We start from the raw sequence: 56654 nt of genomic DNA, 5'->3' as shown, positions 1-56654 counted from the left end.
GACGGCTGTGCTGGTGAGTGCCTGCACCACGACCGATCCGTACACCGGCGAGCAGAAGGTTTCGAACACCGCAGCCGGCGCCGGCCTTGGCGCCCTGGCGGGTGCGGGCCTCGGCCTGCTTGCCGGCGGCAATGACCGCCGCAACGCGCTGATCGGCGCCGGTATCGGCGCGCTGGCCGGCGGCGCCATCGGCGCGACCATGGACCAGAACGAGGCTGAACTGCGCCGCCAACTCGAAGGCACCGGCGTCAGCGTCACCCGCACCGGCGACCAGATCATCCTCAACATGCCGTCCGACATTACTTTCAACGTCGACCAGGATGCGGTGAAGCCCGGCTTCTACCAGGTGCTGAACTCGGTTGCGCTGGTGCTGAAGAAGTTCAAGCAGACCACGGTCGACGTGTTCGGCCATACCGATTCGACCGGTGGCGACGAACACAATTTCGATCTGTCGCAGCGCCGCGCATTGGCGGTCGCCAACTATCTCTCAGGCCAAGGTGTCGATTCGCGCCGCTTCGCCGTCACCGGATTCGGCAAGACCCGTCCGATCGCGTCCAATGGAACGGCGGCCGGCCGTGCGCAGAACCGGCGCGTCGAGATCCAGCTTTCGCCGCTGACCTGAATTGTTCGGCATCGAAATGCGAAGGCGGCCCCCGCAAGGGGCCGCTTTCTTTTTGGGCTCCTGTGGTCCGCCAAAAGGTCTAATGCATTAGAGATTTCTAATAATCCCTTTCCGGAGACCTTTGAAGGGATTAGCATTGGCGCGGTTCCAGAGGGGATGGGGCGGTACAAACGGCCGCGCAGTCACTTAGTCGGCCCCGGTCCTGCACGGCCTGATAAGGAAATCTGGGAGGAATGCATGACAAGAACAGCTCGTTTTGGGCGTTGCGGCGTCCTCATTTTGACAGGTCTGGTCTCTGCTTGGTGCGCGGCGGCCACGGCTCGAGCCGAGGACGCCAACAAAGCCGACATCGAAGCGTTGAAGAAATCGCTCGCCAAATATGAAGACTACACGGTCGCCGTCCGCGACCTTTATCTGTCGACTGTCGGGTGCGTCTATTACAGCGGGGACAGGATCGAGGGCGCAATGGACTATCCGAAGGGCGCTATGGGCATCCATTTCGTCAACGTTCCGAGTGTCGGTCAGAAACTCGATCCGATGCGCCCCAATGTGCTGATCTACGAGCCGACCAAGAAAGGCTTGAAATTGGTTGGCGTGGAATGGCTGATGCCCCTGACGCCAGACACCAAGGAACCTCCAAAACTATTTGGCCAGACCTTCATGGGACCGATGGAAGGGCACTATCCGCTCATTCCGAGGGAGTTCGTCCACTACGACCTTCATGCCTGGCTGTTCAGAGACAATCCGAACGGCATGTTCAGTCCGACCAACCCGAACGTGAAATGCAGCAAGGCAGAGTTTCCGATGCTGGAAAAACCGACCAAGATGATGCCCGGCCCGATGTGACGGACGGGCCAGGATAGAAGCTTGCCAAGGGTGCAAGCTGGCCGGCTGCATTTGAGAGCGCTCGGGATCAGGCTCGGACGACGATCGGCATGAGGGCCGGCGCGCATGAAGGCTGCCCGCATGATGTCGTCGCGGAAGCCGACAATGGCGGCAAAATTGCGCACGCGCCAGCATCGCGCTGGGCGCTAAGGGGCCGTTTTGCGTTAAGAGTCGACCAGACATTCGGCTCAGCCCGCAGCAGCCACTTCGCTGAGGATCGAGCAGATGCGGGAGATTGTTTCATCCGCAAGATCGGTCCAACAGGGTAGCCCCAGTTGAGTCGCTACCAGTATGTCAGTGGTCTGTAGCGGCAGCCTGGGAAAATGTTCGAAGGCTGCGTGCCGATGCAGACCGCCACCCCACCACCGGCGCACACCAACCCCTCCTTTCGCCAGCGCCGTGAGCGCCCGGTCCATCGAACCAGGCGGCAGGCCAATGGTGACGGTGGAGGATATCCATTTTTCACCGAACCCCTCCGGCAAGCTCAGCCCGGAAATCGACCCCAGCGAGCGGCTATAGCTTGTGGCAACGCGCTTGTAGGCGGCACGCGTATGTGGCCACAGCTCAAGTGCGGCCAGGCCGACGGCCGCACCATACTCGCTGAGCTTGCCGTTCAGGGCCGGTCTGACCGCCTCGCGCGAATTTGAAAAACCAAAGTTGGCACCCTCCGCGATTTCCTCGATCAGAGAGCCGTCGTCTGACGCGATAAAACAACCTTCGCCGATGCCGAGTGCCTTGGTGGCATGCAGGCTGACGACTGCCGGAACCCGCGATGGCGTCAAGGTGTCGAAGGCTGCGGCTGCGTCAATTACCACGGCAAGACCGGTATCGCTCTTGAACCGATCCCAGTTCGCGACACCAATCGGGCGGCCGAACGGCATGACCGGCATGACCGCTCCGACGCCGCCGGGAGCCTGGCGGAGGAGTTCTGCCGCGCTCTCGGGCAACAGTTGCTGGCTGTCCAGGTCTACGTCGACCAGCCATGGAACGAGCCCTGCGAGGACCGCCGCGTGCGCGCTGGCCGCGAAGGTCCAGGACGGCATCATGCAGAGACTTCCCTTCGCCGGTTTCTGCGCCATCAATGCGAGCGCCAACCCCAGCGTGGCGTTTGCGCCACATACGACATGGCCTGCAGCGGTCCGAGTCTTGAGAGCTTCCTGGAAACGCCGGTTCAACGGACCGTTGTTGCTGTACCAGCGAGTTGCATCGATCTCGTGCAGATAGGGAAGGATGCTGTCGCCTGTCGGCAGTCGCGGGCGCGACACGGGAACATCGGGCGCTGGGCCGGGATCGGCATCCCACAATCCGTCGGCGTTCAAGCTCTACCGCCTGCGGTCTTGTCCAGATAGAGGCCTTCATTTGCGGGTATGGGCCGCAAGGTTTCGGGCCGGCTGGTCCCGATCTCGATCTTACTGCTGGTCCGCGAGATGGTGTAAAAATGCCAGTGATCGGCGCAAAGCAGCACGAAACTGGCGAATGGTATCGCCTCGCGGCCGCAGAGACGCCGGTTGCGGCGCCAATGCCTGACATAGGCGCCGCCCAGCGACATCGCGCTGCGCTTGGCAAGCAAAGCTCTGAAGAGTCGGGCAGCCATCAGGATGGCACCGGCCAATTCCGCAATCCGGGTCACGCCGGAACGCTTCCGGCCGATCAGGGTTGCAAGCGTCGCCCGGCTCTTGCGAAAGCCTGGCGATCCGAAATAGCCATCCACAAGGCGGCTGAAGTAGGCGTCCGGCTCGTAAAGGCGCTGCACCAACCTGTCATAGCCGGCCCTCAGCGCTTCGCGCGTCATCTTCTTCGGGCGGAAGCTGACATAGGGGTCGCTGAGGTCCAGCCGACCCTCCATCTTCAGCCGCCCATAGAGCGGCGTCGTGGGGATCGGGCACAAGATTGCCACAGATGCTTGCGCGATACCGATTTGCTGAATGAACTCGAACTGCTCATCGAAGATCGCCTCATCGTCGCTATCGAAACCGACGATGAAACCCGCCTGAATCACCAACCCGCTGTCGCGGATGCGCTGCAATTTGTCGATCATGCTGTCGCCACGAACGTTCTGGATCTTCCTCGTTTCCATCAGCGACTTGGCGCGGGGCGACTCGATGCCGACAAAGACTTGGCGGAAATTGGCCAGACGCATCAGATCGAGCATTTCCGCGTCGTCACCCAGATTGATGCTGGCTTCTGTCGAAAAGGCCAATGGATAGCCGTTTACCTTTTGCCAATCGATCAGGCCTCTCAGGAGTTCCTTGGCCTTGACCTTGTTACCGATGAAATTGTCGTCGACCAGAAAACAGGTACGGAAGCCCGCCTTCACGATCGCATCGAACTCGCGAATCATTTGCGCCGGCGACTTCAGGCGTGGCCGGCGACCGAAGATGGTAATGATGTCGCAGAATTCACAAAGGAAGGGGCATCCTCGCGAGAACTGTAGAGACGCTACCACGTAGCTTCCAGATTTCAGCAGGTCATATCGAGGCGTGGGGACGGTCTCCATATCGGTTTTCGCGTCCTGCTCGTAGCGCTTCTGGACAGGCTCTCCGCGAGCGAAAGCCGTCAGGAAGCGAGGCCACGTTTCCTCGGCTTCGCCGATGAAGCGCACGTCGCAGCGGTCGACAAACTCCGCCTCCGACACCGAGACATAGGGACCGCCCGCGGCGACGGTAATCGGTAGATCGCGCAGTCTCTCGAGGATTTCAAACATGCGGTCGCGCTGCACGATCATGCCGGTCACGCCGACGATGTCGAAGGCACCGAGCCGCTCGAAATCCAGGTCCTCGACATTCTCATCGAGCAGGACGACATCACAATGATCCGGAGCAAGCGCCGCAAGGGCGGGCAGGGAACCTGTCACGATCCAGCTGCCTTTTTTGCCAGGCAGAACGGGAAGCACCTCGTCCCGGCTCCAGACGGAAGGGCGGAACCGCGGATTGATGAGGCAAACCCGAAGCTTGCGCGGCAAAGGCATATTCGAAGTGTGCATCGAGTATAAGCCTGTGAGTGAGCGATTCAGTGACATGATGTTTCGCGCAGATTATAGAGTGATATACAAGCCAGCCGACGCCTTCTATTGCCAATTAGACGAGGTATTCCAATTGCCCGACAGTGGTCCATACGACGCGCTGGTCGCCCACTACGAGGCGTGTCTTGCACGTCATGGCGATACGCCCCAGGGAGTCGACTGGCCGGATGCCGGGGGGGCAGCGACACGTTACCGCATAATGGCCGAGGCGATGCGTGAGCGCGACCGGGTCGATGTGCTGGACTTCGGCTGCGGCGCCGGCCATTTCCTCGACTATTTGCGCCAATCCGACGATCGCAAACTGCGATATAGGGGGCTCGATCTGTCCGCACGGTTCATTGACCTGTGCCGGCGCAAATATCCCGGCGTGACCTTTGACTGTATGGACGTGATGCAGAATGAGGTGGTTGTGCCCGAGGCCGACTACATCATCATGAACGGGGTCTTCACGGAGCGTTGTGGCGTCGCCTACGAGACGATGTTCGACACCATGACCCGGTTGATCGCAAGGGTGTTCCCTCATGCCCGCAAGGGAATGGCCTTCAACCTGATGTCGAAGCACGTCGACTGGGAACGCGAGGACCTTTTTCACGTGCCTTATGATCGGATAAGCCACTTCGTCGTCGGTCAATTGTCGCGTCATCACCTCATTCGCGCCGACTACGGGCTCTACGAGTACACGGTTTACGTCTACAAGGCTGCCACGTAGCCGACGATCCGCGGATTTCCGGCTTGCGGGTCAATAATATAATGGGCATAGGCGCGGGGGCGGCATGGCGGACGTGGTTATTTTTGGGATGGGCCAGATCGCCGAGGTCGCGTGGGCCTACCTCGACAGGTTCGGAGAGGATCGCGTCGTCGGTTTTACTGTCGACGAAGACTTCCTCACACAAACCGAGTTCAAAGGTCTTCCCGTGGTCGCCTGGGAAAAGCTTGAGGACCGATTCCCGCCTGAAACCGTCAAGCTGCTTGGTCCGCTCAGCTACCAGAACCTCAACGAGTTCCGCCGTGATCGGCATAAGCAGGGCCGGGCGCGCGGGTACAGCTTCACGCGCTTCATCCACCCCTCTACGCACAATATGGCGGACACGGTTGGTGAAAACTGCTTCATTCTCGAGAATTGCACGCTGCAGCCGTTTGTCCGCCTCGGCGAAGGCATCATGATGTGGAGCGGTAGCCATGTCGGTCATCACTCCATCGTCGAGGATTTCTGCTTCGTCTCGTCGCAGGTGGGGCTGGCGAGCGGTGTCCATATCGGCACGTGCAGCCTGATCGGCGGCCAGGTCGGCATCGACAACGGCATCACGATCGGTGCCGGAAGCTATATCGAGTCCCGTTGCATGATCCGGCGCGATGTGCCCGCCAACAGTGTAGTGCGTCATCCCTCGGACTTGCCGAAGCCCTATTCCAGCGCCCGTATCAAGTCGATGAAGTTCCGCTGATGCCTGGCCGTCAGAGGAAATGGACCCGGCAGGGGTTGCTGGTGCCCATAAAGGCGGGGCACGGGTGGTGGGGCAGCTACGCGCAGGTTCCGACGGTCCTCGCCCTTTCGCCTCGGCTTTGGCGCATCTATTTCGCCGGGCGCAATAGCGCCAACCGGTCATCCATCCTGGCCGTTGATGTCGACCCGCAAGACGGCATGCGTGTGTTGGGTGAGTATTTCGACCCGATCATGGAGCCGGGCCTGCCAGGCACTTTCGATTGCTCGGGGCTGGGGCCCTCCTGCGCGGTGATGATCGGTGGGCGCGTGCATCTGTATTATTCGGGCATCTACTCACGTAGCGATGTCAGCTTTCAGATCGCCATCGGGCTCGCCACCAGCGATGATGGGCTGAATTTCGAGAGAGCATTTGCGGGGCCGGTCCGCAGTATCGGTCCGGCAGATCCCTATTTCGTGTCAACGCCCTTCGTTGGTGCGATCAAGGGCGGCTATCGCATGTGGTATGCGAGCGGCACCGGTTGGGTGGAGACCAGAGGTGTCCGGGAGCCTGACTATGTGCTCCGCAGCTGTGTTTCGCCAGACGGAATTCTGTGGGAAACAGGCTCGGTCCCGGTCCTAGGTGACGACCTCGGGGACGGGAACAGCCAGACGCGTCCCTGGGTCACGCATGAGGCTGGCGGTATACGGCTGTGGTACAGCCGCCGCGGGCGGGACTTTCGCGATGGTGGCAATGAAGCCTACCGCCTTTTTTCCCGCCTGATAGATGTCCGGGAAGGCATGGCTGGCGAGGCGGAACCTGTGATCTTCAGCAATCCGCCGGCGGCCGGCGACTTCGACAGTTGGATGCAGGCCTATTGTTGCGTCATGCGACGCGCTTCCGGTGAAGTGATGTTCTACAACGGTAACGGGTTCGGCGAGGCCGGCATCGGCTGGGCGACTCGCGATTTGACATGACGGGGACCGGCATGACTTTCGAATTTCGCATCCCGATCCTGCCGGAGCCGGAATTTTTCTCAAACGTCAAGCTGGCAGCTTTGTCGTTGGCCAAGCTCGGCGGCGTCTATGCGGCCGCCCCCATTGTGGTCTCTGTTGGCGGGCATGCCGACATCGACGAACTCCATGCCGCCAACACCTGGTCCTCGGCCTTCCCGGTAACGTGGCGCCCCGTGCCGCGTGCTATCAGCGACCGGGGTTTCTCCTCGGGCTTTGACCGCTATGCCGAGGCGCCGCGCGGCGATGTCGTCATCCTCGCCGATGCCGACGCCTGCCTGATGCGGCCGATCGACGAGCTTTTGCAACGCATGCGCGACGCTGATCGGCCGAGTGTTGCCGGCCTACCGGCGCATTTCTCGCCATTTTCGAGAGATGGCTCGGAAAACAACGCTGCATGGCGTCGGCTTCTTGAGACGCTCGGCTTTGCAGATACGCCTCTCAACTGGCGATATTCCGAGTCGTCGGATGGCGCCTTCGGCGGGTGCCCCGCCTATATCAACTATGGCTTCGTCGTCTTCAACAAAAGCGCTTTCAGCGCCATTCAGCCACTGATCCGCCCGCTTACCGCACGCGTACTGGATTATTTGAAGGATCAGCCCTCGATCTTCTTTTCCGGCCAGATCGCGCTGTCGCTGGCCATCCTGACGGTCGGGGCCGATGCGTTGCCTCTCGGGCCGGAATACAATTGTCCAAACTCCGACGAGATGCTGGCGCACGGGCTGCGCGACCCGGCGGATATCCGGGTGCTGCATTATCTTCGCCGCGAGCAGTTCGATCGCCACAGCTTCCTGTGCAACCGCGACGAATTCGACGCCTTCTGTGGCAAGTCGTTCGCATCGCCGGTCCTTCAAGCGTTCCAGCAGCACGTTCGAAGCTTGCCTCATTGCTTCTATGGCGAAGGCAAGACGCAGTGACGGGCAAGCTCACCATTGCTGTCATGCAGCCATATTTCTTCCCGCATGCGGGCTATTTTCGCCTGATGGCTGCGAGCGACGTCTTCGTTGTTTTCGACGATGTCCAGTTCCCGCGCCGGGGACGGGTGCATCGTTGCGAAATGACACCGGGCCGCTGGCTGACATTGCCGCTCGCGCCTATGCCGTTCAATACACAGATAAAGGATCTGCGCTGGGCGGACGGCGCCCGAACCGCTCTGGACAAGCGCCTGGCCGCTTTCGGCCTGCCGGGCCAGGCGACAACGCCGGCCGCGGAGCGGATCAGCCGCCATCTGACCGGGTCGCTTGGCGACGTGACAAGCTTTCTCGAGAACGGTCTTCGGCTCGTCGCCGACGCGCTCGAACTCAAAGCAAACATCTTGCGCAGTTCCAGCCTCGGCGTTGATCCCGCCTTGCGAGGGCAAGCGCGCATTATCGGCATCGTTCGAGCGCTCGGCGGACAGCGCTACATCAACGCTGCCGGTGGGCGCCACCTTTATGCCACCGAGAACTTCCAGCAGGCGGGCATCGATCTGCAGTTTCTCGTGCCCTACGCAGGGAGGTTCCCCCACATCCTGCCTGCCTTTTTTGGCAATAACCTCGCCGACCTTCGCGACGATGTTCGAAACACGTGCCAATGGGGGCCGTGAGCAATTGCCGATCACTTGGCAGCTATTTTAGGACTGCGACGATCAGACCTTGGCGACGATCTTCATGAAGGCCGGCATGTCGTCGCCGAAGCCGACGGTGCCGTCATTGTCTTCACCGCGGTTGTTGCCGCGGGCAGGGCGGCTGTTGCCGCTGGCGCGCTGCGGCCTTGTGTCGCCGCGTTCCGGGGCGCGGTTCTCGTTGTTGCGATCGGAGACCTTGCGGTCGCTGTTTTCGGAGCGGATCGCTTCCTTGCGCTGATGCCGTTCGCCGATGTCGGCGACCGCGGCCTCGGCTACCGCCGGCTGTTCCTCGCGTGCGGCATCTGCCGCCGGCGCGTCGTCGCTGCGCTTGGCATGGCGTTCGCGCGGCTTGCGCTCGCCACCGTCCTTGCGATCATGGACCTTGCGGTCCTCGTCCTTGCGGCCGGCGCGGCGCGGAGCGCCACGGCCACGGCGGGGCGCTTCGTCCTCGCCGCCTTCGCTGGCGACCACGGTCGACAGGTCGCCGTCATGCCACTCGATCTTGTTGCCGATCAGCCGCTCGATGGCGTCGATGTATTTGGTGTCGGACTTGGTGGCGATGGTGAAGGATTTGCCCGAGCGTCCGGCGCGGCCGGTGCGGCCGATGCGGTGGACATAGTCTTCGGCGTGGATCGGCACGTCGTAGTTGAAGACGTGGCTGACGTCGGGAATGTCGAGGCCGCGCGCGGCGACGTCGGACGCCACGAGATAGCGCAATTTGCCATCGCGGAAATTGGCCAGCATCTGCATGCGGGCGCGCTGGTCCATGTCGCCATGCAGGGCGCCGGCGTCGAAATCATACTTCAGCAGCGAGCGGAACAGCTCCGCGACCTCGACCTTGCGGTTGCAGAAAATGATAGCGTTCTTCAGCTCGGCGTCTTCGGCCTTTATCAGATTGCGAAGCGTCTCGCGCTTGTCCCACGGCTTGGAGCCGGACTTGACCAGGCGCTGGATGATGTTGGTGGCAGCGGATGCCGCCTTGGAAACCTCGACGCGCACCGGCGCATGCAGGAACTTCTCGGTGAGCTTGGTGATCTCCGGCGGCATGGTCGCTGAGAAGAACAGCGTCTGCCTGGTGAACGGGATCATCTCGCAGATGCGCTCGATGTCGGGGATGAAGCCCATGTCCAGCATGCGGTCGGCCTCGTCGATGACGAGGATCTCGACGCCGTTGAGCAACAGCTTGCCGCGCTCGCGGTGATCGAGCAGACGGCCGGGCGTGGCGATCAGCACGTCGGCGCCGCGCTCCAGCTTCTTGTCCTGCTCGTCGAAGGAGACGCCGCCGATCAGCAGCGCGATGTTGAGCTTGTGGTTCTTGCCGTATCTGATGAAATTCTCTTCGACCTGCGCGGCGAGCTCGCGCGTCGGCTCGAGGATCAGCGTGCGCGGCATGCGGGCACGGGCCCTGCCTTTTTCGAGGCGGGTCAGCATCGGCAGCACGAAGGAAGCCGTCTTGCCGGTGCCGGTCTGTGCTATGCCCAGAATATCCTTGCCGAGCAAGGCATGCGGGATGGCGCCAGCCTGGATCGGCGTCGGCACGGTGTAGCCCGCATCGGTGACTGCGGAAAGGACCTTGGGCGACAGGCCGAGGTCTGAAAAGGTCAACGCTTCTAGAGCGGTCGTGGTGTCTGAGGACAAGAGTTGCTGTCTTTGGCTGGTTCGGGGAAGCGCAACGGCATCCGTCGCGGCAAGCACAGCGTGCCTGCAAGATTGGTATTGCGATTAGGCGCAAGCCCGCGATTTGTCAACAGAAACGGGCGGGATTGGCACGATTGTGAAAACGTAAGCTTAATCGCGATGCTTAATTAGGTAGTCACTCTTTGCGCCGGCTCAATAGCGAAACTGCTCGGCGAGAATGCGTTCGTTCCACGAATGGTTGGGATCAAACAGCAGCGTTGCCGTCGCAGTCGGCGATTCGCGGACCGTTACGGAAGCCACCGCCTTGACCTCGGTGTGGTCGGCGGCGGTGTTCACCGGGCGCTTTTCCGACTCCAGAATATCGAAGCGTACGGTCGCCTTGTTTGACAACAAGGCACCCCGCCAACGGCGCGGCCGGAACGGGCTGACCGGGGTCAGCGCGAGCAACGGCGCATCCAGCGGCAGGATCGGCCCGTGCGCCGAAAGATTGTACGCGGTGGAGCCGGCCGGCGTCGCGATCATCACGCCGTCGCAGTTCAGTTCCTCGATGCGGACCTGCTCGTCGACGGTGATGCGGATCTTTGCCGTCTGGTAGGACTGACGCCACAGCGCCACCTCGTTGATGGCGAGTGCCGAAACCGTCTCGCCCTCATGCGTCAACGCCAGCATTTCCAGCGGGCGGATCGTTTCGGCGACGGCGGCCGCGATGCGCTCGGTGAGGCCCCCGACGCGGTACTCGTTCATCAGGAAGCCGATGGTGCCACGGTTCATGCCGTAGACCTTCTTTCCCGTGCTCATCGTGTCGCGCAAGGTCTGCAGCAGGAAGCCGTCGCCACCCAGTGCCACCACCACCTGGGCGTCGTCGAAGGATGCCTGGCCATAGCGGGCCGACAGGCTCTCCATCGCCGCCTTGGCATCGGCAGTGTCGGAGGAGACGAAGGCGAGATTGGCTTTGCTCATGACATTCCGATGGCGGTCGGCCGATGGCGGTCGGCGGCGGTTGCGTGGGGTAGCATGGGCAAGCGCATCTGCAAAGGGAGGCATCGTCCGGGCCAGTTGCGGCCGCGGCGAAACGAAATCGGCGGCTCGCGCTTCATGTCGCCGGAACGGCGAATGTGATGGTTAAGTGCGAGCTTAAGCACTCGTAAAGCCTGATCGATCATGTTAGCCGACAGAGGATGGGTGGCTGGGGGGCTAGCCAGTCGAGACCTGTCTATTGCCGGTGACACGCCTGATTATCGTCTTCCTTGTGATGGGAAGTTTCGCCCTTCTCTTTGCGGAGCTTGTGCGGCAGTCCGAAGACATGAGCTCCAGGCCGATGGCCTCACGCTGCGGCGGCGCCGGCGTGCCATGCCCGCAAAACGCATTGTAGGCGAAGCCAATCCGCCAACGACGATCCGTCGCCTACTGCCCGACAATCCTCAGATTGGCGTTGCCGTAGAATGTGTAGGCGAGATAGGTCGGATCGCCGGTCCGGTAGAATTCTCTGCGGACATCCTGCAGGATCTCGGCCAGATAGACCGGCCCGTCCTTGATCCGCGTGCTGATGCCGCCATAGAAATCGGTCGAGAAGGCCGCTGCCGCGCGGTCGGTCAGTGGCCACATGCCGCCGATGAAGCCGGAAGCGCCGCCCGCCAGCACCGCCGGACCCCAGCCCTGCACGAAGCCGCCGAGCATCTGCGAACGGCCGGTGTCGCAGGCGTTGAAAAAGTAGAACGGATTGCCCTTGCCATGCGCGGCCGCGACCAGCGCGGCCCATGTATCGGGGTCGAGCGACTGGTCGACGAGATCGATGGCAAAGACCGGCCGGCCACTGCTCGGCTGGTTGACCTCGCCATGACCGGAGAAATGAATGAAACCGGTCGAGACTTCACCGACCAGTTTCTCGAAAGAGGTGAAATCGCCATCGAAGCGGCGGTAGCCGTAAAGCTTGCTCAGCGCCGCGATCTCGTCCTGCTGAAAGCGCAGCGAGCGCTTGTCGAGATAGGAGGGCGCGACGGCCGCGACGCCGGTGAAGGTCATGCGGTCGAGCGGGTTGTCGACCTGTGAGGCACTGCTGCGCGGAGCCCAGCGCGCCAGCCGGTAGCCCATGCCGAGAAAACCGTCGGCGACGGCGCCGTCGGCGCTGCGCGGGCGGATCAATTCCCAGGGCAGCGTCGGGCTGTTCGAGGTGATCTGGATCGAATGGAGTTCGCCTTTGCCGCGCAGCGACCAGAACACGTCCTTGAACGGTTTCGGCACATAGTCGCGGTAGAGCGCATCGCCAAAACCTTCGGCGGCGAGCGTGACAAAGCGCTTTTGCGCCCCCGTATCGCTGCTTGCGGCAGGCTGCTGCAGCGAAACGGCGCCGCGCAGGCTCAATCCGAGCTGCAGCAGGCGGCGGTATTCGGAGTCCAGCCATGCCGCCATCTCAGGTGGCGTCGAGAACGTATCGGTCACCGGACCGGCCAGATGCGGCGAATGGATGATGATCTGCCCCGAACCCAGCCCGCTCGGATCGTCATAGAGGATGGTCACGTCGAGATCGGGGACGTCATCGCCGGCTGCGCCGCCGAGCGTCACATTGCCAGTTACCGCCGGCTGCGGCGCCGCTGCGGCCAGCATCAGCATGGCAGGTGCTGCGGAGCGTTCGGCTGTGGCGCTCAGAGCGGCTGCCTCGACAGGCGCGGTGCGGCGAATGATAACCGACCGCGATGCCGATCCCAGGAACCTCCCGGCGCTGTAGATGCGCGCGATGAACTGGGCCGGCTTGCTGTCCTTGGCGATCGGCCGCGCCTTGACGTCGAAGCGGACGAAGTCGCTGTCGCCCTGGCGGTAGAGCGTCGTCCGTCGGCTCCATTTGCCGCCGTCAGCGAGATCGAAGCCGGAGGCGAACAGATCGATATCGATCGGCCATTGCTCGGTTCCCGCCGGCATCGCCATGGCCAGGGCGCCATCTTCCGTCACCGACGAGCCCGGCGCTGCCTTCACCTTCACTTCGGGCGTGAATTGCTCTTCGGTAAGGGCGATCGAAACGGTCACCGTCTCGCCGGCGACAATCTCATCCGGCGCATCGATGGTTGGATGGCGCACCACCTCGACAGCGCCCGTCTCGGGTTGTGGAAGGGCGCCGCCGGAAGGAGGGCTTTGCGCCTGGTCGATGGGCGGCGGCGCTGGTTTCGGTGGCGCCTGCGCCTCCGGCGGACTTTCGGCGCCGGTCGCGGGTGGCGGGGCCGATGTCATGCCGTCCTCAGGGGGGATCCCTGCCTTATCGGGGGGCGGTTCGGCGCCGGTGGCTCCGCCATCCTGCGGATAGGTCCCGCCGAGATTGTTCTGGGCAGCGGCCACAGCTGCGTCTTCAAGACGTTGCTTTTCCTCTTCGTATCGTTGCCGAGCCTGCTCTTCCTGCAATTGGCGCTGCTGTTCCTGGCGTTTGTATTCCTCGTAGAGCGCCGCCTCCTTGGCGCTGTCGCCCATCGCGGCATCGGGACTGCCGGAGCCCGGTGCAACGTCCATGGGGTAGGGCTCCTGACCGCTGCCATCGGCGTAGTCGCTGCCATCAGGCTCCCAACCGCCACTCCCGGAGATGTAGCCGCCGCTCGCCATCGCCGGCGGTGCCGGTTCCGGCACAAGCGGCAGCGCCGGTGCCGCGCCGGCCACCTGGTCCGGCGTCAGCACAAAGGCAGCGTCTGCCGAGCGGCCATATGCCATCCATGGCCACTGGGCGCCTGACGTTTTGTCGATAGTGGTTTGCCTGACCGAGGCGAGGATGATGGCTATGTCCGCGCCGCGCTTGACCAGCGCAGCGGTGAGCGCATCGGCAAATACGGTGACGGGGCGGGCTTCGTCCAGTGCAACGGTTCCGGGTTTGGCCGACAGAGCGACGATGGCGTGGGTGAGGGGATCGACCGCCGCCAGACCCTGCATCACGCCGGAAGTAGGGTTGTGGCCATCGCCGGGATTGTCGAGCAGAACCACCTTCAATGTCGGGGTTGCCTCGAGCGCCTGCATGAACAGATCGAGGGGCAATGCCGTCTGGTCGACCGTTTCCTTTGAATCGATCCGGGTGCCGCGCGTCAGTAAATAGTTCCTGCCGTTGGCCTGCGCGGTGTGGCCGACATAGTAGAAGATGCCGACGGAGTCCGGTTTGGCCAGGGATTGGGCGAAATCATGCATGGCGCGCGCGACATCGGCGCGGTCGCCATCCGACACCTGCCGGACGGTGAAGCTAAGCGATCGTAGTGTCGCTGCAACGAGTTCGGCACTGAGGTCGGCGTTGGCGATTGCCGGTGAGCCCTCAGAGGCCGGATTGGCGACAACCAGCGCTATCCGCGCTTCGCCGCGCGCAGCGGAGAAGAGCGCCATGGTCATCAGCAGCACGACCGCCAGAAAAAGGCGCATGACCGTGATCCAAGCCCTGCAGGCTGCGGCGCTCACGCCACGGCTTGCCCCAATTCATCAATGGCCCAACCTTGACCATATCATGTCGGCTTCGCCGGCGCACTGCCGGTGCCGATCATGCAGTTGTGTCGCAAAAGATATTGACTGTATGTTTAGTAATTAATACCGTTGCCGAGATACCGAGTTGGTCAGCCGGCATTCGCCGGTGAATGATCACCAGGACGAAGGGAACTTAGGGACTCGAGGCGCAATCCCGCCGGTCCCAACAATGGGAGACACAAGCATGCAGTTGAAATCGACCGCCACGGCGCTCGGCCTGTCGCTGCTGGCGATGACCGGCATTGCCCGCGCCGAGGGCGAACTCCAAATCTACAATTGGGGCAACTACACCAGCCCGGACCTGATCAAGAAGTTCGAGGAAACCTACAAGGTCAAGGTTACCGTCACCGACTACGACTCCAACGATACGGCTCTGGCCAAGGTCCGCCAGGGCGCTTCCGGCTATGACATCGTCGTTCCATCGGCCAGCGTGATGCCGATCTGGATCAGCGAAGGCCTGCTCTTGGAAACCGATCCCAACACGATGGAGAACTTTAGAAACGTCGATCCGAGATGGGTCGACGTGCCGTTCGACCCCGGCCGCAAATATTCGGTGCCGTGGCAATGGGGCACGACCGGCATCTCGGTCAACAAATCGGTCTATGCGGGCGATCCGAACACCTCGGCGATTTTCCTCGATCCGCCGCCCGAACTCGTGGGCAAGATCAATGTCGTGCCCGAAATGGGAGACATCATGTTCCTCGCCATTGCCTATGAGGGCGGTAAGTACTGCACCGACGACAAGGTGCTTTTGAAAAAGGTGCATGACAAGCTCATCGAGGCGAAAGCGAAATGGCTGTCGCTCGACTATGCGGCCGTCGACGGTCTCGGCAGGGGTGACATTGCCGCCGGCGTCAACTGGAACGGCATATCGCTGCGCGAGCGGCTGGAGAACGACAAGATCGTCTACGGCTATCCCAAGGAGGGCTTTCCAATCTGGATGGACAATGTCGCGGTGCTCAAGGATGCCAAGAACGTCGAGAACGCCAAGCTCTTCCAGAATTTCATCATGGACCCCAGGAATGCAGCGATGATCTCGGCCTTCGCGCACTACGCCAATGGCATCAAGGGCTCCGAGCCCTTCCTGCCGGCCGATATGAAGGGCGCGCCCGAAGTGGATGTTCCGGCCGAATTTGCCGACAAGGGCCAATTCATGTCGGCCTGTCCCGCAGACGTCCAGGCGCTCTACACCAGGATCTGGACCGATCTGCAGAAATAGCAGCGCCGCCGGCCGAAGCTGACCAACATCGGGCCGCGCATCGCGGCTCGGCCATCCCCAATGCCAGATGCCGTAAAGCCGCCGCGGGAGATTTTTTATGTCCGATCTCGACCTTTGCTACATGCCGGCCAGCGAGGCGTTGCGGCTGTTCAAGGCGAAGAAACTGTCGCCTCTGGAACTGATGCAGGCCACCATCCGCCGCGCCGAGGCAACCAAGGCGACGATCAACTGCCTCACCTTCACGCATTTCGACGAGGCGATGGATCTCGCCGGAAAAGCCGAGGCGAAATACGCCAGAGGCGCCAGGACCGGCGCGCTCGAGGGCCTGCCGATCGGCATCAAGGATGAGAGCTACATCAAGGGCAAGCCGACCTCGCATGGCTCGCTGCTGTCCGGGGACGCCATTGGCGGCCATACCTCGACCATGAACGAGCGTGTCATGAAGGCCGGCGGCATCGTCCACGCCCGCACCGCGACGCCCGAATTCAGCTGCGCCGGTTATACCTGGTCGAAGCGCTGGGGCGTCACGCGCAACCCCTGGAACCCGGATTTCACGCCGGGCGGTTCGTCGGGCGGTTCGGCGGCAACGCTGGCCTCCGGCACGTCGTCGATCGCAACCGGCTCGGACATAGCGGGCTCAATCCGCATCCCTGCCTCGGCCTGCGGCCTGGTCGGCTTCAAGCCGCCTTACGGCCGCAATCCCGATGAGCCGCCGTTCAATCTCGATTTTTTCTGCCACACCGGGCCCTTGGCCCGAAACGTCGGGGATGCGATCCTGCTGCAGAACGTCATGGCCGGGCCGAGCCCGCTCGACATCGCCACGCTGCGCCCGAAACTGCGCCTGCCGCTCGACTACAAGCCGATCAAGGGTTGGAAGATCGCATTCTCCATGGATCTCGGGTCCTTCGAGGTGGATGCGGACGTGCGCAAGAACACGCTCGCTGCCTGCGATGTGTTCCGCTCGCTCGGCGCCACCGTCGAGGAGGTGGACCTCGGCTGGGGCGACGAGGTGCTCAAGGCCGGCATGGCCTATCTCGAACATCTCTTCGGCGCCTCGCTGTCGCCGCTGCTCGCCAAGAACGGCAAGGACATGACCAGCTATGCCAGGCAGTTCGCGCAGGACGGGCAGAAGTCGAAGGCGACGGATTTTGTCGCGACGCTCGATGTGGCGGCCAGGATGTACCTGACGCTGGGGCCTTTGCTGGAAAAATACGACGTGCTGATCTGCCCGACCAATGCGCTTCCCGCAGTGCCGGCGGAATTCGATCAGACCAAAGGCAAGGTCGAGATCAATGGACGAGAGGTGAACCCGTCGCTGGGCTGGGTGATGACGACGCCGTTCAACATGCTGAGCCGCTGCCCGGTTCTGTCGATCCCGTCGGGCCGCGCCGCCAACGGCGTGCCGACAGGCATCCAGATTGTCGGCCGCACCTATAGCGACGCTGACGTGTTCCGGGCGGGTATGGCCTATGAGACGGCTCGTGGTCAGTGGTACACGAATGCAGGGACACGCCCGGCGCTGTGAGTCCGCAGGGCGCCGGCATGCCAAGGCAGCGGCGGGATGTTTCGGCCGCCGGGGAAAGGCCTGACGACAATGGCGCAACGCATAGCCACTCCGGATGCGGGAAAAAGCAAGGCGGCCAAGGGTGCGGCGAACGACGCCGCGCCCAAGGACCGCCGGCGCGAGCGCGGCGAAGCGAGCGTCCAGCGCATCATCGACGCCACCATCGAGCTCATCGCGGAGGAGGGGCTGGCCAGCGTCACCATGCAGCGCATTGCCGAGCATGTCGGCTCGTCCAACGCACTGGTGGTCTTTCATTTTCGCAGCAAGGAGAACCTGTTCCGGGCCGTCCTGCAATATCTCAGCGACCAATATGACGCGCTGTGGCTGACGCTGGTGCGGGCGCCCGGCCTGTCGCCGGTCGAGCGGGTGTTGGGCGCGGTCGATTGCGCGCAGCGCTTTGCCCGGCAGCATCCGAAATGGGTCTCGGTCTTCGTCGTGTTTTCCAGCGACCGCAAGAGCATGCAGATCTACAATGAAATCGGCCTGCCGAGCGATCTCGCCTACACGGCCGAAGCGCGCGAGCTGCTGATCGAGATTTCACGCAGCGGCGGTTACACCGGCGTCGACATAGACACGCTGTCGGAGAGCCTGAACTATCTGGTGCATGGCGCCTGGTATTGGGACCATCTCAACCCGTCCAGCCGCGACACCGACGTGCTGCGCAAGACCATGCTGCTCCTGCTGCACCAGGCCTTTCCGCGGCATTTTGACTTGGGGTGAGATGCGGCCATTGCGAGCGACGAAAGCGTCCTCTGCAAACCTAAACCCGAAAATCTCTACGATGCCTTGATCTCTGTAAAAACGCTTGCACAATCCAGAGGTGCGAGCTAAACAACCCAGGGATGTATTCGAGGGTGGGTAAATGTGGCATTGGGCGATACTTCTGTTGCTGATTGGCGTGCCGGTTTTCTTCGCCGTCCGGTCGTCGCGCAAATCGTCACAGAGCCCAGATGACCTCGTGGGGTTCGGCGGCTGGCTGATCCTGCTGGCGATCAGCCTGTCCCTTTCGCCGTTGCGCACACTTGTCGATATGGCCAGTCTGGTCAAAACCTACCAACAGCTTGTTACAGTGCCCAACGGGGCCTTGGCCATCTATGGCGAGGCAGCCCTCAATCTGGCATTTCTGGTGCTTCAGCTGGTCGTGCTTGTTTCGATGCTGCGGCGAAGCCACCGCTTTCCGCAGCTGTTCATATGTCTGTGGTTCGCGATCCCTCTCTTATTCGTACTGGACACAGTTTGGATATCGACTGTTCTGGGTGTCCCGGTAAACCGTTTGCTTGCCGGAGGAGCTCTGGTTACACCTTTGGCATCCTTCATAGTCACAGGGATCTGGGCCGCCTACGTCTACAGGTCGGTTAGGGTGAGGAACACGTTCGGCGATACGGCAGCCATACAGGCTGCCACATTTTCCTAGAAGGTCCGACGGCTGCGAGTTGGCCTGATGTCGTGCTGCCAGCTCCGCCGAATAGAACCGTCGGCAGTCCTCCTTCGACTAACGAGCTTCGAGTGGCCTGCCACCCGAAGCTCGAAGAGCGAAGGGTGGTGCCCCCGGACGGAATCGAACCGCCGACCTTCGGTTTACAAAACCGCTGCTCTACCAGCTGAGCTACAAGGGCACGGCGCTCCGGTTAGCATATTTCGTGCGCCAGTAAAGACAAAACTCCGTTTTCGATCGCTAATGGACCCCGCCGAGGTGGGCGGGCCGCCATGCTGAAAACCGGCCAATGCGATCCCTACATATCTCTCAGGTGCAAACGCATCGAACGGGGTGTCGCATGATCAGACTTGTCATCATCCTGCCGCTTGTCGTCATTGCCTGGCTGCTTGCGGTAAAGCTCATCAGGGACGTGAAGAGCGCCAATGTCGACTGGACCGGCATCGCCGCCATCGTCGGTTTTATCGCGATGGCGTTTGGCTGCGGCATGTGACTGGGATGGGGATGAATGGTGAATGGTGAATGGGCGAACGCCTTTCGGACCATTGACTACTCACTACTCGCTCAAAACCTCGAACCTTTCACCACGTCACCCCGACTGATCTCCAGAGGCGAATGGTCGCCTCGATCAAGGAGATCATCATGTTGAAGCGCAGTCTTACTTCGGGCCTGGTCGCCATCTTCGTCGCCACCGGCGCGCTCGCCGGTACCGTGCAGTCGTCCTCCGCTCACAGCCATCATCACCACCATCACAAGCACCACGACAAGCCCTCTTGGTGGTGGAACCATCAACACAAGCACCATCACCACAAGCATCATCATCACCACGGCAAGGTGATCATCTTCCTTTGAGCGAGACGACCTGCCTCGCGGAAGGGCGGCTTCGGCCGCCCTTTTTTGCGTTGAGCGCTCGATCGATCAGATCTTGGTTTCCATCGGCTGATTTCCGGCCTTCAAGAAAATCCCAAATTCTTTCGAACCTTTTTCCGCGCCGAAACGACAGATGATCAAGAGGCGGATGGATCGCCTCTCGCAACGAAACAAGGAGATCGTCATGTTCACGCGCAAAATCGCTTCTGCCCTCATCGCCAGCACCGTCGCCGCCACCTCGCTGGTCGGCACCGTCCAGCCCTCGGCCGCCCACAGCCATCACCACAACCGCGAAATCGGCATCGGCATCGCCGCCGGCGTCGGCGGCTTCGTGCTCGGCAGCCTGCTCAACCAGCAGCCCCGCACCGTCTATGTCGACGACGAGGGTGGTTCCTGGCACGTCCGCCGCTGCGCCAATCGCTACGCCAGCTACGATCCGTACTCCGACACCTATGTCGGCTATGACGGCTACCGCCACTATTGCCGCCTCTAAGAGGAGGCTCCCCACAAGAAGGAGGGGCTGTACGCAGCCCCTCTTTCCTACATTTGAGCGCGTGGCAGTGTCAGCTACGGTTTGGAGATCGGTAATCCGGCTGCATGGCAGGTGCCGACAACACCACCGCTCGCATTCAGCGATTGATCGCCCATGGCGATGAGTTCGAAGCTGCTTCCTTCATCCGGATAGATCTTGGCGGCGAACGGTTGGTCTGTTGTATGACCACCGGACGATGACTTCGCGGCGACATGGCCGCAGACCACGATTTCCCGGCGGCCGTTGAGCGTCCGCTCGCCGGCGCGCATCGTCCCGAATTTGGCGGATACAGGATCCTGCAAATGCTGGCGAATGCCGATCGTGATTGTCTCCTCCAAAGCGAGCGAGATCGGAATCTCGCTGACTTGCTGGGAGACAGGGGCGGGTTCGGGCGCCGTCGCCACGCATCCGCACAGTGAAGCGGCGAGCAAAAGCTGAAGCGTTCTCCGCATTATAATCGGAACCCGCCGATCATCCTCGTCACCTCAGCGGCGGCGTCGCGCACCAGCGGCCCGATCTCGTCCAGCCGCTCCATCGTCACCCGCACCGTCGGTCCGGAAACCGAGACACCGCCGATCGGCTCGCCGAACTCGTTGAAAATGGCGGCGGCCACGCAGCGCATGCCGGGATGCCGCTCCTCGTCGTCGACCGACCAGCCACGGTGCTTGATGACAGCCAGGTCATGGGCCAGCGCCGAAATGTCGGACAGCGTCTTGTCGGTGAAGCGCTGCAGGCCCGACTTGCGCAGGATGGCGGCGACGCGTTCCGGCTCGAGCTGCGCCAGCACCGCCTTGCCGATGCCCGAGGCATGGAAAGAGCTGCGCGTGCCCGGGCGGAAGAAGGCGCGGATCGCCTGATGGGTCTCGACCTGGCTGACGAAAACGACGCAATCGTCCTCGGCGACGCCGAGATTGGCGGTTTCACCGGTCTTCTCCATCAATTCCTGCATGACCACGCGGGCCCGGTCGACAAGCTTGCGGCGGCGCAGGAAGGCGGCACCCATGCGGTAGGTCTCGACGCCGATCGACCACAGCTGGTCCGATGTATCGAACTCGACCATGCCGTGGTTCTGCAGCGTCGTCAGCATGCGGTAGGCGGTGGACGCCGCGAGCTCGCTACGCGCCGAAATCTCGCTCAGCGACAGGCCACTGCCTTCAGCGACGATGGCCAGGATGCGCAAGGCCCGGTCCAGCGACTGTACAGAACCAGCCTCGGACGGACCGTTGAAAGCGCGCGGCCGGCCGCGCTGGCGTTTTTCGCTGGTTTCCATGGCGGCATTGTCGCCGGTTTCGCCGAAATCGCAATGAAAAACTTTTTCACAGATTCTGGTGCCCGGATTCATGAAAAACGGAAAAGCCAGCGAAATCAGTGGACAGGAGCCGTTTTCTAGAAATGAAAAATTATTCTGAAAAAATTGAAAAATGAAAACCATACTGGCATTGTCGGTCGACCAACAATTTGCGGAGGCTGGACATGGCCAGGATGCGCGCTGTAGATGCAGCGGTTCTCGTTCTCGAAAAGGAAGGCGTTTCCTGCGGCTTCGGCGTGCCGGGCGCGGCGATCAATCCGTTCTATTCGGCGCTGAAGGCGAGGGGCTCGATCCGCCACATCCTGGCGCGCCATGTCGAGGCGGCCTCGCATATGGCCGAGGGCTACACGAGAGCTAAATCAGGCAATATCGGGCTGTGCATCGGCACGTCGGGCCCGGCCGGCACCGACATGGTCACCGGGCTCTATTCGGCGGCGGCGGACTCCATCCCGATCCTGTGCATCACTGGTCAGGCGCCGCGGGCACGGCTCAACAAGGAGGATTTCCAGGCTGTCGATATCGCCGCCATAGCCGCACCCGTCGCCAAATGGGCGGTCACGGTCATGGAGCCCTATCTCGTGCCGATGGCGCTGCAGAAGGCATTTCACCTGATGCGCTCGTCGCGACCGGGCCCGGTGCTCATCGACCTGCCGGTCGACGTGCAATTGGCCGAGATCGAATTCGATATCGATGCCTATGAACCGCTGGTCCCGTTCAAGCCGGCAATGTCGCGCGCCCAGGCCGAAAAGGCCTTGGCGATGCTCAATGCCGCGGAAAAGCCGCTGATCGTCGCCGGCGGCGGCATCATCAACGCCGATGCGTCGGATCTGTTGATCGAATTTGCCGAGATAACGGGCGTGCCGGTCATCCCGACGCTAATGGGCTGGGGCGCGATCCCCGACGACCACCGGCTGATGGCCGGCATGTGCGGGCTGCAGACCTCGCATCGCTACGGCAATGCGACGATGTTGGAAGCCGATTTCGTCTTTGGCATCGGCAATCGCTGGGCCAACCGCCACACCGGTTCGGTCGATGTCTACACCAAGGGCAAGAAATTCATCCATGTCGACATCGAACCGACCCAGATCGGCCGGGTGTTCGCGCCGGATCTCGGCGTCGTCTCGGACGCCGGTGCGGCACTAAAGATGCTGCTCGACGTCGCCACCGAATGGAAGACGGCAGGAAAGCTGCGCGACTGGTCGGGCTGGGCGAAGGAATGCCAGACCCGCAAGAAGACGATGAAGCGCAAGACGCATTTCGAGCAGGTGCCGCTGAAGCCGCAGCGCGTCTATGAGGAGATGAACAAGTCGTTCGGCCGTGAAACCACCTACGTCACCACGATCGGCCTCTCGCAGATCGCCGGGGCGCAGTTCCTGCATGTCTACAAGCCGCGCAACTGGATCAATTGCGGCCAGGCCGGCCCGCTCGGCTGGACGCTGCCGGCAGCGCTTGGCGTGCGCGCCGCCGATCCGGATCGCACCATCGTGGCGCTGTCGGGCGACTACGACTTCCAGTTCATGATCGAGGAACTGGCGGCCGGCGCACAGCACAAACTGCCGTATATCCATGTCGTCGTGAACAATGCCTATCTCGGCCTGATCCGCCAGGCGCAGCGCGGTTTTGCGATGGATTTCGAGGTGAGCCTGGCCTTCGAGAACGTCAACCGCGCCAACGATCCGGAGGCCAGCTACGGCGTCGATCATGTCGCGGTCGCAGAAGCGATGGGCTGCAAGGCGGTCCGGGTGCGCAAACCGGAAGAGTTCGCCGGCGCGTTCAAGGAAGCGCAGCGGCTGATGAAGGAATACCAGGTGCCGGTGGTGCTCGAATTCATCCTCGAGCGCGTCACCAACATTTCCATGGGCACGGAAATCGACAAGATCACCGAATTCGAGGACCTTGCCGAAAGCCATGAGGATGCGCCAACGGCGATTGTGTTGCTCGATTAGGCGCGCCGATATTCAGGTGAGACAGGCCTGCAAACGGCGCCTTCCTGCGCTTCCGGTGCTCACGTACAGAAAGTACGTTCCGCTCCGGTTTTCGAAAGTCACCGTTTTCGACTCTGCCCGACCTGAATCTCAACACGCCTAGGGCCAAGCAGAAGAAGGAGAAAAAGAATGCCGCGTTTTTCAGCCAATCTGTCGATGCTCTTTGGCGAGCATGAGTTCCTCGATCGCTTCGATGCCGCAGCCCGCGCCGGCTTCAAGGGCGTCGAATATATCGGCCCCTATGATCATACGCCTGACGTGGTCGCGGCCCGGCTGAAGAAGAACGGCCTGACACAGGTGCTGTTCAACCTCCCGGCCGGCGACTGGGGCAACGGCGAGCGCGGCATCGCGGTTTTGCCCGACCGCGCGCCGGAATTCCGGCAAGGCATCGCCAAGGCGATCAGCTATGCCCATGCGCTCGGCTGCGAGCAGGTCAATTGCCTCGCCGGCATCGCGCCGCAGGGCGTGGATCGTTCGGTGCTGGAAAATACTTTAGCCGAGAACCTCGCGTTTGCAGCCGAGAAACTGGAGCAGGCCGGCATCCGGCTTTTGATCGAGCCGATCAACACGCGCGACATACCGGGTTTTTTCCTGAACTATTCGGAGCAGGCGCTGGCGCTGATCGAGCGCGTCGGTTCGAAGAACCTGTTCCTGCAATACGACATCTATCACATGCAGATCATGGAGGGGATCTCGCCCGTACCATCGAGGCCAACCTCGGCCGCATCGCGCATATCCAGCTTGCGGACAATCCCGGCCGTCACGAGCCGGGACGGGCGAGATCAATTATCCCTTCCTCTACGAGCATATCGACAGGATCGGCTATTCCGGCTGGGTCGGAGCGGAATACAAACCGAAGGCGGGGACGGAGGCTGGGCTGGGGTGGTTTCGGGAGCTTAACGGGCAGGGGAGTGCCGCGGCTTAGCTGTTACGATTGAAGTCGCGTTCCTTCGCGCCCCCTCTGGCCTGCCGGCCATCTCCCCCACAGGTGGGGAGATCGGACGTCATCCCGGCTTTCGCTCCCCAACATTGCAGGGTGAGCGAGGCGCCGAAACTGCCAATCTCCCCACAAGTGGGGGAGATGGCCGGCAGGCCAGAGGGGGCGCGAAGGAACTCAGCCTCAACAAAGGAGAAAACAATGGAAACCATCGGCTTCATCGGCCTTGGCATCATGGGCGCGCCGATGGCGGGGCATCTCCTGGATGCCGGCTACGCCGTCATTGCCAGCGACCACCGCTCGAAGCCGCCGGCCGATCTCGTCGCCAAGGGCTTGAGAAGCATCACCGGCCACGCGGCAGTGGCGAAGGCCGCGGATATCATCATCACCATGGTTCCCGACACCCCGCAGGTAGCCGAGGTGCTGTTCGGCGAGAACGGTGTCGCTTCCGGCCTGAGCAAGGGCAAGCTGGTCATCGACATGAGCTCGATCTCGCCGATCGAGACCAAGGTTTTCGCCAAGAAAATCAACGATCTCGGCTGCGACTATCTTGACGCGCCGGTGTCGGGCGGCGAGGTCGGCGCAAAGGCGGCGTCGCTGACCATGATGGTCGGCGGCGAGGACAAGGCGTTCGAGCGCGCCAAGCCCGTGTTCGAAAAGATGGGCAAGAACATCACGCTTGTCGGCCCGAACGGCGTCGGCCAGACCACCAAGGTTGCCAACCAGATCGTCGTGGCCCTGACCATCGAGGCGGTCGCCGAGGCGCTGGTCTTTGCCGCAAAAGCCGGCGCCGACCCCGCCAAGGTCCGGCAGGCGCTGATGGGCGGGCTGGCGGCATCGCGCATCCTCGAGGTGCATGGCGAGCGCATGATAAAGCGCACCTTCGCGCCGGGCTTCCGCATCGAACTGCACCAGAAGGATCTCAGCCTGGCGCTGGAAGGCGCCAAGGCGCTCGGAGTTTCGCTACCGAATACTTCGACCACGCAGCAGCTGTTCAACTCGTGCGCGGCGAATGGCGGGGCGAAAGAGGATCATTCGGCGCTGGTGCGGGCGCTGGAGCGGATGGCGGGGCATGAAGTGGGTGAATAGTGAATGGTGAATAGTGAATGGTGAATGGTGACGGTAAGAACGCTTTCCCATTCACTATTTCACCATTCACCCTCCAAGGAATTTCCGTGCCGCATAAAGGCTCACCGCCGCCGCATTCGACACGTTGAGCGAGCGGATGGCGCCGGGCATGTCAAGGCGGGCGAGCGTGGTCACCGTCTCGCGCGTCTTCTGGCGCAGGCCCTTGCCTTCGGCGCCAAGCACCAGCGCGATCTTCTCGCCTGAAAAACCCGTTTCGAGTTCGGCCGGCCCGTCCGAATCGAGGCCGATGGTCTGGAAGCCGGCTTCGTGCAGCTGTTCCAGCGCGTCGGCGAGGTTCTTCACCTCGATCTGGTCGATATGTTCCAGCGCGCCGGAGGCGGATTTGGCCAGCACGCCGGATTCCTGCGGGCTGTGGCGGGCCGTGGTGATCAGCGCACCGGCGCCGAAGGCGACCGCCGAGCGCAGGATGGCGCCGACATTGTGCGGGTCGGTGACCTGGTCGAGCACCAGCACCAGTTTGGTATCGCCGAGCGCGTCAAGGCGCTTGGGCTTCAGCGGCTCGGCCTCGATCAGCACGCCCTGGTGGACGGCGTCCGAACCGGTGATCTTGTCGATGTCCTTCGGCTCGACCAGTTCGGCCTTGAACGGCAAAGCGGCGAGGTCGGCGATCGCCAGCCGCTCGGCGGCATTGCGCGTCACCAACATCTTTCTGATCCGCCGGCGCGGATTGTCGAGCGCGGCGCGCACCGTGTGCAGGCCATAAAGCCGCACCAGCCCGTCGGCGGCGTTCTCGCCCGGCGGCACCGGCTGGCGCGGCCGGAAGGCAGGCGCGCCGCCGGCCTTCTCGTCGCGATGGGCGCGACGCAGCTTGGCGTAGTGGGTGTCTTTGGCGGTCTTGGGCGTGTTGTCATTGCTCATGGCCGGCTTCTATAGCCGCGTCGCCGGGCTGTGGATACAGGCAGAAAGCCGGCTTGCCGGGCAGGCTGTCAAATTCAGCGCATTTTGCCTTGCGGTGCGGTTGACACCCACTGGCCTTGCCGCCATAAGGCGCTTCGCTGATTTCGGACAAAACCCTGGTTTCGACCTGATCGGCGAGAATGCCTCGTTGCAAGGCTTCGACGGCAGGCTGGAGAGGTGCCCGAGTGGTTAAAGGGGACGGACTGTAAATCCGTTAGCTTAGCTTACGTTGGTTCGAATCCAACCCTCTCCACCACTGCCAGCCCGCGAACCTTGAGGACGATGCGGGTATAGCTCAGTGGTAGAGCAGCAGCCTTCCAAGCTGAATATGCGGGTTCGATTCCCGCTACCCGCTCCAAACTCCCCACTCCGCATCAGATCTCAGCGAATATCTCGACAACGTTGCCGTCCGGATCGCGGAAGAACACTGTTCTGTGGCCCCATTCCTGGTCGGTGAGCGGCAGGACCGGCTGCACGCCCTTGGCCTGAAGCGCCTCGGCGCAGGCAGCGAGCATCTCCGGCGCCACCCGGAATGCCAGTTGCAGCGACAGCGCATCCCGCTGCTGCGGCGTGTCGTTGAACATCATGCCGAGGCTGGTCAAGGCCAGCGTGTTCGGGCCGACCCGGTATTCGATCCACCTGTCGCCGAGTTCGCGCTGCAGATCAAATTCCATCACATCCCCGTAGAAGTGCCGCATGGCGGCCATGTCGCGGGCGAAGATGACGGTGTAGTCGATCTGACGGATCTGGTTGAGAGCATTCATTGTCGATGTCCTTGGGTCGATGCCCTTTGGGGCGATGTTGCGTTGTGGCCTCGATGGCCCGCGCCTGCCCGGACACGACACAGGGAAGGTGAGGGGAAATAGCTGGCGTCGGGCGAGGTGCATGGACGAGTTCTTTCAGGCGATCGCTCGCAACCTAGCTTTCCTTTAAAGGGGTACAAGACTACCGCTTATACTGGTATCAGAGGTGACAGCATGACCTATGACGGCCCACGGCACGACGAGCTTGCCCGCTTCCTGCGCGAGCGGCGGGACCGCTTGCCGCGGATCGATGGCGCCAATGGCCGCCGCCGGGCGCCGGGCCTCAGGCGCGAAGAGGTCGCCGCCCAGGCGGGGATCAGCACCACCTGGTACACCTGGCTCGAGCAGGGACGGGAGGTGAACGCGTCGCCGCAGGTGCTTCGCTCGCTGGCGCGGGTGCTGAGACTGAGCCGGTCGGAGCAGGCCTATCTCTTCCAATTGGCGCGGCCCGATCTCGATTGGCGAAACCGGCTCGGCGCGCAAGGCCTGCCCAGCGCGCCGTTGCTCAGCCTGCTCGACGGGCTGGCGCCGCACCCGGCATATGTCGTCAATCGCTACTGGCAGGTCGTCGCCTGTAACCATCCGGCGGCGGTGCTGCTCGGGGATTTCGAGACGGATGATGAGTGGTCCGGCAGCCTGCTCGCCCGGCTGTTTCTCGACCTGGAATGGCGGCAGCGCTTTGTCGACTGGCCGGAGGTTTTGCGCTCGGCGGCGGCGCAGTTCCGGCTTGCCACTGTCGCCATGACTCGCGATCCGGTGCTGGCTGCGCTGGTTTCGTCACTGGAAGCGGCAAGCGAAGCGTTCGCCACGTGCTGGAACAGCCGCGACATCGCCGAGCCACCGATCTGGCGGAAATCCATCCGGCACCCTGTCGCCGGCGCGATGTCGTTCGATTTCGCCACGCTGCAGCCGGGCGGCCGCGACAGTGATTTCTCGGTTTCCGTCTACACGCCGGTCGATGCGTCGACTGCCAGGCGGTTCGCGGCGCTGGTCGCAGCAACGCCCGACAGCCGCAAGGCGGTGCCGGGCGTGTTTGCGCGTGATGCAGGCGCAGAAGTCTAGCTGTTGAAGGCGGACGCGACCTGGTGTTGCTGCGGCACCTGTCCGTTCGGCGTCAGTCTGTCGACAATGCCGGGCAGGGCTGTGGACAATTGCTTGAGCAACTCCTGCTCGTCCAGTCCGGTCCTTTGCGCGATCTCTCGAATGACCTGCGGGCCGATCGCCTTGCCGAGATCATTGGCGTTGATCGGCTGGTTCTGTCCGGTGCCGACCCAGGAGTCAGCAACATTGCCTTGGCCGGCATTCTTGAGCTTGTCGAGCAGTCCGCCCAGTCCGCCAAGCAGGCCGCCGTCGCCTGAGGCCGTGGTTCCGGTGGGGGCTGGCGTTTGAGGCTGGGCGGGCTCGCCCGTCTCTTCGGCACTCGTCTGTTCGGCGCTTCTGCCGCTCAGCATCTTTCCCACCAGCAGCGCGCCGAGCGCGATCATCAGCGGTTTGGTGATGTTGCCGCCGGGCACGGCGTTGTCAAAAAGTCCCATAGGTCAATCCTCCATAACGACCAAGCCCGTCCCGCCGGCTACAATGGACCATGCGGGCGGAATTTCAAGTTGGCTTGAGCTTTTGACAATCATGTGACCATGATCGGCGGGCGGGGAATGGAGAGGAAAAATGGGCATTATCAGCTGGATCATCCTCGGCGTCATCGCCGGCTTTATCGGCAGCAAGATCGTCAACAAGACCGGCCAGGGCCTGATCATGGATATCGTGCTCGGCATTGTCGGCGCCATCGTCGGAGGGCTGATCTTCAGCGCCTTTGGCGCCACGGGTGTGACCGGCCTCAACATCTGGAGCCTGATCGTCGCCATCATCGGCGCGGTGGTCGTGCTGTGGGCCTATCACCAGTTCTCCGGCAAGCGAACGCTTTAGGCGCCAGTCTGCCGACTGGCCGACCGCAGGTCGGCCAAACCTGCTTCGACGCGTTGACTTGAAGGTCAGGCGACGACGGTCAGCCTGCGCTTGCGTTCATCAAGCGAGACGATGGTCAGCCCGCTCGCGACCACCAGCAGGATGCCGCAGACCGCCAGGGCATTCGGGAACTGGCCGAACACCAGAACGCCTGAGATGACCGCCCAGACGGTGAAGCAGTAGTAGAACGGCGCCACCACGCCGGTCGGACCGACGCGATAGGCCATGAAGATGAAGAAATGGCCGAAGATCAGGAAGAATCCGGCGCCGGCCATGAGCAGCAGGTGCCGGGCTTCCGGCATGACCCAGCGCTCGGAAACGAGATGCGCGGCGCCCGCGCCGATCAGCACCACCACAACGGCGGAAATGGCGACGATCATGCCCGGCACCTCGGCCGCGACCCGCCTGCCGGCAAGATCGCGCGCCGCCGCCAATGCCGCGTTGCCGAGCGCCAGCAACGCATAGACCGAGATGCCCTGCATGGTCGGCTGGGCCACCATAAGCGCACCGATGAAGCCGAGCCCGATCAGCGCCATGCGCACGCCGCCGATCCGTTCGCCGAACAGGATGGAGGAGCCGACCAGCATCAAAAGCGGGGTGATCTGCCCGAGCGCGGTCGAATCGGCGATCTGCATGTTGGCCAGCGCCACGACGTAGCAAAGGATGGCCGCCAGCTCGAGCAGGTTGCGGCGCAGCACGCGTTTGTCGAAGATCAAAGGGATCTGCCTGCGATAGCCCAGCAGGAACAGCAGCGGCATGCCCCATAGCGTGGCCGCGACCCCGCGCAGGAACAGCACTTCATAGGACGGCAATCCCGCTGTGGCGAGCTTCATCATCGTGTCGTTGACGAGGTACGACCCCGTCGAAACGATCATGAACAGCGGGCCGCGTATGGAGGTCGGTATGAATTGCATGGGGCAACCAAATCAGACCGCCGCCGCAGCGGCAATGGGCCAGGCGCCGGCTGCAAATCCGGCAGGCAAAGGCCAGGACATGGGCGGGACAGGACATGGGCGGGAATAGCAAACAGGTGCTGGAGCCCGCAGCCCCCATTTCATTTCCGCTCGCGCGTTCCTATATCAGCGCCACATCCCCGCAATCGGATCATCGGTTGAGACCGAGTGGACAGCGCACCCGGCCACAAGGCACTTGTGTTTTTCGGCCGTAGTCGCTAATCGCCCCGCATTCGACTGAACTGAAGGTCAAGGCCGTCCAAGGAAAGAGACTATGGCAAAAGGTAAATTCGAGCGTAACAAGCCTCATGTGAACATTGGCACGATTGGCCACGTCGATCATGGCAAGACGTCGCTGACGGCGGCGATCACGAAGTATTTTGGCGAATACAAGCGCTACGACCAGATCGATGCGGCGCCCGAAGAGAAGGCCCGCGGCATCACGATTTCGACGGCGCACGTCGAATACGAGACGGCAGCGCGCCACTACGCCCATGTCGACTGCCCCGGCCACGCCGACTATGTGAAGAACATGATCACGGGTGCTGCGCAGATGGACGGCGCGATCCTGGTGGTGTCGGCCGCCGACGGCCCGATGCCGCAGACCCGCGAGCACATCCTGCTTGCCCGTCAGGTCGGCGTGCCGTCGATCGTGGTGTTCCTGAACAAGGTCGACCAGGTCGACGACGCCGAGCTGCTCGAACTGGTCGAGCTCGAGGTTCGCGAGCTTCTGTCGAAGAACGAGTTCCCCGGCGACGACATTCCGATCGTCAAGGGTTCGGCGCTGGCTGCTCTGGAAGATTCCAACAAGACCATCGGCGAAGATGCGATCCGCGAGTTGATGGCTGCGGTCGATGCCTATATCCCGACGCCGGTTCGTCCGCTGGACAAGCCGTTCCTGATGCCGATCGAAGACGTGTTCTCGATCTCGGGCCGTGGCACGGTCGTGACCGGCCGCGTCGAGCGCGGCATCGTCAAGGTCGGCGAGGAACTGGAAATCATCGGCATCCGTCCGACGACCAAGACGACCTGCACGGGCGTCGAGATGTTCCGCAAGCTGCTCGATCAGGGCCAGGCCGGCGACAACATCGGCGCGCTGCTGCGCGGCGTTGATCGTGAAGGCGTCGAGCGCGGCCAGGTTCTGGCCAAGCCCGGTACGGTGAAGCCGCACAAGAAGTTCGTGGCCGAAGCCTACATCCTGACCAAGGACGAAGGTGGCCGTCACACGCCGTTCTTCACCAACTACCGTCCGCAGTTCTACTTCCGCACGACCGACGTGACCGGCATCGTGTCGCTGCCGGAAGGCACGGAAATGGTTATGCCCGGCGACAACATCACGGTCGATGTCGAGCTGATCGTGCCGATCGCCATGGAAGAGAAGCTGCGCTTCGCCATCCGTGAAGGCGGCCGCACCGTCGGTGCCGGCATCGTCGTCACCATCAAAGAGTAATCGAGCCCGGCATCGCCGGATCGAAACGGATAGGGGCGGCCCTCGGGCCGCCCTTTTTCGTTGGCTAGATGTGCCTATTTGGGGTCCCAATCTCTGTTGCAAGTCTGTGAGCCTCTACAGTATAGATTGCGTTGAGGGCTTGGTCGGATGGTTCCACAGCACCGTTTGCATAGTCGGCCATGGTTGGCACTGGGGCTGATCTGCCTGGTGTCGATGCTTGCCGTGGGCAGCGCCGCCTTCGCGGCCGAGACAAAAAATTCAGAGCCGGATCCGGATCCGCCGATGCGGTTCGTCGTCGTGCGCAGCGGCGCGGCGGGCTGTGAGCCGACCTGTCCGGAATGGATATCGGCCGAGGGTGCCATATCGGCCAAGTCGCCGGCGCTGCTCAAGGCTGCCCTGAAAACGCTCGGCGGCCGCAAATTGCCGATCGTCATCAACTCTCCGGGCGGCGATGTCGATGCGGCCATCGCCATGGGCCGGATGATACGCAAGAACAAGCTCGACATCGCGGTCGGCAGGACCTGGTTCGTCGGCTGCGAGCCGGGGATGAAAAACTGCAAGGAGAACGACGCCAGAGGCGCGCACTATATCGGCAGCCCCTATGTGCTCGGCAGCTATTGCGCGTCCGCTTGTCCAATGATGCTGGCCGGCGGCACCAGGCGCCTGGTCGGGCCGCTGGCCTATCTCGGCGTCCACCAGATCACGACCACGATCGTGCAGATGAACGTGCAATATCAGGTCCGCTACCGGATCGTGAAAGGCAAGAAGCGGGTCATCAGCAAGAAGGTCGTCAGCCGCAAGAACACCGGCAGCTACAAGACCTACGAGATGAGCAAGGGGGTGGAGCGCAAGCTGTCCGCCTATTTCAAGGAGATGGGTGTCGACCTCAGCATCATCGAGACGATGAAGAGCACGCCGGCCAGCGACATCCAGCAGATCGACCTCAGCGACATGCTGACAATGAAGCTGGTCACCAGCGACGACGCTGCAGATTTGCTGACCAGCGCAAGCCTGTGCAGGCTGAACCTTCCGGCTCCGAATTGCCGGGAAATACCGGCGAACAAGCCAGCCGGCGGCCTGCCGGACGTGGCAAAGGCTGCGCCGCTGCCGGTGAAGCCGGAGAGCGCGCCGCACGATGACGGCATGCGCTTTGTCGTGGTTCGCGGCAGCAACCCGCTCTGCAATCCCGACTGCCCGGAATGGATTGCAGCGCAAGGCGCGATTACGCCCCAGACGCCGCAGAAACTCAGCCAATTGCTCGCCACGCTTGGCAACCGGCGGCTGCCGGTGGTGATCAGCTCGCGAGGCGGCGACCTCTCCGGCGCCCTGGCGGCGGGCCGGATCATCCATGAAAAGAAGCTCGACGTTGCCGTTGCCCGCACCGATTTCGTCGGCTGCGACCCGGCAGAGTGGAATTGCCTGGCCAGGGAAGGCGCCTATGCCGGGCTGAGCGTCGATGGCGACGGCGACTGCGATTCGGCCTGCGCGCTCATGCTGGCCGGTGGCGCCAGGCGGCTTGTCGGTACCCAGGCGCGGCTCAGCCTCTATCTGATGGGGCAGAAGCAGGCGGTCAAGTCCTACCTCGACGAGATGGCGATCAGCCCCGCTTTGTTCAGGGCGCTCCAGGGCAGTTCGGTCGAGCGCCAGCTCGAACCCGACATGATGCTGAAGGTTGGCCTGACGACCGGGCGCCAGTCGGTGGATGCGCTGACGGGTTCCAGCATCTGCAGATCGGCGCCGAAACCTGAGAATTGCCGCGTGGTGCCGTCGTCCAATGGCTGATCGCGCCTATCGTCATGGAAGAGAAGCCTTGCTTCGCCTTCCGTGAAGGCGGCCGCACCGTCGTGCCGGCGTCGTCATCACCATCGAGAAATAGTCGAGCCGGCGTCAGCCGGATCGACCAGGAGAGGGCGGTCTTTGGGGCTGCCTTTTGTTTCCGGCGTTGCGCGGCACAAGTATTGCACGGTTGGTTCAAAGCTATTGCAAGCACCGTCGCCGCAACTATTATGGATTGCATTGAGGGGTTTGCCGGGCGTGGTTTGGGGACACCGTTCAGGCAATGCTGCAAGGTGGCGGCGCGGGCTGGTTCGGCTGGCGACGGTGGCCGCGATGGCGATGGCTGCCTTCGCCGCGAAGGCCGAGGATGCCGCCCCGGGACATGGCAGACATTGCTCCCTCTGCAGGGAGTGCCCTATCCGACGAATGATCCGACGATATGGTCCGAGGATCGCTCGGAGATGAAGTTTGTCGTCGCGCGCAGCAACGCACCGGGCTGCGAGCCCAATTGTCCGGAGTGGATCTCCGCCGAAGGCGACATCGCAGCCGGGACGCCAGCCCTGCTCAAGCGCACCTTGAAGAAGCTTGGCAGCCACAAACTGCCCATCATCGTCAATTCCTTCGGTGGCAATGTCGAAGCCGCGCTCCAGCTTGGCCGGATAATCCGCAAAAACAAGCTCGATATCGCCATCGGCAAGACCGAGTTTCCCGATTGTTGGCCCGGGACAGAGGGTTGTGGCGCCGACTACGGCAAGGGCACGGCTTTTTTCGGCAGAGCGTCTGACGGTGCCAGCTGCAATTCCGCCTGTCCGCTAATGTTTGCCGGAGGCGTCCGCCGCGTCGCCGGCGGCTGGAACTATCTGGGTGTTCATCAGATCACCACCACCTGGTTCCCCTCCACAACGCACTACCGGACCACCTATCGCGTCAAACGGGGCAAAAAATATCGGGTCACCACGCAAACCGTCACTCCCGGTGAAAGCTACAAGACCTATGAGATGAGCAAGGGGTACGCGAGAAAGATCTCGGCCTATCTCCGAGAGATGGGTATCGGGCAGGGCGTGCTGGACTTGATGAAGGCGACGCCGGCCAGCGACATCAGGCAGATCGGCCTCCACGATATGCTGACGATGAAACTGGCCACCAGCACGGACACTCTGGACCTGTTTACCAGAGCAAGTTTGTGCATGTTCGACCCGCCGGCTCCGAACTGCCGGGAAATACCGGGAAACAAGCCAGCCGGCGGACAAACGCCCGTGGCCAAGCCGGCCGTGGTGGCTGCGATCAAGGCAAAGACCGGCCCCCACTTTCTCAGGCGGCCAAGGCTCCAGCTCCCAAGCCGTTGCAGGCAGCGCCAGGGAATTCGACGCCAGATATGCGCTTCGTTGTCGTTCGCGGCAGAGACTCGCTCTGCAATCCCGATTGCCCGGAATGGATCTCGGCGGAAGGCGCGATGACGCCTCAGACCCCGCAAAAGTTGCGCCAGTTGCTCGACACCCTTGGCAACCGGCGGCTGCCGGTGGTGATCAGCTCACAGGGGGGCAGCCTGTTCAGCGCTCTGGCCGCGGGAAGGCTTATCCATGAACGGAAGCTCGACGTCGCCGTCGCTCGCACCACTATCGTCGGCTGCGACCCGCCCGAGGCAGGCTGCTTGGCCGATAACGGTGCCTATGTCGGGCTGATTAGCGATTTTGGAGTGGAGTGCGATTCGGCCTGCGCGCTCATGCTTGCCGCCGGCGCCAAAAGGCTGGTCGATCCCAAGGCGAGGCTCAGCATGTCCTCGAGGGGACAGACGCAGTTGGTTAAAGCCTACCTGGAGGAGATGGAGATGGACCCAGCTCTGTTCGCCGCGATAGGCTCGGTCGAGCGTCAGCTCGAGCCCGACATGATGCTCAAAGTCGGGCTGACAACCGGGCCGGAGTCGGTGGAGGCGCTAACTGGCCCCGCTATTTGCAAAACCTCACCCAAGCCCGACAACTGTTTGTTTCCGCCGACAGCCAAGGCCGAGTCGCCCGCCAAACTGTAGGCATCGCAGAAACTGGCCATCGAGCCAGGTTGAGCCATGCCCGATTTCTCCGCTATCGTCGTGGCAGGCGTCGCCCGGGGGAGGATCGAGAATGAGCCAGGATATCCCGACACTCTACGAATGGGCCGGCGGCATCGAAGCCCTCAACCGGCTGACGGAAACCTTTTACGACAAGGTGTCGCGCGACCCGGTGGTCGGCCCGGTGTTCAAACACATGTCGCCGGATCATCCCGCGCATGTCGCGGCCTTCATCGGCGAGGTTTTTGGCGGACCCAAGACCTACAGCGAACAGCATGGCGGCCATCGCGAGATGGTCATGCATCACTTGGGCAAGCATCTGACGGAGGAACAGCGCCGCCGCTGGATCAGCTTGCTTGCCGATGCCGCCGATGCGGTCGGGCTGCCGGACGATCCCGAATTCCGTTCCGCCTTCATGGGCTATGTCGAATGGGGGTCACGGCTTGCCAAGATGAATTCCACCCTCGGCGAGACCTGCGACCCGCAGACCGAACCGATGCCGGCCTGGGGCTGGGGCGTACCGGGCGGGCCGTACAAGCCGCCGGCCGGGGATTGAGCGCCGGCATGCGGCTTCAGGCAGGCGAAAAATCGAGATCGGCAGGGACGGGCTGGTCATCACCTATTCGGATTTCCGGCAAAGGATCTGAAAGCGCGTCAGACAACTCTTTACAGCGCGCCCGGAAGCTTTTAGGAAGCGCCTGCGCTGAAACGCGCGTACGGGCATAGCTCAGTTGGTAGAGCGGCGGTCTCCAAAACCGCAGGTCGTAGGTTCGAGCCCTGCTGCCCGTGCCATTTTCCTCGTTGGAATCCGGCATTTTAGAAACGCCTTGTTTTGGCTCCTCGTTTGGTTGGGCTGAAGCCGCGTACTCGACGAGCGACGTTCCGAAGGCATGCGCAGAGCGAGAGCGCTGACGCGCAATGCCGAAGTCGGCGTATTTCCACGAACCGATTTCCTTGATTCAACTGCCATTGGCGAGCCAATTGCCATTTGCGTTCACAATTCAGAATAGGCCTATTTTGCTGCCGCCGGCTGCTTTTCAGCGGCTGCGAATTATTGGAAGCGGGATGCTGGCCTGGCTACTGGAATTTTTTTGAACAGGGCTCTTGAACCGGTTTTCAGCCCTTCCTAATTCGTTTCCCGCCGAGGCCGATTGGCTTGGCAAAAGGCGGCGCTGCTGGGCGGCGCCCTTGTACCCATGTTGCTTCAAGGAGGATGTGGCTATGAGAACCTTTGACTCTCTCTATCGCAGCACCGTCGGTTTTGACCGTCTTTTCGACATGCCCGACAATGGTACGCGGCCCGACTGGCCACCCTATAACATCGAGAAGGTCGACGAGAACGATTACCGTATCTCGATGGCCATCGCGGGCTTCAGCCAGGATGAGGTTGAGCTGACCCAGCATGGACCCGAACTGGTCGTGGCAGGCCAGAAGGCTGATGACCAGAGCGGACGCCAGCTGCTGCACCAGGGCATCGCCTACCGCAGTTTCAGGCAGACGTTCAAGCTTGCCGACCACATGAAGATCAAGGCAGCAAACCTTGAGAACGGTCTCCTGACCATCGACATCGTCCGTGAGATTCCCGAAGAGCTGAAGCCGCGCCGCATTAGCATCGGGGCCGGCGACGCCCAGGTGGGCAAGCAGATCGCCCAGGATACGGAACGCACCCGCAAAGCGGCCTGATCGTATCGATTCAGTTATCCCGGCGGTCCGCCTCCCGGCTTCGGCCGGGAGGCCCAGATTGCGGAGAATGGAGATGGACAACTTCTACGAGACACCGACACTTTCTGCGGCACGCTCGGGCAAAATTGAAACTTCTTTGTGCCTGCTCGACAATCCAGACAACGTCATCAACCATCCACGCCTCAGCAGTGGAGAAAAGCGGGCACTGCTTTCCTCGTGGGCGTCCGATGCCTGCGCGGTGGAAAACCAGCCTGCCTTGCGCCGCCTGGACAACGGCACGGTAATCCCTGTCGACCAGATTCTGAGTGCGTTGAAGGCTCTGGATGAGAAACCCACGCTGGGGAAAGAGACTTCAGGCCGGGTGCTGCCTTGGCGACCCTCCTCGCGCCGCAGCGTTCTCAAGGCTTGGCGGCGTCGGGGCCGTTCTTTCGGCCCCGACGATGACGACGACCCGCCCCCGTGCCCGGCAGTGATCGCGCCGCGCCCACGCCCACCATGCGGAATCGGCGCAGTGGCCGGGGTCGAACTCGCCTGTGCCTAACTAACCCTGGGTTGATCCAGCTGCCTCGGCATGGGCAGCTGGATTCCAATCTTGCGTGCGCTTCATTTGGTTTCCAAAACAGCAGGTCGCAGGTTCGTCCGCAACGCCATTTCCTCGAACTTGTAATCGCGTGCCTGATTTCCGGATCCACCTCCTGGAATTGGGGTCCGGCATTGAAAAAGGGCAGGTGGCTTGCCATATTGGGCGAACTGAGGCATAAGGCCTCGATAGCCGGGACGGGACGACTGGATGGTTCCGAGGCGGCGTTTGGTCATAAAGCGGACACTTGCCACTTGCGTGGATCAAGAATCGGTTTTATGTAGACACAACAGACACGCGACGCGTGGAGCTGGGAAGCCGGCTTTACGCGTCCGATTTGCATGGGCGAAATGGCGCTGATTCGGCGTCGACTTGAACCCAGGCGGCACGTCCCGGCCAGCGGGATCATCCAGGAGACCCGGCCAACGGGTCTTGAAGACAGAGCGGCATATGGCTTCGAAAACCACAAATCCTTTCGTCTTTCTCCAGCAGGTCCGCGCGGAAACTGCCAAGGTGACTTGGCCGTCGCGCCGGGAGACGATGATCTCGACGGTGATGGTGCTCGTATTCGCGGTCATCGCGATGATCTTTTTCTTCACCGCCGACGTGGCCATGGGCTACGCGATCGAGCGGTTACTGAGCCTCGGCCATTAAGTCCGGCGATTACGGAGAAGTCTTGAAATGACCGCGCGCTGGTACATCGTCCACGCCTATTCGAACTTCGAAAAGAAGGTCGCCGAGGACATTGAGAACAAGGCCAAGCAGAAGGGCCTGTCCGCCGATATCGAGCAGATCGTGGTGCCGACCGAGAAGGTCGTCGAAATCCGCCGCGGCCGCAAGGTCGATGCCGAGCGCAAGTTCTTTCCGGGCTATGTGCTGCTCAAGGCCAATCTGACCGATGCGGTGTTCTCGCTGGTCAAGAACACGCCGAAGGTCACCGGCTTCCTCGGTGACTCCAAGCCGGTGCCGATCACCGAAGCCGAGGCGCAGCGCATCCTGAACCAGGTTCAGGAAGGCGTCGAGCGGCCGAAGCCCTCGGTCACTTTCGAGATCGGCGAGGCGATCCGCGTTTCGGATGGTCCGTTCGCCTCGTTCAACGGTTTCGTCCAGGAAGTGGACGAGGAGCGGGCGCGGCTCAAGGTGGAAGTTTCGATCTTCGGGCGCGCCGTGCCGGTCGATCTGGAATTCGGACAGGTCGAAAAGGGCTGATCCGAAAACCCTGCGCCGGTTCGCCGGCAAGGGGAGGCGGCGCGGAAAGCGCGCGGCCATGAACGGGTGGGAGGCGAATGCGGCTTTAGCCGGCCGCGCGGACCGCACCACCAGACTGCAACCGCCGGTGTTCCCGATACTGGGGCCGGCATGAGATAAAGGCAGGAAAGAGATGGCTAAGAAAATTGCAGGCCAGCTCAAGCTCCAGGTCAAAGCGGGATCGGCTACGCCGTCTCCGCCGATCGGCCCGGCACTTGGTCAGCGCGGCATCAACATCATGGAATTCTGCAAGGCGTTCAACGCGCAGACCCAGGAAATGGAAAAGGGATCGCCGATCCCGGTCGTCATCACCTATTACCAGGACAAGTCCTTCACCTTCGTCATGAAGACGCCGCCGGTGAGCTACTTCCTGAAAAAGGCGGCGAACTTGACTTCGGGTTCGAAAGAGCCGGGCAAGATCAAGGCCGGCACGATCGGTCGCGACAAGGTGCGCGCCATCGCCGAACAGAAGATGAAGGATCTGAACGCAAACGACGTCGAGGCGGCCATGCGCATGGTCGAGGGCTCCGCCCGCTCGATGGGTCTGGAAGTGGTGGGCTGAGATCATGGCAAAGATTGCAAAGCGTGTATCGAAGTCCCGCGACGGCATCGACCCCAACAAGGCCTATGCCCTTGGTGAGGCGCTGAAGCTGCTCAAGGACCGTTCGACGGTGAAGTTCGACGAGACCATCGAAGTTGCGATGAACCTCGGCGTCGACCCGCGCCATGCCGACCAGATGGTCCGCGGCGTGGTCAACCTGCCGAACGGCACCGGCCGCTCTGTCCGCGTCGCCGTGTTCGCACGTGGCGGCAAGGCCGATGAGGCTCGCGCCGCCGGCGCCGACATCGTCGGTGCCGAGGATCTGGTCGACATCGTCCAGAAGGGCACGATCGACTTCGATCGCTGCATCGCCACGCCGGACATGATGCCGCTGGTCGGCCGTCTGGGCAAGGTGCTGGGCCCGCGCGGCATGATGCCGAACCCGAAGGTCGGCACCGTCACCACCGACGTCGCCGCCGCCGTCAAGGCATCGAAGGGCGGCGCTGTCGAGTTCCGCGTCGAGAAGGCCGGCATCGTTCATGCCGGCGTCGGCAAGGTCTCGTTCGACGTCAAGGCGCTGGAAGAAAACGTCCGCGCCTTCGCCGATGCCGTGACCAAGGCAAAGCCGGCTGGCGCCAAGGGCAACTACGTCAAGAAGGTGTCGGTCACCTCGACGATGGGCCCGGGCCTCAAGCTCGACGTCTCGACGCTCGCAGCGTCTTGATACGAACATCTGGATCGGCTGCCAAGGCGCTGATCCGCAAGTGAATTCCGGGCCTCCGACTTGTCGGCGGCCCGGTACCGGAAGTCGAGAGGCTTCCGGACATCCTGTCCGAGATTGCAGGCGGCCCAGAAGCCTTAATTGAACTAGGCCTGCATGAGACGGGTGAAAACCGGACAACGGAGCGACAAGCTCCAATGAAAGGTTCGAACCGTGTTTGCCTTTTGTCTGCGCATCTCCGGCTTGCCGTCGATGTGGCGAAAGGGGGCAGGATCCTCGAGCGTCGTTCGGGAGATCTGTAATGGATGGCCCGGCCGGCAAAAAGGCAACCCGACGCCTGTCCCACTAGCGGGGCAGGGGTCAACTGGAGATAGGCAGTGGACAGAGCGGAAAAACGCGAACTCGTCACGGGCCTGAATGGTGCCTTTGCAGGCGCTGGTTCAGTCGTCGTGGCCCACTACGCCGGTATCACCGTCGCGCAAATGAACGACCTTCGGTCGAAAATGCGCGCTGCCGGTGGCACCGTCAAAGTCGCGAAGAACCGTCTCGCCAAAATCGCTCTTCAGGGCACGGACTCCGCATCGATCATCGACCTGTTCAAGGGACAGACGCTGATCGCTTATTCGGAGGATCCGATTGCGGCGCCGAAGGTCGCGTCCGATTTCGCCAAGGGAAATGACAAGTTGGTCATTCTCGGCGGCGCAATGGGCACCACCTCGCTCAACGCCGACGGTGTGAAGGCACTCGCCACACTTCCGTCGCTCGATGAGTTGCGCGCCAGGCTGGTTGGCATGATCGCCACGCCGGCAACCCGGATCGCCCAGATCGTCAATGCGCCAGCGGCTTCGGTCGCGCGCGTCATCGGCGCTTACGCCCGGAAGGACGAGGCGGCATGAGGCCGTTCCTCGCTATCACAAACACACGTTCGAACCTGATGAAGGAATACAACAATGGCTGATCTGGCAAAGATCGTAGACGACCTTTCGAAGCTGACCGTCCTCGAGGCGGCCGAGCTGTCGAAGCTTCTGGAAGAAAAGTGGGGCGTTTCGGCTGCTGCTCCGGTGGCGGTTGCCGCTGCCGGCGGCGCTGCCGCTGCTGCTGCTCCGGCTGAGGAAAAGACGGAATTCGACGTCGTCCTCACTGAGGCAGGCGCTCAGAAGATCAACGTCATCAAGGAAGTCCGCGCCATCACCGGCCTGGGCCTCAAGGAAGCCAAGGATCTGGTCGAAGCAGCTCCGAAGCCGGTCAAGGAAGCCGTTTCCAAGGCTGACGCTGAGAAGTTCAAGGCCCAGCTGGAAGCAGCCGGCGCCAAGGTCGACCTGAAGTAAGCGTAAAAGCGGCGGGCGGCCTCGCGCCGTCCGCCACTCCCTTCATCAGAGGGGAGGATGCGTAGCGCGAGATGTACGAGAACCTCTTTCCTGAGGGCCGAACCGGCCTTCAGGAAACGGGTTTTCTCCCGTTTTAGCCGTCGCCGCCAGGCGGCGGGAAACAGATCAGGGGCCGCCGCCGAGGTGGCCGCGCATGCAAGGTGAGCCGCGGCGAGGCTCGCCCCGAGTTTATAGCTAAGGAGCGACGATGGCCCAGACCCAGACTTTCAATGGCCGCAGACGCGTACGCAAGTTCTTCGGAAAGATTCCGGAAGTTGCGGAGATGCCGAACCTGATCGAGGTTCAAAAAGCATCCTATGACCAGTTCCTGATGGTGGCGGAGCCCAAGGGTGGGCGTCCGGACGAGGGACTGCAGGCCGTTTTCAAGTCGGTTTTCCCGATCTCCGATTTCTCCGGCTCCTCGATGCTGGAGTTCGTGAAGTACGAGTTCGAAGGACCGAAATTCGACGTTGACGAATGCCGTCAGCGCGACCTGACCTATGCCGCGCCACTCAAGGTGACGCTGCGCCTCATCGTGTTCGATATCGACGAGGATACCGGCGCAAAGTCGATCAAGGACATCAAGGAGCAGGACGTCTATATGGGCGACATGCCGCTCATGACGCTCAACGGCACCTTCATCGTCAATGGCACGGAGCGCGTCATCGTCTCGCAGATGCACCGTTCGCCGGGCGTCTTCTTCGACCATGACAAGGGCAAGTCGCACTCCTCGGGCAAGCTTTTGTTTGCGGCGCGCGTCATTCCCTATCGCGGTTCGTGGCTCGACATCGAGTTCGATTCCAAGGACGTCGTGCACGCCCGTATCGACCGCCGCCGCAAGATTCCGGTGACGTCGCTCTTGATGGCGCTCGGCATGGACGGCGAAGAGATCCTGTCGACCTTCTACAACAAGATCACCTACAAGCGCGCCGGCGACCACTGGCGCATCCCGTTCAACGTCGAGCGTTTCCGCGGCCTGAAGGCCGTTGGCGACCTCGTCGATGCCGACACCGGCGAAGTTGTCGTCGAGGCCGGCAAGAAGATCACCGCCCGCCAGGCAAGGGCGCTTGGCGAAAAGGGTCTGAAGGCGATCAAGGCGACCGACGAGGATCTGCTCGGCAACTACCTGGCCGAGGACATCGTCAACTACGGCACCGGCGAGATTTTCCTCGAAGCCGGCGACGAGATCGACGAAAAGACGCTGAAGGTGCTGCTCGGCACGGGCGAAAGCGAGATCAAGGTTCTCGACATCGACCACGTCAATGTCGGCGCCTACATCCGCAATACGCTCAACGTCGACAAGAACGAGAGCCGCCAGGACGCACTGTTCGACATCTACCGTGTCATGCGCCCGGGCGAGCCGCCGACGCTTGAAACCGCCGAAGCCATGTTCAACTCGCTGTTCTTCGACTCGGAGCGCTACGACCTGTCGGCCGTCGGCCGCGTCAAGATGAACATGCGCCTCGAGCTCAAGGCCGAGGATACCGTGCGTGTGCTGCGCAAGGACGACATCCTGGCCGTGGTCAAGACGCTGGTCGAGCTGCGCGACGGCAAGGGCGAGATCGACGACATCGACAATCTCGGCAACCGCCGCGTGCGTTCTGTCGGCGAGCTGATGGAGAACCAATACCGCGTCGGCCTGCTGCGCATGGAGCGCGCGATCAAGGAACGTATGTCCTCGATCGAGATCGATACGGTGATGCCGCAGGACCTGATCAACGCCAAGCCGGCGGCTGCCGCCGTGCGCGAGTTCTTCGGTTCCTCGCAGCTGTCGCAGTTCATGGATCAGACCAACCCGCTGTCGGAGATCACCCACAAGCGCCGCCTGTCGGCACTTGGCCCGGGCGGTCTGACCCGCGAGCGCGCCGGCTTCGAAGTGCGCGACGTGCACCCGACGCATTACGGCCGCATCTGCCCGATCGAGACGCCGGAAGGCCCGAACATCGGTCTGATCAACTCGCTGGCGACCTTCGCGCGCGTCAACAAGTACGGCTTCATCGAAAGCCCGTACCGCAAGATCGTCAACGGCAAGCTGACCAATGAGGTCGTCTATCTCTCCGCTATGGAAGAGTCCAAGCACCACGTCGCGCAGGCCAATGCCGAGCTCGACAAGAATGGTGGTTTCGTCGACGAATTCGTCATTTGCCGCAGCGCCGGCGAAGTGATGATGGCGCCGCGCGAAAACGTCGATCTGATGGACGTGTCGCCCAAGCAGATGGTGTCCGTGGCCGCGGCGCTGATCCCGTTCCTCGAGAACGACGACGCCAACCGCGCGCTGATGGGCTCCAACATGCAGCGTCAGGCCGTGCCGCTGGTGCGCGCCGAAGCGCCGTTCGTAGGCACCGGCATGGAGCCGATCGTTGCCCGTGACTCGGGCGCCGCCATCGGCGCCCGCCGCGGCGGCATCGTCGACCAGGTGGACGCGACGCGTATCGTCATCCGCGCCACGGAAGATCTCGATCCCGGCAAGTCGGGCGTCGACATCTACCGGCTGATGAAGTTCCAGCGTTCGAACCAGAACACCTGCATCAACCAGCGTCCGCTGGTGCGCATGGGCGACCGCGTCAACAAGGGCGACATCATCGCCGACGGTCCGTCGACCGAGCTCGGCGATCTGGCGCTCGGCCGCAACGTGCTGGTCGCGTTCATGCCGTGGAACGGCTACAACTACGAGGACTCGATCCTGCTCTCCGAGCGCATCGTGGCCGACGACGTCTTCACCTCGATCCACATCGAGGAATTCGAGGTCATGGCCCGCGACACCAAGCTTGGACCGGAGGAAATCACACGCGACATTCCGAACGTTTCGGAAGAAGCGCTGAAGAACCTCGACGAAGCCGGCATCGTCTATATCGGCGCGGAAGTGCAGCCGGGCGACATCCTGGTCGGCAAGATCACGCCGAAGGGCGAAAGCCCGATGACGCCGGAAGAAAAGCTCCTGCGCGCCATCTTCGGTGAAAAGGCGTCCGACGTTCGCGACACCTCGATGCGCATGCCTCCGGGCACCTTCGGCACCGTCGTCGAAGTGCGCGTCTTCAACCGCCACGGCGTCGAGAAGGACGAGCGCGCCATGGCGATCGAACGCGAGGAGATCGAACGCCTCGCCAAGGACCGCGACGACGAGCAGGCGATCCTCGACCGCAACGTCTATTCGCGCCTTTCCGACGTTCTCGTCGGCAAGGAAGCGATTGCCGGGCCGAAGGGCTTCAAGAAGGGCTCGAAACTGTCGAAGGACACGCTTGACGAGTATCCGCGTTCGCAGTGGTGGCAGTTTGCGGTGGAGAACGAAAAGCTCCAGAGCGAACTGGAAGCCCTGCGTGGCCAGTACGACGATTCCAAGAAGGCGCTCGAGCAGCGCTTCATGGACAAGGTCGAGAAGGTCCAGCGCGGCGACGAAATGCCTCCGGGCGTCATGAAGATGGTCAAGGTCTTCGTGGCCGTGAAGCGCAAGATGCAGCCGGGCGACAAGATGGCGGGACGTCACGGCAACAAGGGTGTCGTGTCGCGGATCGTTCCGGTCGAGGACATGCCTTTCCTCGAGGACGGCACGCATGCCGATATCGTGCTCAACCCGCTGGGTGTGCCGAGCCGCATGAATGTCGGCCAGATCCTGGAAACGCATCTGGGCTGGGCATGCGCGGGCATGGGCAAGAAGATCGGCGAGCTGATCGACGCGTACAAGACGGCTGGAGACATCAAGCCGTTGCGCAAGACGCTCGAGAGCTTCATCCCAGCCAACGACCGCAACGAGCCGGTCCGCGAATATGACGACGAGAGCATCGTTCGCCTCAGCGAGCAGATGCGCCGCGGCGTCTCTATCGCGACACCGGTGTTCGACGGCGCGCATGAAGTCGACATCAACATCATGCTGGAGCAGGCGGGCCTGCACACCAGCGGTCAGTCGCAGCTCTATGACGGACGCACCGGCGAGCCGTTCGATCGCAAGGTGACGATGGGCTATATCTATATGCTCAAGCTTCACCACCTGGTGGACGACAAGATCCACGCGCGTTCGATCGGTCCGTACTCGCTCGTTACCCAGCAGCCGCTGGGCGGCAAGGCGCAGTTCGGTGGCCAGCGCTTCGGCGAAATGGAGGTCTGGGCGCTGGAAGCCTATGGCGCCGCCTACACGCTGCAGGAAATGCTGACGGTGAAGTCGGACGATGTCGCCGGCCGCACCAAGGTCTACGAGGCGATCGTGCGCGGCGACGACACGTTCGAGGCCGGCATTCCCGAGAGCTTCAACGTGCTCGTCAAGGAAATGCGGTCTCTCGGCCTCAATGTCGAGCTGGAGAACACCAAGCTCGACGACAACCCTGTCCGGCTGCCAGATGCTGCCGAATAGGGGCGCGGCCGAGTAAGCAAGACATCCGGTCGCGGAACGCCGCGACCGGATGCGACAAATTCTACGGCCAGTGGGCCGACCACTCAGCGGGCATTTGGCCCGCGTTAGATGCAAGGGGTTTTCGAGGACCCCGAAAAGGAGAACGGCATGAACCAAGAGGTCATGAATCTCTTCAATCCGCAGGCGCCGGCGCAGGTGTTCGATTCCATCCGGATATCGCTCGCCAGCCCTGAGAAGATTCTGTCCTGGTCGTTCGGCGAGATCAAGAAGCCGGAGACCATCAACTACCGCACCTTCAAGCCGGAGCGTGACGGTCTGTTCTGCGCGCGCATTTTTGGCCCGATCAAGGACTATGAATGCCTATGCGGCAAGTACAAGCGCATGAAGTACAAGGGCGTCATCTGCGAAAAGTGCGGCGTCGAAGTCACGCTGTCGCGCGTTCGCCGCGAGCGCATGGGCCACATCGAGCTGGCGGCACCTGTCGCTCACATCTGGTTCCTGAAGTCGCTGCCGTCGCGCATCGGCACGCTGCTCGACATGACCCTGAAGGACATCGAGCGCGTCCTCTACTTCGAGAACTACATCGTCACCGAGCCTGGCCTCACCGCGCTGAAGGAGCACCAGCTGCTCAGCGAGGAAGAGTACATGATCGCCGTCGACGAGTATGGCGAGGATTCGTTCACCGCCATGATCGGCGCCGAGGCCATTCATGACCTTCTGGCCGGCATGGACCTGGAGAAGATCGCCGGCGACCTGCGTTCGGAACTGGCTTCGACCACGTCCGAGCTGAAGCAGAAGAAGTATCTGAAGCGGCTCAAGGTCGTCGAGAACTTCATGGAGTCCGGCAACCGTCCGGAATGGATGATCATGAAGGTGGTTCCGGTGATCCCGCCGGACCTTCGCCCGCTGGTTCCTCTGGATGGCGGCCGTTTCGCGACGTCCGACCTGAACGATCTCTATCGCCGCGTCATCAACCGCAACAACCGCCTGAAGCGGCTGATCGAGCTGCGCGCGCCCGGCATCATTGTGCGCAATGAAAAGCGCATGCTGCAGGAAGCCGTCGATGCGCTGTTCGACAACGGCCGTCGCGGCCGCGTCATCACCGGCGCCAACAAGCGTCCGCTGAAGTCGCTGTCCGACATGTTGAAGGGCAAGCAGGGCCGGTTCCGCCAGAACCTGCTCGGCAAGCGCGTCGACTATTCGGGCCGTTCGGTCATCGTCACCGGTCCGGAGCTCAAGCTGCACCAGTGCGGCCTGCCGAAGAAGATGGCGCTCGAACTGTTCAAGCCGTTCATCTACGCCCGCCTCGACGCCAAGGGTTCTCCTCGACCGTCAAGCAGGCCAAGAAGCTGGTCGAGAAGGAGCGTCCGGAAGTCTGGGATATCCTCGACGAGGTCATTCGCGAGCATCCGGTGCTGCTGAACCGTGCGCCGACGCTGCACCGCCTCGGCATCCAGGCGTTCGAGCCGATCCTGATCGAAGGCAAGGCGATCCAGCTGCATCCGCTGGTCTGCACGGCCTTCAACGCCGACTTCGACGGCGACCAGATGGCCGTTCACGTGCCGCTGTCGCTGGAAGCGCAGCTTGAAGCCCGCGTGCTGATGATGTCGACCAACAACATCCTGCACCCGGCTTCCGGCGCGCCGATCATCGTGCCGTCGCAGGACATGGTTCTGGGTCTCTACTATCTCTCGATCGTCAATCAGAACGAGCCGGGCGAAGGCATGGTGTTTGCCGACATGGGCGAACTCCAGCATGCGCTCGAGACCAAGGCGGTGACGCTGCACTCCAAGATCAAGGGTCGCTTCCGCACGGTCGACGCCGAAGGCAAGGTCGTGTCGAAAATCTACGACACCACGCCTGGCCGCATGATCATCGGCGAACTGCTGCCGAAGAACGTCAACGTGCCTTACGAGACCGCCAACCAGGAGATGACCAAGAAGAACATCTCCAAGATGATCGACACCGTCTACCGCCACTGCGGTCAGAAGGAGACGGTCATTTTCTGCGACCGCATCATGGCCCTCGGCTTCAGCCACGCCTGCCGCGCCGGCATTTCGTTCGGCAAGGACGACATGCTGATCCCGGACGCCAAGATCAAGCTGGTTTCCGACACCGAAGCTTTGGCCAAGGAATACGAGCAGCAGTACAATGACGGCCTGATCACTCAGGGCGAGAAGTACAACAAGGTCGTCGACGCCTGGGCCAAGTGCTCGGAAAAGGTCGCCGACGAGATGATGGCCCGCATCAAGGCCGTCGAGTTCGAGGACAGTGGCCGTCAAAAGCCGATGAACTCGATCTACATGATGTCGCATTCGGGTGCGCGTGGTTCGCCCACCCAGATGCGTCAGCTCGCCGGCATGCGCGGCCTGATGGCAAAGCCCTCGGGTGAAATCATCGAGACGCCGATCATCTCGAACTTCAAGGAAGGCCTGACCGTGCTCGAGTACTTCAACTCGACCCACGGCGCCCGCAAGGGTCTGGCCGACACTGCCTTGAAGACGGCGAACTCGGGTTACCTCACCCGTCGTCTGGTCGACGTGGCGCAGGACTGCATCGTCAACTCCGTGGATTGCGGCACCGACAAGGGCCTCACCATGCAGCCGATCGTCGATGCCGGTCAGGTCGTCGCTTCGGTCGGCCAGCGCGTGCTGGGCCGCACCTCGCTCGACGACATCACGCATCCGGTTTCGGGTGAGGTTCTGGTCAAGGCCGGAACGCTGATGGACGAACGTGACGTGGAAAAGATCGAAAAGGCCGGCGTGCAGTCGGTCCGCATTCGCTCGGCACTGACCTGCGAGGTCAGGATCGGCGTCTGTGCGGTCTGCTACGGACGCGATCTTGCCCGCGGCACCCCGGTCAACCAGGGCGAAGCCGTCGGCGTCATCGCGGCGCAGTCGATCGGCGAGCCGGGCACCCAGCTCACCATGCGTACCTTCCACATGGGCGGTACGGCGCAGGTGGTGGACAGCTCGTTCCTTGAAGCCTCGTACGAGGGCAAGGTCGAGATCCGCAACCGCAACGTGGTGCGCAACTCGGACGGCCAGCAGATGGTCATGGGCCGCAACATGGCGGTGCTGATCCTCGACGAAGCCGGCAAGGAGCGTGCCTCGCATCGCCTTACCTATGGTTCGCGCATCTTCGTGGACGATGGCGACAAGGTGAAGCGGGGCCAGCGTATCGCCGAATGGGATCCCTATACCCGCCCTGTCCTTACCGAAATCGAGGGCAAGGTGTCGTACGAGGATCTGGTCGACGGCATTTCCGTTCAGGAAACGGCCGACGAATCGACCGGCATCACCAAGCGCGAGGTCATCGACTGGCGCTCGACGCCGCGCGGCAACGACCTCAAGCCGGCGATCGCCATCCTTGACCCCAAGGGCAAGGTCGGCAAGCTGTCGAAGGGCGGCGACGCCCGCTTCCTGCTCTCGGTAGAGGCCATTCTTTCGGTCGAGCCGGGTTCGCAGGTTCGTCCCGGCGACGTTTTGGCGCGTATCCCGATGGAAAGCGCCAAGACCAAGGACATCACCGGCGGTCTGCCGCGTGTTGCCGAACTGTTCGAGGCACGTCGTCCGAAGGATCACGCCATCATCGCCGAGATCGATGGCACGATCCGCTTCGGCCGCGACTACAAGAACAAGCGCCGCATCATCATCGAGCCGCATGACTCGACGCTTGAGCCGGTCGAATACCTGATCCCGAAGGGCAAGCCGTTCCATCTCCAGGACGGCGACGTCATCGAGAAGGGCGACTACATCCTCGACGGCAATCCGGCGCCGCACGACATCCTGGCGATCAAGGGCGTGGAAGCACTTGCTTCCTACCTCGTGAACGAAATCCAGGAAGTCTACCGTCTGCAGGGCGTGTCGATCAACGACAAGCACATCGAGGTGATCGTTCGCCAGATGCTGCAGAAGGTCGAGATCACGGTGCAGGGCGACTCGACCTACATTCCGGGCGACCACGTCGACGTGATCGAACTGGAAGAGGTCAACGAGCGCTTGGTCGAGGACGGCAAGAAGCCGGCCGAAGGCCAGCCGGTGCTGCTGGGCATCACCAAGGCCTCGCTGCAGACGCCGTCCTTCATCTCGGCCGCCTCCTTCCAGGAGACGACCAGGGTGCTGACCGAAGCTGCGGTTGCCGGCAAGACCGACATGCTGCAGGGCCTGAAGGAAAACGTCATCGTCGGCCGGCTGATCCCGGCCGGTACCGGCGGCACGATGAGCCAGATCCGGCGCATCGCCACCTCGCGCGACGAACTGATCATCGACGAGCGCCGCAAGGCCTCCGGTGTCGAGGTCGCCGAGCCGATGCTGACCGACATGGTCAACGCCGCGCAGTAAGCGCGGCAGGACGAGAAGAAGGAAGGGGGCCCCAGTGGCCCCTTTTCGCGTTTTGACCCCTAATCGAATCGAGGAAAACATGAGCAAGAAGGTTTGGACTGACGTCGACGACTACATCGTTTCCTCTCTCTTCGAGGTGGATCCCGTCCTTGACGCGGTGCTTGCGGCCAACCGCGACCAGGGCCTGCCGGCCATCGACGTATCGCCGGCGCAGGGCAAGCTGCTGTCGCTGCTGGTCCGCATCAGCGGCGCCAGGAAGGTGCTGGAGATCGGCACGCTTGGCGGCTACTCGACCATCTGGATGGCAAGGGGATTGCCCGTCGGCGGCAAGATCGTGACGCTCGAACTCGAGCCGCATCATGCAAAAGTCGCGCACTCGAATCTCGAGCGGGCAGGGGTGTCGGACAAGGTCGAGCTCAGGATCGGCCCCGCGCTTCAGTCGCTTGAGACGCTGGTTGCCGAAAATGCCGCTCCGTTCGATCTGATCTTCATCGACGCCGACAAGCCGAACAACCCGAATTATCTGTCATGGGCCATGCGCCTGTCGCGGCCGGGGACGGTCATCATCTGCGACAACGTCATCCGCGACGGCACCGTGCTCAACGACGATGGCCGTGACGCGTATGTCGAAGGCGCACGCGGTGCGTTTTCCTTCATCGGCGGCGACAATGGCCTGGACGGCACCGCCATCCAGACCGTCGGCGCCAAAGGCTATGACGGGTTTGCGATTGCGATCGTCGAGTAAGGCTGCATGGTGAGTGTCCGGACTGCGGTCCGGCAGAACTCATCGCTCAATCGAAGAACGCTTCCACCACATTGCGCTTGCCGAGCATGAACGCGTCGGCGACGTGCTGCAGGGGTGCCAAATCGACATCGGAGACGCCGTCGCGTACGACTTCGGCGAAGCGCCGGTAAAGCTGGGGATATTCGGCCTCCGGCTCGTCGTGAACCAACTTGCCGTCGATGGCAAGCTTGGTGCCGCCGCCGGACAGCACCATCTTGCCCTTGTCGGTGTCCGCCCGGATGTCCCAGCTCTGTGGTCCCGTCTGCAGCCAGTCGAGCTCCATGGTCACCGGCAACCCATCCGAGGTGCGGAAGGTCACGTGGGCCGCCACAGGCGAAGCGCGGTTTTCCGGGAAGTCGAGGACGGCCGAGGTGATGAACATCGCCGGCAGGATGTGGGTTGCGATCGACAGTGCGTTTATGCCGGGATCGAAGACGCCGAAACCGCCCGGCGCCCAGATCCAATCCTGGTTCGGATGCCAGCGGCGGACATCTTCCTTCCAGGCGATGGCAGCCGAGTTGACCTTGGCCGACGCCAGGAAGGCGCGCGCGGCCTCCACTGCCGGCGCGTAGCGCGAATGCCAGCTGGCGAACAGTGAAACGCCATTGGCTGCCGCCAGCTGCTTCAGGTCCTCGACCTCACTGACCGTAGCGCCCGGCGGCTTCTCCAGGAAAACATGCTTCTTCGCAATCAGCGCCGTGCGTGCCGCGTCGTAGCGGAACTGCGGCGGCATGCACAGCGACACGGCCTCGAGTTCCGGCACCGCGTCGAGCATCGCCTCAATGGTCGGAAAATTCGGGATGCCGTCCACCTTGCCGTGCCGGCTGGCGGCGGCGATGAGGCGGTAGTCCGCATCCTTGGCCACTGCCGGCAGATGCTGGTCGCGCACGATCTTGCCGACGCCGACGATGCCGAGCTTGATGGGACCATTGTTCGAGGGCATGGGAACTCCGCGGATTCGAATTTGGCTGGTTAAGTCGCTCGGTTCTTAGCAGAGAACCGGTGCCGGGCAAGCCGGCGCGGTGACAGGCGCAAGCAGCCGGCGACGCTCAGAGCGGCACGTCAAACGTGACGATCGACACCTCACCTTCGAGGGCACCCTGAAAGGCTGACAGATGCGGCTCCTCGTCGGGTTCGCCGTCCATATCGCCGATCTGGTCGAGCTCGACCTCGGCATAGCCTTCGGCCGCAAGCGATTCGAGCACCCGGCGCACGGCCGAATCGTCGTCGGGCGCGACCAGCATCACATGGACGCCTTCCGGCTTGCCGCCCTTCTTTTTCCAGACCCGGCCGGTGACGATGGTGACCGGGCGTTCCTCATTGTCGTTCACGGGCTGATTCCTCTTGAGACGGGGGCGGGCGAGGCGTTTTGGGCTGTCCATGCCGCCTTTTGCCATGAAGCGCCGGTGCGGGACAGCCAAAAGCCGGTCACTTTCTTGTCTGCCCCGGTCACTTTCTTCCTTTGCCGTGCAAAATGAAGAAAGAAAATTACATGCGTTTTTCGCATGGCTGCCAAGCCGTCGTCAGCGCGCAATATTTGGCGTGCCGGGGTTGACGGTTCACGGTCTTGCGAGTAGAAGCCGCCCAGTCAGAACCGATGTGAGGCTCTCCCTTCCGAAGCGACACGCTTTGGAGTTTGCCTCAAACAGGGTTCGTTTTACGAGCGAAAAGACATTTCCGGCGCGCATGAAGCGGTTCCCGCTTCCTCTGCATTTTGTTCGGGCAGGACCGCGAGGCGCGGTTTATGGCCCGAATTTGCGTATGGAATTGGCGCTTTGAGCGGCCCTGACCGGGCGAGACACGGAATTGAGAGACAAGAGGGTTTAATGCCTACCGTCAACCAGCTGATCCGCAAGCCGCGCATTGCGCCGGTGAAGCGCAACAAGGTCCCGGCCATGCAGCAGAACCCGCAGAAGCGGGGCGTCTGCACGCGCGTCTATACAACGACGCCGAAGAAGCCGAACTCGGCACTGCGCAAGGTGGCCAAGATCCGCCTGACCAACGGCTTTGAAGTGATCGGCTACATCCCCGGCGAAGGCCACAACCTTCAGGAACACTCCGTGGTCATGATCCGCGGCGGCCGCGTCAAGGATCTTCCGGGCGTGCGCTACCACATCATCCGCGGCGTGCTCGACACGCAGGGCGTGAAGAACCGCAAGCAGCGCCGTTCGAAGTACGGCGCCAAGCGTCCGAAGTAAGACTTTCCGGCCCTGGCGCTGCTTGAATGCGTCGGGCTACGAGATTGAGAGACAAAAGCCATGTCGCGTCGTCACAGTGCAGAAAAGCGTGAGATCAATCCGGACCCGAAGTTCGGCGATCTGATCGTCACCAAGTTCATGAACGCCGTCATGTATGACGGCAAGAAGTCGGTTGCCGAGACCATCGTCTACGGTGCGCTCGACCAGGTTCAGTCGAAGACCAAGCAGGAGCCGGTCACCGTCTTCCATCAGGCGCTCGACAATGTCGCGCCGCATGTGGAAGTCCGGTCGCGCCGCGTCGGCGGCGCTACCTACCAGGTTCCGGTCGATGTGCGCCCCGAGCGCCGTCAGGCCCTGGCGATCCGCTGGCTGATCGCCGCGGCCCGCAACCGCAACGAGACCACCATGGTCGACCGCCTCTCCGGCGAGCTGATGGACGCGGCTAACAACCGCGGCACCGCCGTGAAGAAGCGTGAAGACACCCACAAGATGGCTGAAGCCAACCGCGCTTTCGCACACTACCGCTGGTAAAGCGCGAACGAGACTGAGAAGGCATCCAAGATGGCCCGCGAATACAAAATCGAAGACTACCGCAATTTCGGTATCATGGCGCATATTGACGCCGGCAAGACGACGACCACCGAGCGCGTCCTCTATTACACGGGCAAGTCGCACAAGATCGGCGAAGTCCACGACGGCGCTGCCACCATGGATTGGATGGAGCAGGAGCAGGAGCGCGGCATCACCATCACGTCCGCCGCCACCACGACCTTCTGGAAGGGTCGCAGCGGCAAGATGTACCGCTTCAACATCATCGACACTCCCGGACACGTCGACTTCACCATCGAAGTCGAGCGTTCGCTGCGCGTGCTCGACGGCGCCATTGCGCTGCTCGATGCCAATGCCGGTGTTGAGCCGCAGACGGAAACCGTCTGGCGCCAGGCGGACAAGTATAAAGTTCCGCGGATGATCTTCTGCAACAAGATGGACAAGATCGGCGCCGACTTCTACCGCTCGGTCGAGATGATCGGCTCGCGTCTTGGTGCGCATGCCGTCGTCATGCAGCTGCCGATCGGCGCCGAGACCGAGTTCAAGGGTGTCGTCGACCTCGTCGAGATGAACGCGCTGGTCTGGCGCGACGAGACGCTGGGCGCTGCCTGGGACGTCGTCGAGATCCCGGCCGATCTGCAGGCTCGCGCCGAAGAATACCGCGAGAAGATGATCGAAGCCGCCGTCGAAATGGACGAGACGGCACTCGAGAATTACCTCGAAGGCAAGATGCCGTCGAATGACGAGATCCGCGCGCTGATCCGCAAGGGCACCATCGCGGTCAAGTTCTACCCGATGTTCTGTGGCTCGGCCTTCAAGAACAAGGGCGTGCAGCCGCTGCTCGACGCCGTCGTCGAATACCTGCCGTCGCCGGCCGATGTTCCCGCCATCAAGGGCGTCGACGCCAAGACCGACGCCGAGATCGAGCGTCATGCCGACGACAACGAGCCGCTGTCGATGCTGGCCTTCAAGATCATGAACGACCCGTTCGTCGGTTCGCTGACCTTTGCCCGCATCTATTCGGGCAAGCTGACCAAAGGCATCTCGGTCGATAACACCGTCAAGGGCAAGAAAGAGCGCATCGGCCGCATGCTGCAGATGCATGCGAATTCGCGCGCCGACGTCGAAGAAGCCTTTGCCGGCGACATCGTCGCTCTGGCCGGCCTCAAGGACACGACCACCGGCGATACGCTCAGCGATCCGCTGCACCCGGTCATCCTCGAGCGCATGGAATTCCCAGATCCGGTCATCCAGATCGCCATCGAGCCGAAGACCAAGAACGACCAGGAAAAGATGGGCCTCGCCCTTCACCGCCTGGCCGCCGAGGATCCGTCCTTCCGCGTCAAGACCGACGAGGAAAGCGGCCAGACTATCATTTCGGGCATGGGCGAGCTTCACCTCGACATCATCGTCGACCGCATGCGTCGCGAGTTCAAGGTCGAGGCCAATGTCGGCGCGCCGCAGGTGGCTTACCGCGAGACCATCACCCGCAGGCACGAGCAGGACTACACCCACAAGAAGCAGACCGGCGGTACCGGTCAGTTCGCTCGCGTCAAGATCGTGTTCGAACCGAACCCGGAAAGCTCGGAGTTCGAGTTCGAGACCAAGATCGTCGGCGGTGCGGTTCCCAAGGAATACATCCCGGGTGTCGAAAAGGGCATCAACAGCGTCATGTCGTCGGGTCCGTTCGCGGGCTTCCCGATGATCGGCGTCAAGGCGACGCTTATCGACGGCGCTTACCACGATGTGGACTCCAGCGTCCTGGCCTTCGAAATCGCCGGCCGCGCCTGCTTCCGTGAAGCCGCACCCAAGCTTGGCGTGCAGCTGCTCGAGCCGATCATGAAGGTCGAAGTCGTGACGCCGGAAGACTATGTCGGCAGCGTCATCGGCGACCTGAACGGCCGTCGCGGCCAGATCCAGGGCCAGGAAGCGCGTGGCGTGGCTGTCGTCATCAACGCGATGGTGCCGCTGGCCAACATGTTCAAGTACGTCGACAACCTGCGCTCGATGAGCCAGGGCCGCGCTGCCTACACGATGCAGTTCGATCACTATGAGCCTGTGCCGACCGCGGTCGCCCAGGAAGTCCAGAAGAAATACGCGTAACCCCAGCGGGTTGCATCGGTAACTTAATTCAAGGCCCGTACGGGCGAGCAGATTGGAGACATCACATGGCAAAAGGTAAATTCGAGCGTAACAAGCCTCATGTGAACATTGGCACGATTGGCCACGTCGATCATGGCAAGACGTCGCTGACGGCGGCGATCACGAAGTATTTTGGCGAATACAAGCGCTACGACCAGATCGATGCGGCGCCCGAAGAGAAGGCCCGCGGCATCACGATTTCGACGGCGCACGTCGAATACGAGACGGCAGCGCGCCACTACGCCCATGTCGACTGCCCCGGCCACGCCGACTATGTGAAGAACATGATCACCGGCGCCGCGCAGATGGACGGCGCGATCCTGGTCGTGTCGGCCGCCGACGGCCCGATGCCGCAGACCCGCGAGCACATCCTGCTTGCCCGTCAGGTCGGCGTGCCGTCGATCGTGGTGTTCCTGAACAAGGTCGACCAGGTCGACGACGCCGAGCTGCTCGAACTGGTCGAGCTCGAGGTTCGCGAGCTTCTGTCGAAGAACGAGTTCCCCGGCGACGACATTCCGATCGTCAAGGGTTCGGCTCTGGCTGCTCTGGAAGATTCCAACAAGACCATCGGCGAAGACGCGATCC

The 56654-nt window shown here is 62.2% G+C and carries 51 protein-coding genes, 4 tRNA genes and 2 pseudogenes (2 of these 57 running past the window's edge); 43 read left to right on the top strand and 14 right to left on the bottom strand.

Annotation, left to right across the window (positions count from 1 at the left end; translation table 11 throughout):
* On the top strand, positions 1-622 hold the 3' portion of the coding sequence (locus tag NLY44_RS08825; RefSeq protein WP_023667470.1) for a YiaD family glycine zipper/OmpA-like lipoprotein. The gene continues 29 nt to the left of window position 1, outside the view; only the last 622 of its 651 coding nucleotides appear in the window; its start codon lies off the left edge, out of view; it ends in the stop codon at positions 620-622.
* Between the two features lie 237 nt (positions 623-859).
* Entirely contained in the window at positions 860-1468 is a 609-nt protein-coding gene (locus tag NLY44_RS08820) for a hypothetical protein (protein ID WP_023805258.1), read from the top strand.
* Positions 1469-1695: 227 nt separating this feature from the next.
* Here the strand turns inward: NLY44_RS08820 and NLY44_RS08815 are convergent, their stop codons facing one another.
* Together NLY44_RS08815 and NLY44_RS08810 are read right to left on the bottom strand one after the other, a co-directional pair.
* On the bottom strand, positions 1696-2826 hold the full coding sequence (locus tag NLY44_RS08815; RefSeq protein WP_050485848.1) for a DegT/DnrJ/EryC1/StrS family aminotransferase: 1131 nt from the start codon (positions 2824-2826) through the stop codon (positions 1696-1698).
* On the bottom strand, positions 2823-4469 hold the full coding sequence (locus NLY44_RS08810) for a B12-binding domain-containing radical SAM protein (RefSeq protein ID WP_197031334.1): 1647 nt from the start codon (positions 4467-4469) through the stop codon (positions 2823-2825). Before NLY44_RS08810 ends, NLY44_RS08815 begins: the two co-directional genes overlap by 4 nt.
* Before the next feature lie 79 nt (positions 4470-4548).
* On the opposite strand from NLY44_RS08810, the gene NLY44_RS08805 reads away from it, so the two are divergent.
* The 5 genes from NLY44_RS08805 (at position 4549) to NLY44_RS08785 (ending at position 8545) form a co-directional block, all read left to right on the top strand.
* Positions 4549-5238 (top strand): class I SAM-dependent methyltransferase, encoded by a 690-nt coding sequence (locus NLY44_RS08805; protein WP_197031335.1) that lies wholly within the window; start codon positions 4549-4551, stop codon positions 5236-5238.
* Between the two features lie 64 nt (positions 5239-5302).
* A complete protein-coding gene (locus tag NLY44_RS08800) occupies positions 5303-5971 on the top strand; it encodes an acetyltransferase (protein WP_023688392.1) in 669 nt (222 codons plus the stop codon).
* Entirely contained in the window at positions 5971-6924 is a 954-nt protein-coding gene (locus tag NLY44_RS08795) for a hypothetical protein (RefSeq protein ID WP_023805257.1), read from the top strand. Before NLY44_RS08800 ends, NLY44_RS08795 begins: the two co-directional genes overlap by 1 nt.
* A gap of 86 nt (positions 6925-7010) precedes the next feature.
* Positions 7011-7877 (top strand): C2H2-type zinc finger protein, encoded by an 867-nt coding sequence (locus tag NLY44_RS08790; RefSeq protein ID WP_210164635.1) that lies wholly within the window; start codon positions 7011-7013, stop codon positions 7875-7877.
* On the top strand, positions 7874-8545 hold the full coding sequence (locus NLY44_RS08785; protein WP_023688395.1) for a WbqC family protein: 672 nt from the start codon (positions 7874-7876) through the stop codon (positions 8543-8545). Before NLY44_RS08790 ends, NLY44_RS08785 begins: the two co-directional genes overlap by 4 nt.
* Before the next feature lie 42 nt (positions 8546-8587).
* On the opposite strand, the gene NLY44_RS08780 is transcribed toward NLY44_RS08785, so the two are convergent.
* The 3 genes from NLY44_RS08780 to NLY44_RS08770 all read right to left on the bottom strand — a co-directional run bounded on the left by NLY44_RS08780 (position 8588) and on the right by NLY44_RS08770 (position 14584).
* Positions 8588-10204 carry a DEAD/DEAH box helicase gene (locus NLY44_RS08780; RefSeq protein WP_031201721.1) on the bottom strand — a complete coding sequence of 539 codons (1617 nt, stop codon included), beginning with the start codon at positions 10202-10204 and terminating at the stop codon, positions 8588-8590.
* A 192-nt stretch (positions 10205-10396) separates the two neighbouring features.
* Entirely contained in the window at positions 10397-11164 is a 768-nt protein-coding gene (locus NLY44_RS08775) for an NAD kinase (protein ID WP_023681482.1), read from the bottom strand.
* A 444-nt stretch (positions 11165-11608) separates the two neighbouring features.
* The gene (locus NLY44_RS08770; protein WP_156940996.1) at positions 11609-14584 is read right to left on the bottom strand and encodes a caspase family protein; all 2976 of its coding nucleotides are present in this window, start codon (positions 14582-14584) and stop codon (positions 11609-11611) included.
* Between the two features lie 283 nt (positions 14585-14867).
* On the opposite strand from NLY44_RS08770, the gene NLY44_RS08765 reads away from it, so the two are divergent.
* The 4 genes from NLY44_RS08765 to NLY44_RS08750 all read left to right on the top strand — a co-directional run bounded on the left by NLY44_RS08765 (position 14868) and on the right by NLY44_RS08750 (position 18880).
* Positions 14868-15902 (top strand): extracellular solute-binding protein, encoded by a 1035-nt coding sequence (locus NLY44_RS08765; RefSeq protein ID WP_023688398.1) that lies wholly within the window; start codon positions 14868-14870, stop codon positions 15900-15902.
* A gap of 97 nt (positions 15903-15999) precedes the next feature.
* Positions 16000-17427 (top strand): amidase, encoded by a 1428-nt coding sequence (locus NLY44_RS08760; protein ID WP_023805255.1) that lies wholly within the window; start codon positions 16000-16002, stop codon positions 17425-17427.
* A gap of 69 nt (positions 17428-17496) precedes the next feature.
* Entirely contained in the window at positions 17497-18186 is a 690-nt protein-coding gene (locus tag NLY44_RS08755) for a TetR/AcrR family transcriptional regulator (RefSeq protein WP_023688400.1), read from the top strand.
* Between the two features lie 142 nt (positions 18187-18328).
* Positions 18329-18880, top strand: a complete 552-nt coding sequence (locus NLY44_RS08750) for a DUF2569 family protein (protein WP_023688401.1) — start codon at positions 18329-18331, stop codon at positions 18878-18880.
* 126 nt (positions 18881-19006) lie between these two features.
* Here NLY44_RS08750 and NLY44_RS08745 read toward each other — a convergent pair.
* Positions 19007-19082, bottom strand: a tRNA-Thr gene (locus NLY44_RS08745).
* Between the two features lie 159 nt (positions 19083-19241).
* Here NLY44_RS08745 and NLY44_RS08740 point away from each other — a divergent pair.
* The 3 genes from NLY44_RS08740 to NLY44_RS08730 all read left to right on the top strand — a co-directional run bounded on the left by NLY44_RS08740 (position 19242) and on the right by NLY44_RS08730 (position 20264).
* Entirely contained in the window at positions 19242-19394 is a 153-nt protein-coding gene (locus NLY44_RS08740) for a hypothetical protein (protein ID WP_286456963.1), read from the top strand.
* A 149-nt stretch (positions 19395-19543) separates the two neighbouring features.
* Positions 19544-19753 (top strand): hypothetical protein, encoded by a 210-nt coding sequence (locus tag NLY44_RS08735; RefSeq protein WP_023688402.1) that lies wholly within the window; start codon positions 19544-19546, stop codon positions 19751-19753.
* Positions 19754-19955: 202 nt separating this feature from the next.
* Complete coding sequence (locus NLY44_RS08730) at positions 19956-20264, top strand: BA14K family protein (protein ID WP_023667455.1); 309 nt, start codon at positions 19956-19958, stop codon at positions 20262-20264.
* 74 nt (positions 20265-20338) lie between these two features.
* On the opposite strand, the gene NLY44_RS08725 is transcribed toward NLY44_RS08730, so the two are convergent.
* Both NLY44_RS08725 and bhcR read right to left on the bottom strand, forming a co-directional pair.
* Entirely contained in the window at positions 20339-20755 is a 417-nt protein-coding gene (locus NLY44_RS08725) for a hypothetical protein (RefSeq protein WP_023688404.1), read from the bottom strand.
* Positions 20755-21573: an HTH-type transcriptional regulator BhcR gene (gene bhcR, locus NLY44_RS08720; RefSeq protein ID WP_023681470.1), complete on the bottom strand. Its 819-nt coding sequence runs from the start codon at positions 21571-21573 to the stop codon at positions 20755-20757. Before bhcR ends, NLY44_RS08725 begins: the two co-directional genes overlap by 1 nt.
* A gap of 203 nt (positions 21574-21776) precedes the next feature.
* Here bhcR and gcl point away from each other — a divergent pair, with 203 nt between their 5' ends.
* From gcl to NLY44_RS08705, 3 genes and pseudogenes are all read left to right on the top strand, one after another.
* Positions 21777-23558, top strand: coding sequence for a glyoxylate carboligase (gene gcl, locus NLY44_RS08715; RefSeq protein WP_286456959.1), 1782 nt, complete (start codon positions 21777-21779; stop codon positions 23556-23558).
* Positions 23559-23726: 168 nt separating this feature from the next.
* Positions 23727-24522, top strand: a pseudogene (otnI, locus tag NLY44_RS08710) (2-oxo-tetronate isomerase).
* Positions 24523-24678: 156 nt separating this feature from the next.
* Positions 24679-25623, top strand: a complete 945-nt coding sequence (locus NLY44_RS08705) for a 2-hydroxy-3-oxopropionate reductase (RefSeq protein WP_156940995.1) — start codon at positions 24679-24681, stop codon at positions 25621-25623.
* A gap of 66 nt (positions 25624-25689) precedes the next feature.
* Here NLY44_RS08705 and NLY44_RS08700 read toward each other — a convergent pair whose 3' ends face one another.
* Positions 25690-26541 (bottom strand): TrmH family RNA methyltransferase, encoded by an 852-nt coding sequence (locus NLY44_RS08700; protein WP_023729785.1) that lies wholly within the window; start codon positions 26539-26541, stop codon positions 25690-25692.
* Here NLY44_RS08700 and NLY44_RS08695 point away from each other — a divergent pair.
* The 3 genes from NLY44_RS08695 to NLY44_RS08685 all read left to right on the top strand — a co-directional run bounded on the left by NLY44_RS08695 (position 26534) and on the right by NLY44_RS08685 (position 26938).
* Positions 26534-26773, top strand: a complete 240-nt coding sequence (locus NLY44_RS08695) for a hypothetical protein (protein WP_155929598.1) — start codon at positions 26534-26536, stop codon at positions 26771-26773. The genes NLY44_RS08700 and NLY44_RS08695 overlap by 8 nt on opposite strands.
* Positions 26752-26836, top strand: a tRNA-Tyr gene (locus tag NLY44_RS08690). The genes NLY44_RS08695 and NLY44_RS08690 overlap by 22 nt, the downstream gene beginning before the upstream one ends.
* Positions 26837-26864: 28 nt before the next feature.
* Positions 26865-26938: transfer RNA gene (locus NLY44_RS08685), tRNA-Gly, on the top strand.
* 16 nt (positions 26939-26954) lie between these two features.
* On the opposite strand, the gene NLY44_RS08680 is transcribed toward NLY44_RS08685, so the two are convergent.
* Complete coding sequence (locus NLY44_RS08680; RefSeq protein WP_023805252.1) at positions 26955-27344, bottom strand: VOC family protein; 390 nt, start codon at positions 27342-27344, stop codon at positions 26955-26957.
* 213 nt (positions 27345-27557) lie between these two features.
* Here NLY44_RS08680 and NLY44_RS08675 point away from each other — a divergent pair, with 213 nt between their 5' ends.
* Positions 27558-28445 carry a helix-turn-helix transcriptional regulator gene (locus NLY44_RS08675; RefSeq protein WP_023805250.1) on the top strand — a complete coding sequence of 296 codons (888 nt, stop codon included), beginning with the start codon at positions 27558-27560 and terminating at the stop codon, positions 28443-28445.
* On the opposite strand, the gene NLY44_RS08670 is transcribed toward NLY44_RS08675, so the two are convergent.
* The gene (locus NLY44_RS08670; protein WP_023667447.1) at positions 28442-28918 is read right to left on the bottom strand and encodes a YidB family protein; all 477 of its coding nucleotides are present in this window, start codon (positions 28916-28918) and stop codon (positions 28442-28444) included. The genes NLY44_RS08675 and NLY44_RS08670 overlap by 4 nt on opposite strands.
* 130 nt (positions 28919-29048) lie before the next feature.
* Here NLY44_RS08670 and NLY44_RS08665 point away from each other — a divergent pair, with 130 nt between their 5' ends.
* Positions 29049-29306 (top strand): GlsB/YeaQ/YmgE family stress response membrane protein, encoded by a 258-nt coding sequence (locus tag NLY44_RS08665; RefSeq protein ID WP_023688411.1) that lies wholly within the window; start codon positions 29049-29051, stop codon positions 29304-29306.
* A gap of 65 nt (positions 29307-29371) precedes the next feature.
* Here the strand turns inward: NLY44_RS08665 and NLY44_RS08660 are convergent, their stop codons facing one another.
* A complete protein-coding gene (locus NLY44_RS08660) occupies positions 29372-30259 on the bottom strand; it encodes a DMT family transporter (RefSeq protein WP_286456953.1) in 888 nt (295 codons plus the stop codon).
* 313 nt (positions 30260-30572) lie between these two features.
* Here NLY44_RS08660 and tuf (NLY44_RS08655) point away from each other — a divergent pair, with 313 nt between their 5' ends.
* From tuf (NLY44_RS08655) to NLY44_RS08575, 17 genes and pseudogenes are all read left to right on the top strand, one after another.
* Entirely contained in the window at positions 30573-31748 is a 1176-nt protein-coding gene (gene tuf, locus NLY44_RS08655; protein WP_023723394.1) for an elongation factor Tu, read from the top strand.
* 282 nt (positions 31749-32030) lie between these two features.
* Entirely contained in the window at positions 32031-33530 is a 1500-nt protein-coding gene (locus tag NLY44_RS08650; RefSeq protein WP_348524408.1) for a COG3904 family protein, read from the top strand.
* Positions 33531-33985: 455 nt separating this feature from the next.
* Positions 33986-34981 carry a COG3904 family protein gene (locus tag NLY44_RS08645; RefSeq protein WP_286456950.1) on the top strand — a complete coding sequence of 332 codons (996 nt, stop codon included), beginning with the start codon at positions 33986-33988 and terminating at the stop codon, positions 34979-34981.
* Positions 34978-35550 (top strand): hypothetical protein, encoded by a 573-nt coding sequence (locus tag NLY44_RS08640; protein ID WP_286456948.1) that lies wholly within the window; start codon positions 34978-34980, stop codon positions 35548-35550. The genes NLY44_RS08645 and NLY44_RS08640 overlap by 4 nt, the downstream gene beginning before the upstream one ends.
* A 91-nt stretch (positions 35551-35641) precedes the next feature.
* Positions 35642-36124, top strand: coding sequence for a group II truncated hemoglobin (locus NLY44_RS08635; RefSeq protein ID WP_023667442.1), 483 nt, complete (start codon positions 35642-35644; stop codon positions 36122-36124).
* A 160-nt stretch (positions 36125-36284) separates the two neighbouring features.
* Positions 36285-36360: transfer RNA gene (locus tag NLY44_RS08630), tRNA-Trp, on the top strand.
* A gap of 429 nt (positions 36361-36789) precedes the next feature.
* On the top strand, positions 36790-37251 hold the full coding sequence (locus NLY44_RS08625) for an Hsp20 family protein (RefSeq protein WP_023667441.1): 462 nt from the start codon (positions 36790-36792) through the stop codon (positions 37249-37251).
* Between the two features lie 73 nt (positions 37252-37324).
* Positions 37325-37792: a hypothetical protein gene (locus NLY44_RS08620; RefSeq protein WP_023731757.1), complete on the top strand. Its 468-nt coding sequence runs from the start codon at positions 37325-37327 to the stop codon at positions 37790-37792.
* A 489-nt stretch (positions 37793-38281) separates the two neighbouring features.
* Positions 38282-38485, top strand: coding sequence for a preprotein translocase subunit SecE (gene secE / locus NLY44_RS08615; protein ID WP_023667439.1), 204 nt, complete (start codon positions 38282-38284; stop codon positions 38483-38485).
* A 27-nt stretch (positions 38486-38512) separates the two neighbouring features.
* Complete coding sequence (nusG, locus tag NLY44_RS08610; RefSeq protein WP_006333333.1) at positions 38513-39040, top strand: transcription termination/antitermination protein NusG; 528 nt, start codon at positions 38513-38515, stop codon at positions 39038-39040.
* Between the two features lie 172 nt (positions 39041-39212).
* Positions 39213-39641 (top strand): 50S ribosomal protein L11, encoded by a 429-nt coding sequence (gene rplK, locus NLY44_RS08605; RefSeq protein WP_006333334.1) that lies wholly within the window; start codon positions 39213-39215, stop codon positions 39639-39641.
* A gap of 4 nt (positions 39642-39645) precedes the next feature.
* The gene (gene rplA / locus NLY44_RS08600) at positions 39646-40344 is read left to right on the top strand and encodes a 50S ribosomal protein L1 (protein WP_023667438.1); all 699 of its coding nucleotides are present in this window, start codon (positions 39646-39648) and stop codon (positions 40342-40344) included.
* Between the two features lie 374 nt (positions 40345-40718).
* Positions 40719-41237: a 50S ribosomal protein L10 gene (gene rplJ, locus NLY44_RS08595; RefSeq protein ID WP_023667437.1), complete on the top strand. Its 519-nt coding sequence runs from the start codon at positions 40719-40721 to the stop codon at positions 41235-41237.
* A gap of 54 nt (positions 41238-41291) precedes the next feature.
* On the top strand, positions 41292-41669 hold the full coding sequence (rplL, locus tag NLY44_RS08590; protein WP_023667436.1) for a 50S ribosomal protein L7/L12: 378 nt from the start codon (positions 41292-41294) through the stop codon (positions 41667-41669).
* A gap of 247 nt (positions 41670-41916) precedes the next feature.
* Complete coding sequence (gene rpoB, locus NLY44_RS08585) at positions 41917-46053, top strand: DNA-directed RNA polymerase subunit beta (RefSeq protein ID WP_023686024.1); 4137 nt, start codon at positions 41917-41919, stop codon at positions 46051-46053.
* A 147-nt stretch (positions 46054-46200) separates the two neighbouring features.
* Positions 46201-50396, top strand: a pseudogene (gene rpoC / locus NLY44_RS08580) (DNA-directed RNA polymerase subunit beta').
* A gap of 79 nt (positions 50397-50475) precedes the next feature.
* Positions 50476-51141, top strand: coding sequence for an O-methyltransferase (locus NLY44_RS08575; protein ID WP_023807010.1), 666 nt, complete (start codon positions 50476-50478; stop codon positions 51139-51141).
* A gap of 46 nt (positions 51142-51187) precedes the next feature.
* Here NLY44_RS08575 and NLY44_RS08570 read toward each other — a convergent pair whose 3' ends face one another.
* Positions 51188-52123 carry a Gfo/Idh/MocA family protein gene (locus tag NLY44_RS08570; protein WP_023807011.1) on the bottom strand — a complete coding sequence of 312 codons (936 nt, stop codon included), beginning with the start codon at positions 52121-52123 and terminating at the stop codon, positions 51188-51190.
* Between the two features lie 106 nt (positions 52124-52229).
* A complete protein-coding gene (locus NLY44_RS08565) occupies positions 52230-52511 on the bottom strand; it encodes a hypothetical protein (RefSeq protein WP_023694876.1) in 282 nt (93 codons plus the stop codon).
* Between the two features lie 495 nt (positions 52512-53006).
* Between NLY44_RS08565 and rpsL the strand changes: the two genes are divergently transcribed.
* From rpsL to tuf (NLY44_RS08545), 4 genes are all read left to right on the top strand, one after another.
* Positions 53007-53378: a 30S ribosomal protein S12 gene (gene rpsL, locus NLY44_RS08560; protein WP_006333356.1), complete on the top strand. Its 372-nt coding sequence runs from the start codon at positions 53007-53009 to the stop codon at positions 53376-53378.
* A gap of 60 nt (positions 53379-53438) precedes the next feature.
* The gene (gene rpsG / locus NLY44_RS08555; RefSeq protein ID WP_008875664.1) at positions 53439-53909 is read left to right on the top strand and encodes a 30S ribosomal protein S7; all 471 of its coding nucleotides are present in this window, start codon (positions 53439-53441) and stop codon (positions 53907-53909) included.
* 30 nt (positions 53910-53939) lie between these two features.
* On the top strand, positions 53940-56030 hold the full coding sequence (gene fusA, locus NLY44_RS08550; RefSeq protein WP_023667430.1) for an elongation factor G: 2091 nt from the start codon (positions 53940-53942) through the stop codon (positions 56028-56030).
* A 65-nt stretch (positions 56031-56095) separates the two neighbouring features.
* Positions 56096-56654: the 5' portion of an elongation factor Tu gene (tuf, locus tag NLY44_RS08545; protein ID WP_023723394.1), read on the top strand. It continues 617 nt past the right edge of the window; only the first 559 of its 1176 coding nucleotides appear in the window; its start codon is at positions 56096-56098; its stop codon lies off the right edge, out of view.

Source organism: Mesorhizobium sp. C089B (genome assembly GCF_030323125.1).
In the GTDB taxonomy this organism is placed as follows: Bacteria; Pseudomonadota; Alphaproteobacteria; order Rhizobiales; family Rhizobiaceae; genus Mesorhizobium.
Note: the sequence above shows the minus strand (reverse complement) of the source record. Positions and strands in the feature narration are given on the sequence as shown.

What these genes read in the sequence shown, in the direction of transcription:
- NLY44_RS08730 (WP_023667455.1), top strand. Translation starts at nt 19,956, where the DNA reads ATGTTCACGCGCAAAATCGCTTCTGCCCTCATCGCCAGCACCGTCGCC.
- NLY44_RS08620 (WP_023731757.1), top strand. Translation starts at nt 37,325, where the DNA reads ATGGACAACTTCTACGAGACACCGACACTTTCTGCGGCACGCTCGGGC.
- NLY44_RS08660 (WP_286456953.1), bottom strand. Translation starts at nt 30,259, where the DNA reads ATGCAATTCATACCGACCTCCATACGCGGCCCGCTGTTCATGATCGTT.
- NLY44_RS08725 (WP_023688404.1), bottom strand. Translation starts at nt 20,755, where the DNA reads ATGCGGAGAACGCTTCAGCTTTTGCTCGCCGCTTCACTGTGCGGATGC.
- NLY44_RS08675 (WP_023805250.1), top strand. Translation starts at nt 27,558, where the DNA reads ATGACCTATGACGGCCCACGGCACGACGAGCTTGCCCGCTTCCTGCGC.
- rplK (WP_006333334.1), top strand. Translation starts at nt 39,213, where the DNA reads ATGGCTAAGAAAATTGCAGGCCAGCTCAAGCTCCAGGTCAAAGCGGGA.
- secE (WP_023667439.1), top strand. Translation starts at nt 38,282, where the DNA reads ATGGCTTCGAAAACCACAAATCCTTTCGTCTTTCTCCAGCAGGTCCGC.
- rpsL (WP_006333356.1), top strand. Translation starts at nt 53,007, where the DNA reads ATGCCTACCGTCAACCAGCTGATCCGCAAGCCGCGCATTGCGCCGGTG.
- NLY44_RS08570 (WP_023807011.1), bottom strand. Translation starts at nt 52,123, where the DNA reads ATGCCCTCGAACAATGGTCCCATCAAGCTCGGCATCGTCGGCGTCGGC.
- gcl (WP_286456959.1), top strand. Translation starts at nt 21,777, where the DNA reads ATGGCCAGGATGCGCGCTGTAGATGCAGCGGTTCTCGTTCTCGAAAAG.
- nusG (WP_006333333.1), top strand. Translation starts at nt 38,513, where the DNA reads ATGACCGCGCGCTGGTACATCGTCCACGCCTATTCGAACTTCGAAAAG.
- NLY44_RS08705 (WP_156940995.1), top strand. Translation starts at nt 24,679, where the DNA reads ATGGCCGGCAGGCCAGAGGGGGCGCGAAGGAACTCAGCCTCAACAAAG.
- rplL (WP_023667436.1), top strand. Translation starts at nt 41,292, where the DNA reads ATGGCTGATCTGGCAAAGATCGTAGACGACCTTTCGAAGCTGACCGTC.
- NLY44_RS08775 (WP_023681482.1), bottom strand. Translation starts at nt 11,164, where the DNA reads ATGAGCAAAGCCAATCTCGCCTTCGTCTCCTCCGACACTGCCGATGCC.
- NLY44_RS08740 (WP_286456963.1), top strand. Translation starts at nt 19,242, where the DNA reads ATGATCAGACTTGTCATCATCCTGCCGCTTGTCGTCATTGCCTGGCTG.
- NLY44_RS08625 (WP_023667441.1), top strand. Translation starts at nt 36,790, where the DNA reads ATGAGAACCTTTGACTCTCTCTATCGCAGCACCGTCGGTTTTGACCGT.
- fusA (WP_023667430.1), top strand. Translation starts at nt 53,940, where the DNA reads ATGGCCCGCGAATACAAAATCGAAGACTACCGCAATTTCGGTATCATG.
- NLY44_RS08765 (WP_023688398.1), top strand. Translation starts at nt 14,868, where the DNA reads ATGCAGTTGAAATCGACCGCCACGGCGCTCGGCCTGTCGCTGCTGGCG.
- NLY44_RS08755 (WP_023688400.1), top strand. Translation starts at nt 17,497, where the DNA reads ATGGCGCAACGCATAGCCACTCCGGATGCGGGAAAAAGCAAGGCGGCC.
- NLY44_RS08575 (WP_023807010.1), top strand. Translation starts at nt 50,476, where the DNA reads ATGAGCAAGAAGGTTTGGACTGACGTCGACGACTACATCGTTTCCTCT.
- NLY44_RS08760 (WP_023805255.1), top strand. Translation starts at nt 16,000, where the DNA reads ATGTCCGATCTCGACCTTTGCTACATGCCGGCCAGCGAGGCGTTGCGG.
- NLY44_RS08700 (WP_023729785.1), bottom strand. Translation starts at nt 26,541, where the DNA reads ATGAGCAATGACAACACGCCCAAGACCGCCAAAGACACCCACTACGCC.
- NLY44_RS08680 (WP_023805252.1), bottom strand. Translation starts at nt 27,344, where the DNA reads ATGAATGCTCTCAACCAGATCCGTCAGATCGACTACACCGTCATCTTC.
- bhcR (WP_023681470.1), bottom strand. Translation starts at nt 21,573, where the DNA reads ATGGAAACCAGCGAAAAACGCCAGCGCGGCCGGCCGCGCGCTTTCAAC.
- NLY44_RS08820 (WP_023805258.1), top strand. Translation starts at nt 860, where the DNA reads ATGACAAGAACAGCTCGTTTTGGGCGTTGCGGCGTCCTCATTTTGACA.
- NLY44_RS08800 (WP_023688392.1), top strand. Translation starts at nt 5,303, where the DNA reads ATGGCGGACGTGGTTATTTTTGGGATGGGCCAGATCGCCGAGGTCGCG.
- NLY44_RS08650 (WP_348524408.1), top strand. Translation starts at nt 32,031, where the DNA reads ATGCGGTTCGTCGTCGTGCGCAGCGGCGCGGCGGGCTGTGAGCCGACC.
- NLY44_RS08640 (WP_286456948.1), top strand. Translation starts at nt 34,978, where the DNA reads ATGACGCCTCAGACCCCGCAAAAGTTGCGCCAGTTGCTCGACACCCTT.
- rplA (WP_023667438.1), top strand. Translation starts at nt 39,646, where the DNA reads ATGGCAAAGATTGCAAAGCGTGTATCGAAGTCCCGCGACGGCATCGAC.
- NLY44_RS08750 (WP_023688401.1), top strand. Translation starts at nt 18,329, where the DNA reads ATGTGGCATTGGGCGATACTTCTGTTGCTGATTGGCGTGCCGGTTTTC.
- NLY44_RS08770 (WP_156940996.1), bottom strand. Translation starts at nt 14,584, where the DNA reads ATGCGCCTTTTTCTGGCGGTCGTGCTGCTGATGACCATGGCGCTCTTC.
- NLY44_RS08670 (WP_023667447.1), bottom strand. Translation starts at nt 28,918, where the DNA reads ATGGGACTTTTTGACAACGCCGTGCCCGGCGGCAACATCACCAAACCG.
- NLY44_RS08645 (WP_286456950.1), top strand. Translation starts at nt 33,986, where the DNA reads ATGAAGTTTGTCGTCGCGCGCAGCAACGCACCGGGCTGCGAGCCCAAT.
- NLY44_RS08735 (WP_023688402.1), top strand. Translation starts at nt 19,544, where the DNA reads ATGTTGAAGCGCAGTCTTACTTCGGGCCTGGTCGCCATCTTCGTCGCC.
- NLY44_RS08795 (WP_023805257.1), top strand. Translation starts at nt 5,971, where the DNA reads ATGCCTGGCCGTCAGAGGAAATGGACCCGGCAGGGGTTGCTGGTGCCC.
- rpoB (WP_023686024.1), top strand. Translation starts at nt 41,917, where the DNA reads ATGGCCCAGACCCAGACTTTCAATGGCCGCAGACGCGTACGCAAGTTC.
- NLY44_RS08635 (WP_023667442.1), top strand. Translation starts at nt 35,642, where the DNA reads ATGAGCCAGGATATCCCGACACTCTACGAATGGGCCGGCGGCATCGAA.
- rpsG (WP_008875664.1), top strand. Translation starts at nt 53,439, where the DNA reads ATGTCGCGTCGTCACAGTGCAGAAAAGCGTGAGATCAATCCGGACCCG.
- NLY44_RS08665 (WP_023688411.1), top strand. Translation starts at nt 29,049, where the DNA reads ATGGGCATTATCAGCTGGATCATCCTCGGCGTCATCGCCGGCTTTATC.
- tuf (WP_023723394.1), top strand. Translation starts at nt 30,573, where the DNA reads ATGGCAAAAGGTAAATTCGAGCGTAACAAGCCTCATGTGAACATTGGC.